The organism is Rossellomorea sp. NRS-1567 (assembly GCF_050467885.1).
Classification (GTDB): Bacteria; Bacillota; Bacilli; order Bacillales; family Bacillaceae_B; genus Rossellomorea; species Rossellomorea aquimaris_C.
Genome location: NZ_JBITPL010000007.1, coordinates 114,935 through 172,393 on the forward strand (window position 1 = coordinate 114,935; position 57,459 = coordinate 172,393).

At 43.9% G+C, this 57,459-nt stretch carries 60 protein-coding genes and 1 pseudogene (2 of these 61 only partly in view); 25 read left to right on the forward strand and 36 right to left on the reverse strand.

From position 1 onward, the window contains the following. Positions 1-381, reverse strand: partial view of a VOC family protein gene (locus ACIFOD_RS05160; RefSeq protein ID WP_430313712.1) — the 5' portion only. It extends 78 nt beyond the left edge of the window; only the first 381 of its 459 coding nucleotides appear in the window; the start codon lies at positions 379-381; its stop codon lies beyond the left edge, outside the window. Between the two features lie 176 nt (positions 382-557). On the opposite strand from ACIFOD_RS05160, the gene ACIFOD_RS05165 reads away from it, so the two are divergent. Together ACIFOD_RS05165 and ACIFOD_RS05170 are read left to right on the forward strand one after the other, a co-directional pair. Beyond that, complete coding sequence (locus tag ACIFOD_RS05165) at positions 558-1,058, forward strand: fasciclin domain-containing protein (RefSeq protein ID WP_430313713.1); 501 nt, start codon at positions 558-560, stop codon at positions 1,056-1,058. A 286-nt stretch (positions 1,059-1,344) separates the two neighbouring features. Continuing rightward, positions 1,345-1,983 carry a class D sortase gene (locus tag ACIFOD_RS05170; RefSeq protein ID WP_430313714.1) on the forward strand — a complete coding sequence of 213 codons (639 nt, stop codon included), beginning with the start codon at positions 1,345-1,347 and terminating at the stop codon, positions 1,981-1,983. A gap of 393 nt (positions 1,984-2,376) precedes the next feature. Here ACIFOD_RS05170 and ACIFOD_RS05175 read toward each other — a convergent pair whose 3' ends face one another. Both ACIFOD_RS05175 and dhaK read right to left on the reverse strand, forming a co-directional pair. Continuing rightward, positions 2,377-3,171, reverse strand: a complete 795-nt coding sequence (locus ACIFOD_RS05175; protein ID WP_430313715.1) for a hypothetical protein — start codon at positions 3,169-3,171, stop codon at positions 2,377-2,379. Between the two features lie 333 nt (positions 3,172-3,504). Beyond that, entirely contained in the window at positions 3,505-5,262 is a 1,758-nt protein-coding gene (dhaK, locus tag ACIFOD_RS05180) for a dihydroxyacetone kinase subunit DhaK (protein WP_430313716.1), read from the reverse strand. A 249-nt stretch (positions 5,263-5,511) separates the two neighbouring features. On the opposite strand from dhaK, the gene ACIFOD_RS05185 reads away from it, so the two are divergent. The 4 genes from ACIFOD_RS05185 to ACIFOD_RS05200 all read left to right on the forward strand — a co-directional run bounded on the left by ACIFOD_RS05185 (position 5,512) and on the right by ACIFOD_RS05200 (position 8,318). Further along, positions 5,512-6,765, forward strand: a complete 1,254-nt coding sequence (locus tag ACIFOD_RS05185; protein ID WP_430313717.1) for an RNA polymerase sigma factor — start codon at positions 5,512-5,514, stop codon at positions 6,763-6,765. 102 nt (positions 6,766-6,867) lie between these two features. Further along, positions 6,868-7,227: a YciI family protein gene (locus tag ACIFOD_RS05190; protein WP_430313718.1), complete on the forward strand. Its 360-nt coding sequence runs from the start codon at positions 6,868-6,870 to the stop codon at positions 7,225-7,227. Between the two features lie 65 nt (positions 7,228-7,292). Continuing rightward, positions 7,293-7,748, forward strand: a complete 456-nt coding sequence (locus tag ACIFOD_RS05195) for a YybH family protein (protein ID WP_430313719.1) — start codon at positions 7,293-7,295, stop codon at positions 7,746-7,748. Between the two features lie 120 nt (positions 7,749-7,868). Further along, entirely contained in the window at positions 7,869-8,318 is a 450-nt protein-coding gene (locus tag ACIFOD_RS05200) for a DinB family protein (RefSeq protein WP_430313720.1), read from the forward strand. Between the two features lie 242 nt (positions 8,319-8,560). On the opposite strand, the gene ACIFOD_RS05205 is transcribed toward ACIFOD_RS05200, so the two are convergent. Both ACIFOD_RS05205 and ACIFOD_RS05210 read right to left on the reverse strand, forming a co-directional pair. Then, positions 8,561-9,334, reverse strand: a complete 774-nt coding sequence (locus ACIFOD_RS05205) for a TerC family protein (protein ID WP_430313721.1) — start codon at positions 9,332-9,334, stop codon at positions 8,561-8,563. Between the two features lie 37 nt (positions 9,335-9,371). After that, positions 9,372-9,572, reverse strand: coding sequence for a hypothetical protein (locus ACIFOD_RS05210; protein WP_430313722.1), 201 nt, complete (start codon positions 9,570-9,572; stop codon positions 9,372-9,374). Positions 9,573-10,015: 443 nt separating this feature from the next. On the opposite strand from ACIFOD_RS05210, the gene ACIFOD_RS05215 reads away from it, so the two are divergent. Genes ACIFOD_RS05215 through ACIFOD_RS05230 form a run of 4 tightly spaced genes read left to right on the forward strand, consistent with a single transcriptional unit; the run spans position 10,016 to position 14,239 of the window. Then, the gene (locus ACIFOD_RS05215) at positions 10,016-11,770 is read left to right on the forward strand and encodes an alkaline phosphatase D family protein (protein WP_430313723.1); all 1,755 of its coding nucleotides are present in this window, start codon (positions 10,016-10,018) and stop codon (positions 11,768-11,770) included. Between the two features lie 19 nt (positions 11,771-11,789). Then, entirely contained in the window at positions 11,790-12,554 is a 765-nt protein-coding gene (tatC, locus tag ACIFOD_RS05220; RefSeq protein ID WP_430313724.1) for a twin-arginine translocase subunit TatC, read from the forward strand. Continuing rightward, positions 12,551-13,984 (forward strand): alkaline phosphatase PhoX, encoded by a 1,434-nt coding sequence (locus ACIFOD_RS05225; RefSeq protein ID WP_430313725.1) that lies wholly within the window; start codon positions 12,551-12,553, stop codon positions 13,982-13,984. The genes tatC and ACIFOD_RS05225 overlap by 4 nt, the downstream gene beginning before the upstream one ends. 21 nt (positions 13,985-14,005) lie before the next feature. Further along, positions 14,006-14,239 (forward strand): twin-arginine translocase TatA/TatE family subunit, encoded by a 234-nt coding sequence (locus ACIFOD_RS05230; protein ID WP_430313727.1) that lies wholly within the window; start codon positions 14,006-14,008, stop codon positions 14,237-14,239. A gap of 30 nt (positions 14,240-14,269) precedes the next feature. Here the strand turns inward: ACIFOD_RS05230 and ACIFOD_RS05235 are convergent, their stop codons facing one another. Then, entirely contained in the window at positions 14,270-14,542 is a 273-nt protein-coding gene (locus tag ACIFOD_RS05235; protein WP_430313728.1) for a hypothetical protein, read from the reverse strand. Positions 14,543-14,640: 98 nt separating this feature from the next. Then, positions 14,641-15,408, reverse strand: coding sequence for a nucleotidyltransferase domain-containing protein (locus tag ACIFOD_RS05240; protein WP_430313729.1), 768 nt, complete (start codon positions 15,406-15,408; stop codon positions 14,641-14,643). A gap of 240 nt (positions 15,409-15,648) precedes the next feature. Here ACIFOD_RS05240 and ACIFOD_RS05245 point away from each other — a divergent pair, with 240 nt between their 5' ends. The 3 genes from ACIFOD_RS05245 (at position 15,649) to ACIFOD_RS05255 (ending at position 19,380) form a co-directional block, all read left to right on the forward strand. Then, complete coding sequence (locus ACIFOD_RS05245; protein WP_430313730.1) at positions 15,649-16,254, forward strand: LptM family lipoprotein; 606 nt, start codon at positions 15,649-15,651, stop codon at positions 16,252-16,254. Between the two features lie 311 nt (positions 16,255-16,565). Then, entirely contained in the window at positions 16,566-18,641 is a 2,076-nt protein-coding gene (locus tag ACIFOD_RS05250) for a hypothetical protein (RefSeq protein WP_430313732.1), read from the forward strand. 241 nt (positions 18,642-18,882) lie between these two features. Then, entirely contained in the window at positions 18,883-19,380 is a 498-nt protein-coding gene (locus ACIFOD_RS05255) for a DinB family protein (protein ID WP_430313733.1), read from the forward strand. A 238-nt stretch (positions 19,381-19,618) separates the two neighbouring features. Here the strand turns inward: ACIFOD_RS05255 and ACIFOD_RS05260 are convergent, their stop codons facing one another. Both ACIFOD_RS05260 and ACIFOD_RS05265 read right to left on the reverse strand, forming a co-directional pair. Then, entirely contained in the window at positions 19,619-20,137 is a 519-nt protein-coding gene (locus tag ACIFOD_RS05260) for a GNAT family N-acetyltransferase (protein ID WP_430313735.1), read from the reverse strand. A 15-nt stretch (positions 20,138-20,152) separates the two neighbouring features. Then, a complete protein-coding gene (locus tag ACIFOD_RS05265; protein ID WP_430313737.1) occupies positions 20,153-20,605 on the reverse strand; it encodes a MarR family winged helix-turn-helix transcriptional regulator in 453 nt (150 codons plus the stop codon). A gap of 148 nt (positions 20,606-20,753) precedes the next feature. Here ACIFOD_RS05265 and ACIFOD_RS05270 point away from each other — a divergent pair, with 148 nt between their 5' ends. After that, positions 20,754-21,587, forward strand: a complete 834-nt coding sequence (locus ACIFOD_RS05270; protein ID WP_148994825.1) for a YitT family protein — start codon at positions 20,754-20,756, stop codon at positions 21,585-21,587. A gap of 695 nt (positions 21,588-22,282) precedes the next feature. Then, positions 22,283-22,753: a DUF3231 family protein gene (locus ACIFOD_RS05275; RefSeq protein WP_430313739.1), complete on the forward strand. Its 471-nt coding sequence runs from the start codon at positions 22,283-22,285 to the stop codon at positions 22,751-22,753. A 178-nt stretch (positions 22,754-22,931) separates the two neighbouring features. On the opposite strand, the gene ACIFOD_RS05280 is transcribed toward ACIFOD_RS05275, so the two are convergent. Continuing rightward, positions 22,932-24,089 (reverse strand): alpha/beta hydrolase, encoded by a 1,158-nt coding sequence (locus ACIFOD_RS05280; RefSeq protein ID WP_430313740.1) that lies wholly within the window; start codon positions 24,087-24,089, stop codon positions 22,932-22,934. A gap of 40 nt (positions 24,090-24,129) precedes the next feature. Further along, entirely contained in the window at positions 24,130-25,170 is a 1,041-nt protein-coding gene (locus ACIFOD_RS05285; protein ID WP_430313741.1) for an IS1595 family transposase, read from the reverse strand. 100 nt (positions 25,171-25,270) lie between these two features. On the opposite strand from ACIFOD_RS05285, the pseudogene ACIFOD_RS05290 reads away from it, so the two are divergent. Beyond that, a pseudogene (locus tag ACIFOD_RS05290) lies at positions 25,271-25,756 on the forward strand (DUF3231 family protein); the annotation flags it as partial. 211 nt (positions 25,757-25,967) lie between these two features. Beyond that, on the forward strand, positions 25,968-26,099 hold the full coding sequence (locus ACIFOD_RS05295; RefSeq protein WP_430313821.1) for a winged helix-turn-helix transcriptional regulator: 132 nt from the start codon (positions 25,968-25,970) through the stop codon (positions 26,097-26,099). Positions 26,100-26,224: 125 nt separating this feature from the next. Here ACIFOD_RS05295 and ACIFOD_RS05300 read toward each other — a convergent pair whose 3' ends face one another. The 11 genes from ACIFOD_RS05300 to ACIFOD_RS05350 all read right to left on the reverse strand — a co-directional run bounded on the left by ACIFOD_RS05300 (position 26,225) and on the right by ACIFOD_RS05350 (position 37,167). Next, positions 26,225-27,382 carry a Ger(x)C family spore germination protein gene (locus tag ACIFOD_RS05300; protein WP_430313742.1) on the reverse strand — a complete coding sequence of 386 codons (1,158 nt, stop codon included), beginning with the start codon at positions 27,380-27,382 and terminating at the stop codon, positions 26,225-26,227. Continuing rightward, on the reverse strand, positions 27,379-28,470 hold the full coding sequence (locus tag ACIFOD_RS05305; protein ID WP_430313743.1) for a GerAB/ArcD/ProY family transporter: 1,092 nt from the start codon (positions 28,468-28,470) through the stop codon (positions 27,379-27,381). Before ACIFOD_RS05305 ends, ACIFOD_RS05300 begins: the two co-directional genes overlap by 4 nt. Positions 28,471-28,505: 35 nt before the next feature. Then, on the reverse strand, positions 28,506-30,017 hold the full coding sequence (locus ACIFOD_RS05310; RefSeq protein ID WP_430313823.1) for a spore germination protein: 1,512 nt from the start codon (positions 30,015-30,017) through the stop codon (positions 28,506-28,508). 259 nt (positions 30,018-30,276) lie between these two features. Further along, positions 30,277-31,311 (reverse strand): cyanophycinase, encoded by a 1,035-nt coding sequence (locus tag ACIFOD_RS05315; protein ID WP_430313744.1) that lies wholly within the window; start codon positions 31,309-31,311, stop codon positions 30,277-30,279. Positions 31,312-31,756: 445 nt separating this feature from the next. Beyond that, positions 31,757-32,362, reverse strand: a complete 606-nt coding sequence (locus tag ACIFOD_RS05320) for an FMN-binding negative transcriptional regulator (RefSeq protein WP_430313745.1) — start codon at positions 32,360-32,362, stop codon at positions 31,757-31,759. A gap of 19 nt (positions 32,363-32,381) precedes the next feature. Beyond that, on the reverse strand, positions 32,382-32,798 hold the full coding sequence (locus tag ACIFOD_RS05325; RefSeq protein ID WP_430313746.1) for a RidA family protein: 417 nt from the start codon (positions 32,796-32,798) through the stop codon (positions 32,382-32,384). A gap of 46 nt (positions 32,799-32,844) precedes the next feature. Beyond that, the gene (locus tag ACIFOD_RS05330; protein WP_430313748.1) at positions 32,845-33,366 is read right to left on the reverse strand and encodes a DinB family protein; all 522 of its coding nucleotides are present in this window, start codon (positions 33,364-33,366) and stop codon (positions 32,845-32,847) included. 184 nt (positions 33,367-33,550) lie between these two features. Beyond that, on the reverse strand, positions 33,551-34,732 hold the full coding sequence (locus ACIFOD_RS05335; RefSeq protein ID WP_430313749.1) for a permease: 1,182 nt from the start codon (positions 34,730-34,732) through the stop codon (positions 33,551-33,553). 246 nt (positions 34,733-34,978) lie between these two features. Continuing rightward, positions 34,979-36,523 carry a CPBP family intramembrane glutamic endopeptidase gene (locus ACIFOD_RS05340; RefSeq protein ID WP_430313751.1) on the reverse strand — a complete coding sequence of 515 codons (1,545 nt, stop codon included), beginning with the start codon at positions 36,521-36,523 and terminating at the stop codon, positions 34,979-34,981. Positions 36,524-36,535: 12 nt separating this feature from the next. Next, positions 36,536-36,961: a hypothetical protein gene (locus ACIFOD_RS05345; protein WP_430313752.1), complete on the reverse strand. Its 426-nt coding sequence runs from the start codon at positions 36,959-36,961 to the stop codon at positions 36,536-36,538. Continuing rightward, complete coding sequence (locus tag ACIFOD_RS05350; protein ID WP_430313753.1) at positions 36,955-37,167, reverse strand: helix-turn-helix transcriptional regulator; 213 nt, start codon at positions 37,165-37,167, stop codon at positions 36,955-36,957. Before ACIFOD_RS05350 ends, ACIFOD_RS05345 begins: the two co-directional genes overlap by 7 nt. 243 nt (positions 37,168-37,410) lie before the next feature. Here ACIFOD_RS05350 and ACIFOD_RS05355 point away from each other — a divergent pair, with 243 nt between their 5' ends. Continuing rightward, positions 37,411-37,539 (forward strand): hypothetical protein, encoded by a 129-nt coding sequence (locus tag ACIFOD_RS05355; protein ID WP_430313755.1) that lies wholly within the window; start codon positions 37,411-37,413, stop codon positions 37,537-37,539. Positions 37,540-37,640: 101 nt separating this feature from the next. Here ACIFOD_RS05355 and ACIFOD_RS05360 read toward each other — a convergent pair whose 3' ends face one another. From ACIFOD_RS05360 to ACIFOD_RS05395, 8 genes are all read right to left on the reverse strand, one after another. Then, a complete protein-coding gene (locus ACIFOD_RS05360) occupies positions 37,641-38,348 on the reverse strand; it encodes a DNA alkylation repair protein (protein WP_430313756.1) in 708 nt (235 codons plus the stop codon). 65 nt (positions 38,349-38,413) lie between these two features. Continuing rightward, positions 38,414-38,626, reverse strand: coding sequence for a DNA-binding protein (locus tag ACIFOD_RS05365; protein WP_430313757.1), 213 nt, complete (start codon positions 38,624-38,626; stop codon positions 38,414-38,416). A gap of 156 nt (positions 38,627-38,782) precedes the next feature. Continuing rightward, a complete protein-coding gene (locus ACIFOD_RS05370; protein ID WP_430313758.1) occupies positions 38,783-40,024 on the reverse strand; it encodes an MFS transporter in 1,242 nt (413 codons plus the stop codon). A 338-nt stretch (positions 40,025-40,362) separates the two neighbouring features. Continuing rightward, a complete protein-coding gene (locus tag ACIFOD_RS05375; RefSeq protein ID WP_430313760.1) occupies positions 40,363-40,833 on the reverse strand; it encodes an SRPBCC family protein in 471 nt (156 codons plus the stop codon). A gap of 151 nt (positions 40,834-40,984) precedes the next feature. Further along, on the reverse strand, positions 40,985-43,567 hold the full coding sequence (locus tag ACIFOD_RS05380; protein WP_430313761.1) for an ABC transporter permease: 2,583 nt from the start codon (positions 43,565-43,567) through the stop codon (positions 40,985-40,987). After that, the gene (locus tag ACIFOD_RS05385; RefSeq protein WP_430313762.1) at positions 43,564-44,247 is read right to left on the reverse strand and encodes an ABC transporter ATP-binding protein; all 684 of its coding nucleotides are present in this window, start codon (positions 44,245-44,247) and stop codon (positions 43,564-43,566) included. Before ACIFOD_RS05385 ends, ACIFOD_RS05380 begins: the two co-directional genes overlap by 4 nt. Positions 44,248-44,368: 121 nt before the next feature. Beyond that, entirely contained in the window at positions 44,369-45,364 is a 996-nt protein-coding gene (locus ACIFOD_RS05390) for a sensor histidine kinase (RefSeq protein WP_430313763.1), read from the reverse strand. A gap of 1 nt (position 45,365) precedes the next feature. After that, positions 45,366-46,052: a response regulator transcription factor gene (locus tag ACIFOD_RS05395; protein ID WP_430313764.1), complete on the reverse strand. Its 687-nt coding sequence runs from the start codon at positions 46,050-46,052 to the stop codon at positions 45,366-45,368. Between the two features lie 346 nt (positions 46,053-46,398). On the opposite strand from ACIFOD_RS05395, the gene katG reads away from it, so the two are divergent. The 3 genes from katG (at position 46,399) to ACIFOD_RS05410 (ending at position 50,270) form a co-directional block, all read left to right on the forward strand. Further along, complete coding sequence (gene katG, locus ACIFOD_RS05400; protein WP_430313765.1) at positions 46,399-48,615, forward strand: catalase/peroxidase HPI; 2,217 nt, start codon at positions 46,399-46,401, stop codon at positions 48,613-48,615. A 339-nt stretch (positions 48,616-48,954) separates the two neighbouring features. Next, positions 48,955-49,497 carry a helix-turn-helix domain-containing protein gene (locus tag ACIFOD_RS05405; RefSeq protein ID WP_430313767.1) on the forward strand — a complete coding sequence of 181 codons (543 nt, stop codon included), beginning with the start codon at positions 48,955-48,957 and terminating at the stop codon, positions 49,495-49,497. Next, positions 49,494-50,270: a phosphatidylserine decarboxylase gene (locus ACIFOD_RS05410; protein WP_430313768.1), complete on the forward strand. Its 777-nt coding sequence runs from the start codon at positions 49,494-49,496 to the stop codon at positions 50,268-50,270. Before ACIFOD_RS05405 ends, ACIFOD_RS05410 begins: the two co-directional genes overlap by 4 nt. Before the next feature lie 121 nt (positions 50,271-50,391). Here ACIFOD_RS05410 and ACIFOD_RS05415 read toward each other — a convergent pair whose 3' ends face one another. Then, positions 50,392-51,387, reverse strand: coding sequence for an NADPH:quinone oxidoreductase family protein (locus tag ACIFOD_RS05415; protein WP_430313769.1), 996 nt, complete (start codon positions 51,385-51,387; stop codon positions 50,392-50,394). Positions 51,388-51,518: 131 nt separating this feature from the next. Here ACIFOD_RS05415 and ACIFOD_RS05420 point away from each other — a divergent pair, with 131 nt between their 5' ends. Then, entirely contained in the window at positions 51,519-52,112 is a 594-nt protein-coding gene (locus ACIFOD_RS05420) for a TetR/AcrR family transcriptional regulator (RefSeq protein ID WP_430313770.1), read from the forward strand. 119 nt (positions 52,113-52,231) lie between these two features. On the opposite strand, the gene ACIFOD_RS05425 is transcribed toward ACIFOD_RS05420, so the two are convergent. The 4 genes from ACIFOD_RS05425 to ACIFOD_RS05440 all read right to left on the reverse strand — a co-directional run bounded on the left by ACIFOD_RS05425 (position 52,232) and on the right by ACIFOD_RS05440 (position 54,182). Further along, positions 52,232-52,708 carry a DMT family transporter gene (locus ACIFOD_RS05425; RefSeq protein WP_430313772.1) on the reverse strand — a complete coding sequence of 159 codons (477 nt, stop codon included), beginning with the start codon at positions 52,706-52,708 and terminating at the stop codon, positions 52,232-52,234. A 12-nt stretch (positions 52,709-52,720) separates the two neighbouring features. Further along, positions 52,721-53,416 (reverse strand): Crp/Fnr family transcriptional regulator, encoded by a 696-nt coding sequence (locus tag ACIFOD_RS05430; protein ID WP_430313773.1) that lies wholly within the window; start codon positions 53,414-53,416, stop codon positions 52,721-52,723. A 16-nt stretch (positions 53,417-53,432) separates the two neighbouring features. After that, entirely contained in the window at positions 53,433-53,858 is a 426-nt protein-coding gene (locus ACIFOD_RS05435) for a DMT family transporter (protein WP_430313774.1), read from the reverse strand. Positions 53,859-54,017: 159 nt separating this feature from the next. After that, on the reverse strand, positions 54,018-54,182 hold the full coding sequence (locus ACIFOD_RS05440; protein ID WP_430313775.1) for a hypothetical protein: 165 nt from the start codon (positions 54,180-54,182) through the stop codon (positions 54,018-54,020). A 218-nt stretch (positions 54,183-54,400) separates the two neighbouring features. Here ACIFOD_RS05440 and ACIFOD_RS05445 point away from each other — a divergent pair, with 218 nt between their 5' ends. Further along, on the forward strand, positions 54,401-55,243 hold the full coding sequence (locus ACIFOD_RS05445; protein WP_430313776.1) for an alpha/beta fold hydrolase: 843 nt from the start codon (positions 54,401-54,403) through the stop codon (positions 55,241-55,243). A gap of 138 nt (positions 55,244-55,381) precedes the next feature. Here ACIFOD_RS05445 and ACIFOD_RS05450 read toward each other — a convergent pair whose 3' ends face one another. Further along, positions 55,382-56,392, reverse strand: coding sequence for a DUF3231 family protein (locus tag ACIFOD_RS05450; protein ID WP_430313777.1), 1,011 nt, complete (start codon positions 56,390-56,392; stop codon positions 55,382-55,384). A gap of 384 nt (positions 56,393-56,776) precedes the next feature. Here ACIFOD_RS05450 and ACIFOD_RS05455 point away from each other — a divergent pair, with 384 nt between their 5' ends. Both ACIFOD_RS05455 and ACIFOD_RS05460 read left to right on the forward strand, forming a co-directional pair. Continuing rightward, entirely contained in the window at positions 56,777-57,235 is a 459-nt protein-coding gene (locus ACIFOD_RS05455) for a hypothetical protein (RefSeq protein WP_430313778.1), read from the forward strand. Positions 57,236-57,386: 151 nt separating this feature from the next. After that, positions 57,387-57,459 carry the start of a DUF3231 family protein gene (locus tag ACIFOD_RS05460; protein ID WP_430313779.1) on the forward strand. The gene runs 479 nt beyond the window's last position, so 73 of the gene's 552 nt are visible here — the first part of the coding sequence; the start codon lies at positions 57,387-57,389; its stop codon lies beyond the right edge, outside the window.

The window sequence follows — 57,459 nt, forward strand, 5'->3', positions numbered from 1 at the left end:
AAATTCAAGAGAATTTCCATCGGGATCATGAAAATAAAGACAAGCATGGGCTTGTGGATTGTTGGGGAGTACGATTGGCTGCCGCTCCGGTGAAAAACCAAACGCTTCCCTCACCTCAATTCCTCTTTCTTTTAACCATTCCTTAGCCTCTGTTATATCTTCTGCTTCTACATGAAAGGCGATATGTCTAATGGAAGGATGATACGGAATGTTTACTTGATCGGCCTCCCACAACCCAAGCCAGCTCTTCCCTTTTTCAATCCAGACGAATGAAACGTTCTCGCTTTCATACGCTACTTCCAAGCCAAGCTTCTGATAAAAATCGATTGAATCCCTCATATCCCTTACAGGTAAATGGGCTTCATATAATCCTTTAATCATGATGGTACCTCCTTTTTCTCAATCTTAGTACTCCTCAAAGAAAAATGGCTCCGGTATTCGTTCGGAGTCTATCTAAGACTTTTGATTGAAAGAAATAATGGATAATCCTGCTAAACAAGCACATACTACCTTCTGAGTAAACAGATGTTTACATAAAAATAGCAGGAGGTAGAATGATGAAAAACAAAACATTTGCTTTGATCTTGGCAGTATTCATGGTATTCCTGACCCTTTCGAATGGGGTATCGGCTGTTGAAAACGGAGCTCCGGCAAGTAAGGATATCGTTGACACAGCTGTAGAAGCAGGTCAATTCAAAACCCTTGCAGCCGCTTTAGAGAAAGCCGGCCTGGTGGAGACATTGAAAGCCGAGGGCCCGTACACGGTATTCGCGCCGACTGATGCTGCGTTCGAGAAGCTATTGAAGAAATTAGGCATTACGGCAGAAGAATTATTAGCAAGAGAAGATTTAAAGGACATTCTCCTGTACCATGTGCTCTCAGGTAAAGTGATGTCTACAGATCTGAAAGACGGTACAAAGGCCGAAACACTAGCCAAGAAAACAGTGGACATCTCACTCGACCCCGTTCGCGTCAACAATGCCAATGTGGTGAAAGCGGATATCCAGGCTTCCAACGGTGTCATTCACGTGATTGACGAAGTGTTACTTCCGGAATAAGTTCTGGGAAAAATAAAGCTCGCTCAAAAGTCCGGTTGCGACTTTTGGAGCGAGCTTTTTTTATGGGGATGCACGGTGACGGTTCTGATGCTTCCTATCAATGTAAAAGGTATAAAAAACAGCCCTTCCTTTACGAAACGGCTGCCTGAATGTTGATTACTCATAGAAACAGACTTGTGATTTGTTACCATCCTAGTCGTAAAATTCAAAGAAATTGTTTACACCCGGGGTCTTCTTATTCCGTCGCATCGGGGTTAATTGGAATCAACCAATGAGAAATCACAACATGAGAAGAAGCAATCGCTTGCTTCTTCTTTCCCTATCTGTCTTGTTGATTGTATTCGGTCTATGGTTTGGAGGTACGAATGCCTATGCCTATCTGAAAGGGTATTGGCTCTCTCAAGCGGATCAAGTAGACGCCGCGGACTATAAAGCAGAGCCGGATGTGACGGAACAACATAAAGAACAAGAACAAAAACCCCTGTACTCTAAACGTCCCGAAAAGGGTGAAAATATAGGTGAACTTATTATTCCAAAGTTGGAGGCAAAACTGCCAATCTATCATGGAACAGATGAAGATGAACTGGAAAAAGGAGTGGGCCATTTCGCAGGAAGTGTCTTGCCTGGTGAAAAAGACAACTCCATTCTGTCAGGCCATCGCGATACAGTCTTTCGTAAGCTTGGTGAAGTTGGTGTAGGCGATCTGCTTATCGTACAAACAACTGCGGGGGAATTTACGTATAAAGTAAAGAAAGTACGGATTGTGGACAAGGACGATTCAACCGTCATCGTACCGAAACCCAACGCAACATTGACCGTTTCTACATGCTATCCTTTTCACTTTATCGGGGCATCACCTGAGCGTTATATCCTCGTGGCAGATTTAATTGCTTCAAAGGAAAAGGGCTCTGATCAATCTCTATAATAAAAGCAGGTCCCGGAAAACAGATGTTTTTCTGGTCCTGCTTTTTTGATGTGCACAGAGGCGGTTCTCGTGCTTCCAACGCATACAAAAAAAACTAGAGAACCGTCCCCTTGCTTCCATCAAAGATTAAATTCAAATAAAAAAGCCCTCCCCTCAAAAAAAAGGGAAAGACTCCTTACAAATTATCGAATTGAATTTGTTTTACTATTTCTGTTTTTAAAAATGATTATTAACATAATTGTCGTACTAATAATTATCCCTGCATATGGAAAAATCAAGGGTACATTAATGATATTAAGTAAAGTTAAAACAAGTACTAATCCACATATTATCAGTAATACTGAAAGAATATTTCTAACCACGTCAATTATTCCTCCTTTAATTTAATGTTTATTAGCCTGCTCGAACTTTAAATACGCAATAAGAAACTACGCCTTCGGTTGCTAAACCTAACCCTAACAGACAAGGTACGCACCCAGCTCCAAGCGTCCCTGCACATGCAAGACCACAGGCGATGGACATAGATGTGATTGCCCAACCAGCAATTCCTTTACTAGATAAACACTTATCAAATTCACTCCAAAAACCAGCACTTGCTTTCGTAGGTTTAAAAAATAAAAATAATGAATTTCCATTAGCAACTTTCTCATTATCAGGAGCAACTGTAAAATCCTCTTTTTCAAGCTCTAGATGTTCTTTTTTTGCTAAAATACCATCGTTATAAACTTCAACCTCAGATGTATAGTCAACATCATCGCCAATAATTTTAGTTTCATTATAATATGCTAGATTTTCATTTTCATCAAAAACAATCACGAAATAAGATACATTTAATTCTTTTTTAACATTTTTATATTTAATTGGAAGGTAAACAGCCTTATTTTCATCAAAAGTTTTGACATTAAAATTAGAGAAATCTAATTTCCCATCTGTTTTTAAACTGATCTTATTCGTAGAAAGTAATTCTTTAGTCTTTACCTTTAATTTTTGTGTATCTGATTGACTGGCATCATCAAATTTTTCATTATATTCTTCAGATTTAGTTAATAATTCTTGAATTTGTTCTTGTTTTTCTTGCATTTTCGCACTAGCTTCAATATTTTTGTATGGGCTCAAAGAAAAAGCAAAAAATATTGAAAATACCAAACTAAAAACTACAAAACCTTTAAAAAATAAGCTACGTTTCATAAAAAATACCCCTTCACCTTAAGTTTTGTTAATATTTATCTTAGGTGGAAATCTATTAACAATTAAAATATTAACATAACAAATAAATATGAAAATCCCTCTTCACCTTAAGTTTTGTTAATGTTTATCTTAAATGAGTATTTATTTACAAATTAGAATAGTTACACTATTTTTTAGCGTCTTATAGGATAAAAAAGAACTCATCATCAGGATGGGTTCTTTTTTGTGGTATTTTTACCACAGTAGCATTTCGGGAAGCATGGGGACGGTTCTGATGCTTCCTAAAAGAAGCAAGAGAACCGTCCCCTTGCTTCCCCTTGCTTCCTCCACTCCTTACCTCAAACTCTCCGAAAGTTCCGTAAAGATAACCCCAAGCGCATAGGCGCCGGCATCCGGATGACCGAGGCTTCTATCCCCTACGGTACCGGCACGTCCCATCCGGGCAACGATTTCCTTGGTTTTCTCGGCTCCTTCTACAGCGGCCGCTGCTCCTTTTTCAAAAGCGGTCTTGAAGTCTTCACCGTTTGCAGCGCTTTCTGACCAGGAATCTGCACAAGGGACGAGTGCATCCACAAGGGTTTTGTCACCGACCTCTGCTCCTCTGCCGAAGGATCTCTCGCCTGTATCTTGGATTCCCTTCACGGCTGCCTGGAGCATGTCAGCGAATTCTTTCACGGTCAGCTCCACTCGATCTTCTGCCGCTTTCCCTGCAGCACGGAATGCAGATCCCCATATCGGACCGGATGCACCACCGCAGTATTCCATGATGACCATGGAGCTTGCATCCAGGAAACTATCGATTGTGAGGTTCTCTTGACCCAGGATGTCTTTCCACTCCCGTTTCAACTGTTTGAAGCCTTTGGAAACGCTCATCCCGAAATCCCCGTCCCCGGCGTGTGAATCCAATTCACAGAACGGTACTTCGTTCTTGATGATGATGTCGCTCATTTTATCCACGAGGTAGATGATGTTTCCGAGTGTTGCTCTATCATTTTTAATCACAGCGTGTTCTTCCGATGTTTCCACTTCGAAGGAGACTGGTTTCGCTTCCTCATCTTCTTCGAGGTCGATGTACTCCACACCCGGTACAGGTCCGTCCACTCTGAACGCAGGCGCTGTACTTTCACTGGATAGCAATGTTTTCAACTCTTCATCAAGCTTCATCACAGTCAGGGAAACGCCTGCCATATCGATGCTGGTCATGTAATTGCCGACAAAAGCACGGTTAATCTGGATTTTTTTATCCGCCAAGACGCGGGTGATGGAATTGTTGAAAAGATAAAGTTCCTGCAGCGGCGTGCCACCAAAGCCATTTACAAGGACCGCAAGCTCGAAGGAGTCACCATCCTCTATTTTCAGATCCTTCAGAAGGTCGTTTACCATACGCTCTGCCAGTTCATCAGCAGACGCCATTTTTTCCCGTCTTGTCCCCGGCTCTCCGTGGATTCCGACACCATATTCAATTTCGTCATCAGCCAATTTGAACGTCGGTGATCCGCTGGCTGGGACGGTGCAGGATGTCAGTGCGAAGCCAATGCTGCGGACATTTTCAGCAGCCTTTTCTGCCACGGCTTTCACTTCCAGCAAGTCCCTTCCCTCTTCAGCAGCCGCTCCGGCAATTTTATGTACCAACACAGTTCCCGCGACACCGCGGCGTCCCACTGTATAAAGGCTGTCTTCCACGGCAATATCATCATCCACTTTGACATATTCCACGGGGATGCCATCCTCAGAAGCCATGTGAGCCGCATTTTTAAAATTCATGATATCCCCGCTGTAATTCTTAATGACAAGCAGGGCTCCCTTTTTACCGGCAGTTGCCTTAATTGCCTGATAGACTTGGTTCTGCGAAGGCGACGCAAACACATCACCGCACACAGCAGCATCAAGCATCCCTTTCCCCACAAGCCCCGCATGTGCAGGCTCATGTCCGCTTCCACCGCCGCTGATCAACGTGACCTTATCTTCATTCAAGTCCTTCTTCTTCATCACCTTATACTTTTTCATAAACTCAAGCTCCGGATGAGCCATGGCCATCCCATTGCACATCTCCACAACCAAATCTTCAGGTTCATTCATGACTTTCTTCATTCATAACTCCTCCTTCAGTTTTGTGATTGCCCAAATTATCTCACTCACCACGTTAAAACGAAAGCAAGAAGCATGGGGACGATTCTGATGCTTCTTCTTGATGTTTAAATGAAGCACGAGGTCCGTCCCCATTGATCTTATGATAAAATGATATTATCAGAATTTTACAATTAATTTTAGAATGATGTGTCCATATTGGTTTCTTTTTGATTTAGAATACGTAATGCATTTGGGAAAGGAGGAACACACATGAAAGAGACTTTAATCCACCAAAGGATTGAGTCGATTTGGAGAGCGGAATCCGCTAAAGTAGTGGCATCACTTACTCGGATGGTGAGGGATATAAGTATTGCTGAGGACCTTGCTCAAGACACACTGATCATAGCGCTTCAGCGTTGGCCAGTCTCTGATATTCCGGATAACCCTGGTGCATGGCTGATGACTGTGGCTAAAAGAAAAGCCATAGACATGCTTCGCAGAAAAAAAAGACTGGATCAAAAATATGAACAAATGGCTTACTCGATGAATGCTCATTATGATCATGACTTGGCTGATGAAATGGACGAAGAAATGGAGGAAGATGTGCTGAGGCTGATTTTCATGACATGTCATCCAGTGTTATCCAAAAACGCTCGTGTCGCCCTTACATTAAGACTGGTCGGGGGACTGACAACAGAAGAAATCGCAAACTCGTTTCTTGTCCTTGAACCGACGATCGCCCAGCGAGTGGTGAGGGCAAAACGAAAACTTGCGGCAGCCAATGTTCCTTTCGAGGTTCCTAAGGAGGCAGAGTACGCGGAAAGGCTTTCTTCCGTATTGGAAGTGATCTATCTTATGTTCAACGAGGGATATTCGGCTTCTTCAGGTGAACATTTAATACGAATAAATCTATGTAATGAAGCATTAAGAATGGGAAGAGCCTTAGCAGATCTCATTCGTCTAGAATCGGAAGTGCATGGTCTTGTTGCCCTAATGGAAATACAAGCATCTCGATTTAAAGCACGAACAAATACTGAAGGCGAAATGGTTTTGCTAGAGGATCAAAACCGCTCGTTGTGGAATCAGGAACACATCAACCGGGGTTTTGCTTCACTAAGAAAAGTGGAAGACCTGGGAGGCACAATTGGAATGTATGCATTGCAAGCTGCTATAGCTGCTTGTCATGCAGAAGCCAACTCACCGAAAAAAACCAATTGGGAGCGAATTTCAACTCTATATCGCGCGCTTTCACATATTGCTCCTTCTCCCGTCGTTGAACTGAATCGGGCGGTTGCCATTTCAATGGCCTATGGACCAAGTGCAGGCTTGGAGATTGTCAATTCTTTACTTAAGGACCCGGCGTTGAAGAATTATCATTTACTTCCAAGTGTCAAAGGCCATTTCCTCTTAAAGCTAGAAAGAAAAAAGGAAGCATGTAAAGAATTCCAGCGTGCTGCTTCGTTAACACAAAATGTACAGGAACAGAAATTTCTATTAAAACAGGCTAAAGATTGTATGAAATAAAAAATTAATTATTTATGTCGATTTTCCGACTTGCTGATCGTTGTATGAGTAGATACAAAAAATTTGAGTGACCTGGGAGAGATGATGATGATATTTTTATGTATGGGCTATTTCAACTCTGAAAAAATGGATGCACGCCCAAGGGCGGAGATCGAGGCTGTTATGGAGGAATGCCAGCCACACACGGAGAAATTTTACGAAACTGGGAAGGTGCTGCTTGATGCAGGTCTGGAGTCAGAGATCAAAAACTTGCGCCGTGTGGACGGGAAGGTCATGGTATCAGATGGCCCGTTTACAGAAACGAAAGAGCTGATTGGCAGCATATTCATTTTTGAAGCAGAGGACATGGATGAGGCGATCCAGCTTGCCTCTATTCATCCGACCACGCAATTGAATATAGGAGAAGAGTTCGGATGGCGAATCGAGATCCGTCCTGTTCATTTTTTTAAGAATGATAAGTGAGTGACTAAGTAAATTAATTCATATTTTTCTAAAAGAATGACCATTTTGATCAAGGAGTGGATGATATGACGGATGGAACGAGTTTCGTTCAGGACGTTCTTGAAACGTACAAACGAGCAGTCTATGAAAGCGATGTTGAAAAATTCCTATCTATCTATTCGGCAGACGTACATATTTATGACTGCTGGGGAAACTGGGAGTGTAAGGGTCTCTCTTTATGGAAAGATAGTGTGACAGAGTGGTTCAATGGTGTGAAGGAAGACGGATATTTACTAAAAGTGGATATGAATGATTTAGTTATTGAGGAAAATACGAATGTTGCATTCGCTCATTGTGTTGTGACTTACTCTGCTTTCAGAGAAAATTCTGAAGAGATACTTCGTCAAATGACCAACCGTTTCACATTTGGCTTAAAAAAAGGGAACGGATCTTGGCTTATCACACACGAACATTCTTCATTGCCAATCGATATGCAAACTGGAAAAGGGATCTTCAACCGAGAGATGGGCGAGGAAAAATAATACCTCTATTTCATTTCACAATCGGGTGCATTTCTTCAAGAAGGAGAAATGCTTTTTTTATGGGATGGATAAAAAGTGTGCAGGGTTCTAATAGAGTTTAAAAGGAAAGGGGACACGAACATGACTGACCTTACATTGATCGAAACATACAAAAGCTTTTTACAAGCATATTCTCCAGAGCAGCTAAGGTATATCCCCGAACAAGGTGTCTGGTCTATCCGTCAAATGTATGACCATCTACTTGTCGTGGCTCATGAGTATCTGGACAGCGTTGAAGCTTGTGAGCTGGCTAGTGGAGAGCAAACGCAGGGGAAAACAGAGTTTGGAGAATACTTATTTAACATTGGTGGATTCCCGCCAATTAAAATCCAATTACCGCCCGAACTTAATGCTGCCCCCGACAATACAAAAACGAAAGAGGATATTAGACGAGAGCTCGATCAACTAATGGAACGAATGACAGGATTGAAAATGAAGGTAGACGATAAATGCAGTTATTATAAGACTGCATTGGAAGCCGGTACGGAAGATGTTCATAAGGATAATAAGATTGAGATTATCAATCCATGAGGCTGCACCCGAGGCCATAGAATCCTGGGTAAGGGTTCTATATTTTTTTGATAGAGGAATGATACCGGGCTCTGTCCATTTTCCCACGGTAAACAAGGATCTGGTGCTGAAAAGGACTGTTATTACTTTCATATTGGTTTATATTTAATAAGAAAACAAGCAGGGAATGATTGACCTGCTTGTTTCTTTTGGGACTAATGCTTCCTCTTACTCTTTTAGAAGTACGGGAAACTTCTTACCTTTTAACCTCTCAATTCTTCAGCTTCCTTCGGCTTCGACTTAACCCAACCCACAATTCCGATTCCGATCAATACCGTCCAGAAGATCCCTTTCCAAACAGAGCCCTTTGCAAACTCGTAGGAGATGAACCCAAGGGAAGGATGGGCTAATGCGTAGACCGCAAGCTTGACGCCGACCCAGCCGACAATAACGAAGGCAGCTGATTCAAGACCGGGACGCTTTTCCAGAAGGCTGACAAATGCCGATGCGGCAAATCGCATGATGACGAGGCCGATGATTCCCCCGAGTAAGATGACGATGAAATGCCCGCCGTCAAGTCCCCCGATTGCGGGAAGGTTGGTCTCGGGAAGCGTCACTGCGAGAGCGACCGCTGCCAGGATGGCATCCACCGCGAATGCGATATCCGCCAATTCCACTTTGATGACGGTCCACCAGAAACCGGACCCCTTTGTCCCTTCCATATCTTTCACTTTTTCAATTTGTTTCTTGATCACATGTTTCTTGAGTAAATGGTAGATAGCGATCCCAAGCAGGTACACGGCACCGATGGCTTGCACCTGCCAGATATCGACAAGATACGAAATCAGGAACAAGGAACCGAACCGGAACACAAACGCTCCCGCCAAGCCGTAAAACAAAGCCTTCTTCCGCTTATCCTCCGGCAGGTGCCGGACCATCGTCGCAATGACCAACGCATTATCCGCAGCCAGGATTCCCTCCAAAGCGATCAAAATCATCAAAACCCATCCATACTCCAGTAATAGCGACCATTCCAATGATCATCCCTCTTTCCTCATTTTTATTGAAAAACCTTTACATGGACGACCGGCTCGCTGCAACTTGTTCTGAATCCAACTCCTTCCCCAATAGAAAAAGACCTCTACCGATTGGTAAAGGTCTTTCGTCTGCATCTATACAGAGGGGTTCCTTTACCTTGTAGGCAAAGGTCTCGCAAGCAACAACGCGGTTGCCAAGCAGGCCGGAGACGGGAATCCCATCACGAAATGACGACATACTTGAAAGCTACTCCCCTTTGGAGTCTTATTCAATTGTTTCACCAAAATGGTGATCTTAAGATAAATATAGCAAGTGGACAAGTACGTGGTCAAGTAGGTAATTGGTTTATTTTTTCCTCGATAGAAATGGGGATGGGTTTCATTGTTCCTTATTTCAGTGACCGGATATCTCCTTCTCCCTTTACCATAATATTCATTTTAATGTGTAGTTTTCTTTTCATCCATGTTAAGAAATCCGGGTCTGACCTCCCAATGAAAATGAGTGAAAACTGCTGAATCTTCCCTATTTATTAAAATATTCAATCAATAAACATCCTTTTGTCCCAGGAATGATGACCCTCCTGTTCTATCCTCTGTTTACATTCATTTACAGTACATTAAAACTGGTCTCCTATACTATGAACTGTTCGATTCAATAGATTCATGAAGGGAGTCATCCACATGACCAATGAGAAATCGATGGGAAATTGGATTCAAAAGCTCAATAAAGAGACCTTACATAAAGGGGTCGACCGTCGCAGTTTCCTTCAAGGGGCGGGGAAAGTCGCCGGCATTTCGTTAGGGGCGGCGATTGCTCAATCCATGGGTGGTTTCTCTGTCTCTGCAGAAGAAGCCGGGTTAGAGGATTATCCGTTTTTACTTGGGGTAGCTTCCGGTGACCCGCTCCCGGATAGTGTCGTGTTATGGACACGTTTAGCCACGGACCCGCTTAATGGCGGTGGCATGCCTAATCGTAACATTCCAGTGAAGTGGGAAATTGCGAAAGATGAACATTTCCGCCGTATTGTTCAGCGCGGCACGGAAGTGGCAAGTCCGGCCCTCGCACATTCCGTTCATGCAGAAGTTGGGAACCTGGAATCAGGCACGTTGTACTATTACCGATTCAAAGTCGGGAAGGATTACAGCCCGATTGGAAGAACGAAAACCCTTCCAGCCCTGAATGCAGAGGTCGCAAGCCTGACTTTTGCCTTTGCTTCCTGCCAGCAATATGAGCATGGCTATTATACGGCCTATAAGCATATGGCGAAAGAAGACCTTGATCTCGTTTTCCATCTTGGAGACTACATTTATGAATACGGTCCTGATGAGTATGTAGCCAAATCGGGAAATGTGCGACACCATAAAGGTCCTGAAATCCGTTCGTTGGAGGACTACCGAAACCGTCATGCTCAATACCGGACAGATGCGGACCTGCAGGCTGCTCATGCTGCTTTCCCTTGGGTGGTCACATGGGATGACCATGAAGTGGAAAACAACTATGCCGACATGATTCCTGAAAATGGCCAGTCTGTGGAAGAGTTCGTGCAACGGCGTGTGGCTGCCTATCAAGCTTACTATGAACATATGCCGTTAAGGCGTTCTTCGATGCCACATGGAGTGGACATGCAGCTCTACCGTCAGTTCTCATACGGGAAGTTAGCGAATTTCATGGTGCTCGATTCCCGTCAGTATCGTTCTGATCAGGCGAATGGGGATAAAAGCTCTCCCCAGACGGAAGAATCCCTGGATCCTTCACGCACCTTGCTGGGCGGCAAGCAGGAACAGTGGGTCCTTGATCATCTCGGCAAATCGACTGCTTCCTGGAATGTACTTGCCCAGCAAATCTTTTTTGCCAAAAGAAATTATGGTCCTAGCCCTGATCAACCTCGTTACAGTATGGATGGCTGGGATGGCTACACACCTGCAAGGGAGCGCATCACGGAATTTGCCCATAAGGAAAACATGGATAACTTGATCGTCCTGACAGGTGATGTACACGCGAACTGGGCTTCCAATATCCTGGCAGACTTTGATGATCCATCTTCCAACATGCTTGGAGCCGAGTTCGTCGGAACGTCGATCACATCAGGTGGAGACGGGGCAGACAAGCGCGCGGACACAGACCGGATTCTGGCACAGAACGACCATATTAAATTTTTCAACGATTATCGTGGGTATGTCCGCTGTCATGTCACGCCGAAACAGTGGAGAGCAGATTATCGTGTGGTTCCATTCGTCTCGAGTCCCGGGGCAGATATATCTACCAGAGCGTCATTTGTTTACGAAAAAGATTCAGAAGGACTGGAGGAACTATCAACATCAACCGTTCCCCAAGGGATACAGACGTCTTCTGAGGTGGAAGAGGATCGTCATGAAGCGCACAACCGGGCCCATAAAAAGCAGGCCCAAAAAGGCAAACATATGCAAATGAACTAGCATCAAGGGGGCTGAGGCCATGAAAGATTGCAACCAGCAGCTGATCGGACACTTGGAAGAGCTCAGGAGCCGGGCCATTAAAACCGTACTCGCTTTCATTGGTTTCCTTATAGTGGGGATGGCTTTTATAAAACCGATCTACGGGTGGCTGATCAGGGATTTAGACATGAAGCTGGCGATTCTCGGACCGAGTGAGATTCTTTGGGTGTACTTGATGATTGCCGCCGTCTTCTCACTGGCTGCAACCATACCTGTCGCTGCCTATCAAATATGGAGGTTTGTCTCTCCAGGTCTGAGTCCGACAGAAAGAAAAGTCACGTTACGCTTCATACCCGCACTGTTCTTTTTGTTTATTTCCGGCATTGGGTTCGGTTACTTTTTACTTTTCCCGATCGTCCTGAACTTCTTGACCACCCTGTCAGCCGACCAATTTGAAACGATGTTCACAGCGGAGAAATACTTCCGATTTATGCTTCACCTTACTCTCCCTTTTGGATTGTTATTTGAAATGCCTTTAGTGATCGTCTTTCTGACGGTACTTGGCATTTTGGATCCAGCCAAATTGAAGAAATCAAGAAGGATCGCCTATTTCTTGCTGATTGTCATTTCCGTGCTGATTACGCCGCCGGATTTCCTGTCGGATGTACTCGTCATCCTGCCGCTCCTTCTTTTATATGAAATCAGCATTACATGTTCAACGATCGCCTATAAGAAACGCGCTTCTCAATCGACGGAGTCACATGCAGGTCAAGAGAATTTAGTTCTAAGGAGTGAAAAGACGTGAATAAACACGACATGAACAGAAGAGACTTTCTGAAAGCAAGCGGGATCGGTACAGCTGCCCTTGCCCTCGGTAGCACTGGATTGATGTCTTTCGGTGGAAATAAAGCATTTGCCGGCACATCCCAAAACAGGAAAACGACCGGCGGCTATGGTCCCCTTGTCAAGGACCCTGGCGGCGTGATGGATCTCCCCCGCGGTTTCCAATACCGGATCATTTCTGAGGAAGGCAAATCATTATCGGATGGCAGACCCGTCCCTGCCAAGTTCGATGGGATGGCCGCCTATAGTGGCCCCCATAACTCCACCATCCTCGTGAGAAATCATGAATTGAGCGGTAACAGTCCATACCCCGTGATCGGGAAAAATCCATACCGTCGTGAAGAATCGGGCGGGACCACTTCCTTGGTTGTCGGTCCTGACCGCCAAGTCATGAAGGAATATGTCTCTTCTTCCGGTACCATCCGTAACTGCGCAGGCGGAGCGACTCCTTGGGGCACATGGCTCACATGTGAAGAAACGCTTGCAGAAGGTCATGGCTATGTGTTCGAAGTGGATCCAAACAACCCTGAAAACAACATCTCGAAAACCCCGATCCGCGACATGGGTGCCTTTTCCCATGAAGCCACGGCCATTGACCCGGCAACTGGGATCGTCTATTTAACCGAGGACGCCGGTCCCAGTTACTTGTATCGCTTCCTTCCGAACGACCGCAGTCAAAGGGTCGGTGCCCTGCAAAAAGGCGGAAAGCTTCAAGCGGCAGCCTTTGAAGAGATGAGCCGAGACGAAACAAGCTCTTTCCATACAGGTCAGAAATTTGGGGTTGTATGGAAGGATGTCAATCCAGAGAAACCGACCCTTGATGCAGGCAGACAAGGATGCATTGCCTTCAGCCGTCTCGAGGGGGCTTATTTTGAAGGCGGCGTGTTCTGGTTTGATGATACATCCGCCGGGGATAAAGAGTTGGGCCGTGTGTACCGCTATATTCCGGCCACCAATACACTGGAGCTCTTCTATGAATCTACTGCTCAAAATGACCTGGAAATGCCTGATAATATTTGTATCACTCCTTGGGGAGACCTGTGGATCGCGGAAGACGGCGGCGGTGTCGACCGTGTCATCGGGATGACACCAGAAGGCGAAACGTACGTGTTCGCAGAGAATAAAGTGAACAATTCAGAGCTTGCAGGACCAACGTTCTCTACAGATGGCCGAACCTTCTTCATCAATATTCAATCACCCGGGATGACCTTTGCGATCTGGGGACCATTCGCCAGAAAAAATGCATCCCGCAGAAGGCTGATGGGCCATGCTGCACCACCGGCTGCCTACGCACCGAACATTTCTGACAAACTATCTACCTTTGCCGAAGTTCAGGGAATGTCAAACCTAGAAGCAGCTGCGCTCGCACGCCATGGCATGCCCATTCTATAAACCCAACAGGAGGCGAAAATTATGCTAACGAATATCGGAATCCCAGGATTAATTCTTGTACTAGTCATCGCTTTGATCATCTTTGGACCTTCCAAACTCCCAGAAATCGGACGTGCTTTCGGAAGTACATTAAAAGAATTCAAAAGTGCTACCAGTGATCTTATGAGTGGAAACGATCAAGAGAAGACTACTTCTGCAGACGAAGGTCAAAGACTGAAAGCCGTGGAGAAAGATAAGCAACAGACAGGTAGCTGATATTTATCACATAAAAACGTCCAGGGTTTTTTACTCTGGACGTTTTTGATGATGGGAATCCATTTCTTTATCTTTGATCGTTCCCCTCTTTTCTTTCAAATAGTTTTCATATACCTCTTTTGCTTTATCAGCTCTCGGTAAATCATTTAATAGTCTTCTATGTATGTCATTCAACAGATAGAGACCCCTGAACATACAACCTGCAATGATGCCGAAAGCAAGAATACCACCTACCCAGGGTCCCGATATAAGTAAGATCAAACCCAGTATACTCGCTAAAAAAATGGATAGTATCAAGTACAAACCAGCAAATCCCCTATTCTTCTATCAATTTGTCCCTCATTAAAAGTAACCAGGAACAGCTTCAGTTCTACAATTCTGACATGCCTGCCTTATTATGATCACTTCACTTTTCCAATCATCAACCCCATAAACGAATCAATCTGAGCTCCATCATCCCCAAGCTCACCCCGAATCCAATCAAACTCACTCTCTAACAGACACGCAATCTTTCGCACAGCGTCCTCATGACGAGAAGGCGTCATCTCCTCATAAATCTCCACCACCCTGTCTTGCATCTCTTCAGGCAAATCCCGGTGAATCGTCTTCAACCCAAGTACTGCCCGCTCCTTCGCATATCGCGAGAGCAGAATAATCGTCACACTCCTCATAGAATGCCGCAGCATTTCCACTGCCCACGTATGATTGCCTCTGGCCGCTGCTTTCTGATGTTGAAACAGGAACCAGGCTGCGTCGAGGACGTTATCCCTGAACTGCTCTTTGGAGATGGTCAAGTTTTGGGTAGATTCGTATTTTTCCATCAGATTGTCAGGGTCATATAACACAGTAAAGAAATCCTTCTCCTGTATCGTCTTTTCCGTTACCGTGAACAGATCGATGTGCAGCCAATCCTCGTAGATGGCAATGATCTGCGGCGCGATGATGAAGATATCATCGTGAAAGAGGAGGTCCTTGTACGCCTTTAAGTGATGTAGACGCCGGGTCAGAAATTCCTTTTCCTCCCCTTCCTCCACCAAACAGTACAGGTCGATATCGGAGTGTTCATCGTGTTCTTTCCTTCCCATCGATCCCTTTAAGAATACACTCCGGACACTGTGATCCTTTTTTAAACTCTCAAGCACTTTCTCTACGGCCACTTCCTGACGCATATCCATTTCCCCTTCGTAAAAAAGTATATTACGCCATTATACCAATTTTTTCATATTAAAGTAAGGTGAAAATTTAATACAGACCAGCTCCATATTTCCTCCATATTAATTGAAACATCAACATTTTCCTGCGATTTCAAAATAGAACCTCAACCTTATCAAAAATTCAAAAAGGTCACCCATTAGACTGAGAGTATCAGGAAATGTTTTACATTTCTATTATAAAGGGAGGAATTTTTTATGAAGAAGATTATTTGTTTACTAGTCGCTGGTGCAATGGGCCTCATGCTTGCAGGCTGCGGTGGGGATGCGGCTGTCGAGGAACTGGATAAGAATGATACGGAAAAAGCCGAGGCAAAGACGGCAAATGCTTCAAGCAAGGAAGAAAAACCTGAGGAAGAAGCAAAAGAAGAAGATATTTGGACGTATTACAATGATGCGAAATGGTCGGGTGATTACAATGGCTTGAAGATGGAAATCCAGAAAGCCGTCGTGACCGATAAAGCCCCTACCATGGAAGATGAAAACGCAGAGACGTCAGCTGTGGGAGTGAAATTCAAAATGGAAAACACCACGGATGGCAAGTTCACGTTCTACCCGGACCAGGCCGTCCTCGTCACTAGCACCGGGGAACAGATTGATATGCCCGATATGTGGGTGTCCGATAGCATCGGCGGAGAAATCGACAAAGGGGTCATCAAGGAAGGCAATATCATCTGGTACCTGGAAAGAGGCCACGCAGAAGACATCGAGTGGATCAAAATGGAGTTCGGCGGCCATCAGGGAGGGGATGATGACTATGATTCGGAAAGGAAGGAGTATGAGATTGAGCTGCAGTTGAAGTGAAAAGGAGGGTCTGATCCTTGGTTTTAGCGCCAAGGATCAGACCCTATTTTCTTCCGGCTGCTAAAACTCAATCAACTCCCCATCGTCGGGTACCAGGACGTTTCTTTCGATTTTCTTATCTTCAAGGAATCCAGCCAGTTCTTCTCTCGACAACATCGTCATCAACAAACCCTAGCATTCGTCAAAGGTCCGTCCCTCACATGTGTATAGTCAAAATCATCAATTTTATACGAACCCCAGTATTTTTCGAACGAACTCTATTAGAGGGCATAAACTATTTCGATAGCATATATGAAGGAAGGTTATGAAACATGAAAAAGCGGGTTAAAAAGAAAAAGAACGCTCCCTTATGCCAGGTGCAACTCCCTCCCGTTGGATGCCCGGATTTATTCCCACATGATCTGTGTATTAATCCTGTAATCCAATTGGAAGAATTGGGTGTCATCAGTTGTGAGGCGACCATAAGTGGAAGGGTATTATGTGATCATGTGCCCGTGGCGGGGGTACAAGTTAATTTAACGTCTACATTTCCCGACTTGATGTTCAGCGACGCGACTCCGGTAACGAACAGGCGGGGTGTTTTTACCACCCAGGTTACAGTCCCTCGTGGAACACCGATCACTCCTGATGTACGGATTACAGCGACGGCCACAGTTTCGTTGAGGACGGTCAGTGATTCGATTGTAGTACGTGCAGGTTGTATAGAATGTGAAAACCCTGTACTGATTCTTAATCCAGTAGAAGGAGTTGTAGGATGCCCGGGCACTCAACTTTCAGGAAGATTGACATGCGATGGCCAAGCAGTACCGAATGCAGCCGTGTCGTTTACGATTGGCAATCATTCCAACAAGGTGGTGATCAGCCCAAACCCGGCGCTTACGAGATCGGATGGAACATATACTGCCACTTTGGTTCCTTTTCTGGGAATTGAATCAATCATTACGGTGACGGCATCCGCTTCAGTCGGTGAAATTCCCGTTACTTCTGAGACCCAGGCTGTAACTGTAGAATGTCTGCCATGTCAAAACCCTGACATCATACTCAATGACCTTGCTCCAATCGAATGTGATGGGGTCGTAACCGGCCGAGTTCTTTGTGACGGAAGACCGGTAGCGGGAGTACTGGTAAGGTTAAGCAGTCCGCTTCTTGTTTTCCCATCACCGACGGTCATCACGAATGGCAACGGTGAATATTCAAGCCCTGTCATCGTTCCACCAGGTACATCTGAGCAAGTGACATCTTATACAGCAAGAACAGAGGTAAATGGAATTCCAGTCTCCGAATCCAATACGGTCGAGGTCAGCTGCCCACCGTGTCGAAATCCCGTCATTCAACTAGATAACCCCTTCCACATCAGCTGTAAAGCTATTATTACAGGACGCGTCCTTTGTGACGGTGTCCCGGTGCCCGGTGTACAAGTGACATTAAGCAGTCCTCTCATTGTATTCCGGCCACCTGTCGTCACAACCAATTTAAACGGGGAATATTCCAGTGTGGCAACCGTGCCGTTCCCAACTCCTGTAACTGAGGGCGTAGAATATACAGCAAGTGCAACGGTGAATGGCATATCTGTTTCTAATACCAACTTTCTTATAGCTGATTGTACCGACTGCCCAAATCCAGCCATGAATCTGATCGTACCTCCGACCATCGAATGTGACGGTACAATCAGGGGACGGGTGGTCTGTGATAGAGCAACACCGATTCCGAATGAGCCGGTCTTCTTCGATATCGTTCAATCCCATACCAATGTGTTTATCAATCCAGACCCAGCCATAACAGGGGCGGATGGACGATATTCTGCGACAATCATGGGCATAGAAGGTACGGTTGAAACCGTAACCGTCAGAGCGAGGACGACCGTCGGTGGAATCCCGATTAGTGCAGGACCATTCACTGTAAGCATCAACTGTCCTCAGCATGAATGTCCTTGTAAGTTCAAGCTCGATACCCAGGGAGGAGCTCAGCCAGGAGCCAGAATCAGAGTGACTAGTTTTGGGCATATATTAGATTATACCGGGACGTTAAATGTGACCATTACCCAATGTGGTGCCACTCCAGGGGCTCCGTGTAATCCGGCAGTCGATAACTTCAACTTTGTCTTCAATGCAAATAATGGAGATAATTTTCAATTCACGCAAGGTAGAAGAACGATGATTTCCTGTGAGGAAGACTTTACGGTTGCCATCGTAGAAGGGATGATTCGAGGACGAATAAACAATGGTCCTCCACGAACATTTGAAGCCCGAATCAGAGCAACCCTCAACAGAGCCACCGGGCAGATCACGTATGAAATCTTCGCTACCGATAATACGACTACCATTTTCGAGACCCTGGTTCCCTTTACCACAACTGGAAGTCCACAATCTTTTATCGTTGATTGTTAAGAATTGTTTTATTAGACACATGTTAAGTACAATCCGCTTTAATGTTTCTTCACCAAGAAGGCTGTCGGGAAGTCCCGACAGCCTTTTATTATTGGATTGTATTATTTACAACACGAGCTATCTAAAAAAAGCCATGGTACCTGTCCCTTTGGCCCCCCTTGGCCCCTGAAAGAAGCCTCAAAACGAACTCCCCATGATACAATGAAACAGAAAGTGTTTGATATTTAAAGGAGGGAACCACATGTTCACAACCGCAAGTAGTTTCGTACACGAATGGAAACAAGAAGCCGCCGTCACCCAAAAGGTCCTCGATGCACTGACGGATGAGTCATTGAAACATGAAGTTGCACCTGACTTGTACAGCATCGGAAGCGTCGCCTGGCATATCACGGGATCCGTTTATTACTTCCCCGCTCAGCTTGGTATCACCTTTGAGGTACCGGATCTTCGAAAAGAAGCACCTACGTCTGCCTCAGAAATCAGTGAAACGTATAGAACGGTAAGTACTCGTCTTGCAGAAGCCGTTTCTGAACAGGTTTCGGATGAGAAAATGAACGAAGTGGTGAATCTGTTCGGGATGGACATGCCGGTGCAAGCCGTATTCCGCCTGCTTATACAGCACCAGGCTCATCACCGTGGTCAATTGACGACTCTTATGAGACAGGCTGATATAAATGTTCCCGGTGTGTATGGTCCGAGTAAGGAAGAATGGGAAGCGATGAATGCTCAGAAGAGTTAATTTGAGTGAAGACAACCGGCGGTGGCCGGTTGTTTTTTTGTTTAATAGAAAGACATAGCATCTTCCAGCGCAATAACCGTATTCTCCTTGTTTAAAAGTAGCGATAAATGTGTGGAAACCGTCCTTCCATTGATTGATTAATAAGTGCCACAAAACGGGGTTCTCTGATCCCGTAAGTCACCGGTTCATCTGTGACTTTAAAATCGTTTGGAATATAGCGATCCACCTTTTAACAATATTATAAGAGTGTTTTGGTCATGATCAGGTCCGTTTGCTCTTCATCACCCATATAAAAAGAGTGCGCTCCCGTTTGAACAAACCCCATTTTCTTATAAAAGGCAATGGCGTTTTCATTCTTTTCCCAGACGCCAAGCCAGATTTTCTTTAGATGATGTTCCCTGGCCATTTCAATCGCTTTATGCAGAAGATATTTGCCAAGACCAAGTTTTTGAAAAGTATCCTTTATATAAATCCTCTCGATTTCGAGTGATTCATCCCCTATTTCTTCAGTCTGTGCCTCATCGGTATTCACTTTTAAATAACCGGCGACTTCATGATGAACGAACACAAAAAAGAAGTGTGAGGAATGAGTGGATAATTCCTTTTCCACTTGTTTCAAGTTAAAAGCCTTATCCAAATAGCTCTCCATATTTTCCGGTGTATTTTGATGCTTAAAGGTCTCATTAAATGTGTCATAACTAATTTCTTGAAGGGTGCGTGCATCTTCAAGGGTACATTTTTTTAACATGATCGTCATAAGCGGCTCCTCTCTTCAATACTGTCTCTTATTTCCTTTTTTAACATATTCCCAGTCCTTTTCGACATTTGCCCTTACTCTTTGAAGAAGATTTAAAATCATTTCCTCTTCACTATCGGAAAACCCCTCTAAGGCCATGAGATCGGAATGATCATTTTCCCTTTTTATAAAGGGATAGACCGTCTCCCCTTTCTCTGTTGGAAAAAGCTTTTTAATTTTTTTGTTCTGATTGTCTTCTTTCTTTTCAATAAAACCATTGATTTCAAGTTTTTTTATGGCACGAGATGCTGTTGTCCGGTCCACTTTTATCATCTCAGCAACCTTTTCTTGAATGATCCCCGGGTTTTCACATATACGCACAAGGTACAAATACTGCCCTTTTGTCAGGTCATATTCCTTAAATTCTATATTACTGATCGAATCCAGCGCCCTTGCAATCATTCCAATTTCACGAAGAATTCCTTTCATAATGAACTCCTTATTTCTAGTAAATAATATATTTTAAATCTATCCCATCTTTATTGCATTTGCAACAAAAAAATCAAAAAACAGTGCTTCCTCATGAAGTTTCCCTGTGCTATAGTATCCTAGTATTCAAATAGAACGGAGTGATGAAATGAATACGACTGTGAAAGAAATTACGTTAATTATTATTGGCTCCTTATTCTTCGCCCTCGGGGTGAACTTGTTCGCGATCCCGAATGAGCTTGGGGAAGGCGGCGTGACAGGTATATCCATGACCCTCTATTATGTATTGGGATGGTCACCGGGTATCACGAACTTCGTCATGAACGGGGTCCTCTTAGCGATCGGTTATAAAGTATTAAATAAACGCGTGACCTGGTACACCATGCTTGCGATTTTCTTTTCCTCTCTCTTCATTCATTTGACTGAAGGCATGGGGAAGTCCGTCGATATCATGCTCGGCACGGTCTTCGCCGGTGTGTTCATCGGGTTAGGCCTCGGGATTGTCCTGCGTTCAGGTGGGACGACGGGAGGATCCACCATCATTGCCCGCATGCTCAATCAGCATTTCGGCTGGGCCGTCAGTACAACGATGTTCGTGTTCGATATTGTGGTCGTTCTCGGTTCCTCGTTTGTCATCGGGGTGGAGAATACGATGTACACGGGAATTTCCATCTATATCAGTACGAAGATCCTGGATTACTTGATTGATGGTTTCGATACCCGAAAGGCCGTCACAATCATTTCCGCTCATACCGACGCCATCGCTGAAAAAGTGAGCGCAGAAATGGACCGCGGGGTGACCGTCATTAATGCAAGAGGTCACTATTCGAAAGAATCCAAGGATATCTTGTATGTGGTCATCAATAAGCAGGAGCTCTTCCTCTTAAAGAAGATGATCCAGCACATTGATGAAAAAGCGTTTGTGGTGGTCCATGATGTGAGGGATGTGTTCGGGGAAGGATTTACGTTTCCGAAGACATAAGAAATAGAGAATGGCCCGTGGCGGTTGCCGCGGGCCCGTTTACTTGGTCCACCTTGACCTGTGACTTGTCTCTTATACTCTACTTTTATATAAAATAGCTCGTTTTCTATTAGATTTTCAGTCAAATCGTAGGAAACTGCTCTAGTTTTCATATTAAAAGGGCCGTCATATTGACCTATTTATGGGTCTCCAACTTCAATTATCACCACCTCACCCATTATGTGAGGCTTTTTTTTCGCTCTTTATGAGCCATTTTCCGGCGAGATATGAGCAGAAATTCTGATATATGAGCCGTTTGTCGAAAAATCTTTTAACATGAGAGCATCGAATTAGTTGGATTCATAATAAGATAACCATTTCCTTCTCGTTTCCCGTATCACTTTTTAAAGTCAGGACTCCTTGGTCAGCATTCTCACAAACTACGCTGAGAAAGGCAACACACCCATACGATTTTCATCTCCAGTCCTCTTCCTTATCAGATTCCTTTCCCAGTTGGCCACCTACCTATGCTTTGCACAAAACAATCTGTAAGCTTTCAACATCTCGGATCATTATCCGTAATTATATGACAAATTTTCAGTTTGGTTAGAGCTTGGAGTGAAAGTAAAGCCAGTTTAATGTAAACCTCCTACTAATAATATTCTTCATAAATGTAAAGAATATATCTACTTAACCATTTCCAATGGAGGATAACCATGTTAACAGACAAAATCAAATTAACTTCGGCTGAAATTGCTACCCTTTGGTCTGCTTATATGAATGACACCATGGCTCACTGCATCTTAGAATATTTTTATGTTCATGCAAAGGATAAAGAAATACGTCCGCTTGTTGGATATGCAAGAACCATTACAAAAACACATATTGAGAAAATCACTCTTATTTTTAAGGATGAAGGGTTACTCATACCTAATGGATTTGCTATTGAAAAGGATGTTAATTTAGATGCACCTAGGTTATATACGGATGAATTTATGTTAACTTTTTTAGACCTTATGTCAAAATCAGGGTTAATAGCCTATGGCGGATTTATTTCAATGGTTTCTCGAAAAGACATAAGAACTTATCTAATTGAACGATTACATGAGACAACAAAATTGTTTGACGCATGTACTGATGCCGCTCTTCTTAAAGGGCTATATGTTAAAGCACCTTATATTGCATAACCCACTAGAAACGATTTTGTCGACAATAAATCCTATTTATCTGGTTTTTCCTTTTTTAATAGGCTATGTTAAATAATATTGTTGATTTTCAATCATAATTAAGGGAACTTCCATTCTTAGAAGTTCCCCTTTATTTATTCCAATAAGACCCCCTATTGAGGAACAATTGAAATGGCTATTAATCTATGCAAAATATATACTCCAATCCATCAAGAAAGCTTTCCCTCCACCAAAGCAAATCGTGTCCGCCATTAAATAATTCATATTTAACATCATAACCATTATTGTTGAGCGTTTGATGTGTAAGTGAATTAGCTTTTTGTAATTCATCCATTTCTAACCGCCCAGAATTCATATAGATACGAACAGGAAGCTTTGGTTGTGTCTCTAGATAATGAACAGACCAATACTGTTCATCATCGACCTTCGTTTTTTTATGATTAAATGAACCTGATTGGGATATCACATTACCAAAAAGGTTCGAATGATTTAATGCAGTATAGAAAGCAGTTAATCCCCCTAAACTTGCACCACACAAAGCGATATTATTAGGATTATGGCTAACAGCGAAGTTATTACGTATCCAAGGAAGTAACTCAACTGCAATGAAATTAGCAAATTGTTCATTCCCATTAAATTCATTGAAACGGTCGAGACTATCTACCCCAATCATTACAGTTGGAGGTATTTTTCCTTCTTCATATAAATGGTCAATCATATTTGCTACTGGAATAGCTTCTGTATATTGAAAACCATCGAAAACAATCAATAAATTTTTCGGGGTATCAGTGTTTTTAATCGGGTCATAAATCCAAAGGTTTCTTTCGTTATTTAACACTTTACTTTTAAAATTTTCTTTTGAAATTTTGGGATTCTTAGATGATATATCCATAGAAAGAAGTGGTTCATTGACAGATACATATGATAACTCAGTGTTTTCTTTTTTGTTGTCACCAGGTGATTCAGAAAACAACATTTTATTTGGATTTTGAGGGTCACTTATAAAATGTTTAAATCGCTCTCCCCAATTATCTCCATAGTCATCATTTACCGAAAAATAATACGAGCTTGCCAGGGGTCGGTCGGTTTTAAAAGATTTCACCCAGATTTGATTACCTTCGATTTTTGTCATTTCGCCTTTTTGTAACTCCCACCCTGGAAAGCTCCCCAAGACATGCACTGTTTTTGTTTGACTATCACCAAAATAAATAAAATGAATACAAACCCCGTCAGCCACTGATTCAATAATAGGTGTCCCGCATGACTTAATGTGATTGCATTTCATCTCATTGAAAATTTCATAAATATAAGGGCTTTGCACTTCTTTAATTTTCATATTATCCCCCTCAATTATATTAATTTCATATCGGAGTATTTCATTTGGAAAATTCTGATAATCTCAGTTTATCATAGGTTTCGACTGTTGAGAACAAACAACTTTCTATTATCATTTTGCTGACAGTTGCATCGTTGTTACGGTGCCTGATGCTATCGAGGAATCGGAACCAGCTCAAATAATGGTCGAGGTATTTTGTAGCCACGCCATTGAATCGGTCTAACCAGCCTTTGAGTCGGCTGTGATAACTATTTACGTTCTGGATGTGATAAACGCCTTTCACACGTTCATATCCATCCGATTTGAAGCGATAATGCTCCAATTCTTTATCGGCTGCATAAGTCTTGAAGGCTCTCCAAGCATCCGTACAGAGAACGTTCGTTGAAGACAGCTTGGAACCGATGGCATCATCAAGTCGGCTCTTCACTATGCGACCTTGACCGATGATTTTCGAGTACGTCATCTTTTGGCGGTCCCTTGCGACCAGAACGCACACTTGGTCTTTACTGATGCCCCGTTTCTTCGAGGAGCCGCCACGCTTTCTCGGTTTGCGACCTTTGAGATTGCGTTGACCTTTCTCAGAATAGAGGAAGTATGTCTCGTCCATCTCAACGATACCTTCGAACTTCTTGAAATCCATTTGCTTCATCGCAGAGAGGAGTTTATGTCGCCAATAGAAGAGCGTGACATAATGCACCTCAATCAATTCTGAGGCTTTTCGAAGGGAATATCCTTCTATCATACATTGAATGAACTCTAACCATTTGTGAGGCAAGTGAGTACGGTGGAGTGGGGTGTTCGTAACATCGGTGAAGGTCTTTCCACAATCTTTACAGCGATAACGTTGACGTTCAATAAGTCGCATATCCATTTTAACTGTATATTTACCGAAACGGACAGCATTGGTCGAACGACAATGCGTGCAAGTGTATCCTTCTTTGTGTTTGCGTTCCGATACTTCCTTGAAGATAGGTTCACTAGCCGAATAAGAAGCAAGCGAATTCACAAAGAACTGTTTCAATCGATGTTGGTCGGCTGTATTTAACTTTCGAATTTCTCCAATAATCTCCTTCAATGGCATTCGAACCCACTCGCTTTCACTCTTTTCTTATATTATAGAACGAGTGTTCGTTTTTATCAAATATCAACATATTTCTTTAACATAGCCTTTTAATAAGGAACGCCCTTTAAATGCTATTGAAATTTCATATTTATTTATGAACATTAAAACCAATGTACTTGGAACAAAGCTCGCAATAAGTTTTGCTCAAACCTCGCCTCGTGAGGATGTCCAAAAATGGATGTTGCGAGGAAGCGATATTGCAAAAAAGCATATTGAGATATTTTCAAAAAAATTACTGGATAATAATATACAATCTCCTATGTCTTCAGACGTATCCATTACAAACGAGACGACTCCACCTTTTTCAGATAAATTAACATTATTTCTTATGACTTTTTTAAGCGCATCTGGGGTGGGTAATTATTCAACTGCAGCAGCTGCAAGTCAGAGAAATGATTTAGTTCTTATCTATGAAAGACTTTCATTGGAAATAGGACAATATGCAAAAGACGGTGCAAATATAATGATTAAGAATAAATGGTTGGAAGAACCACCAGGTACAATAGATAAAGACAAGTTGTCTAAATCCAAAGATCCTGAGTAGGGAATCGACTAAAATGTCCTCACCTTTTGATTCGAAGAGGCAGGACATTTTTTGCATAAATCGAGGTCATTCAAATAATCTTTCAGAAATTAAACGCCCCTCTCAATCCCGGTCCGTCTCCATCAACGGAATACGCTACATCCACATTCCCTACCCTCACCCATTTATCCATATAAACCTCCATGAGGCGTTATTTTGTTTTACAAAGCAAATAAATGTTAAGGTCTATCCCGTCATTCCACCCAAAGTAGAATACGAGTTGCCCCCTCTTGGTGAAGGGTTGAGACCAGTTGTCCAATACGTGCAGGAATGGGACATGAACTTCGGATCCATTACGACATAAGAAGGACTGATAGTAGCAGAATGGATGGTCTGCTTGAACCAATAGTGCAAAACGCCAAAGATCCTTTATTGGAAGGAAACCTTGGCGTTTTTTATCATTATATACGTACCTAGAATACATTGTATTTATTCATTTATATTCATATTCAACGAAGATATTTGGACATCTACTTGATAATCGATTTTCGCCTGACTGAAAGTATTCTCCCAGTCATCTTTGTGACTTTTCCAATAGTCCGGGTGTTGAATTCTAACGTAGTCGTGAAATTCTAACACATCCACTTTCAAGTCCTGTTGGATTTTCTCTAAACTATTTTTTATTTGTTCTTTGATTTTTTCTTCTATTTGTCTCTCTAGATCCTTAATATTCTCTTTCTTTGTGAGTTCATCCGTTTCTGCGAGCAGTTCAGTTATGTGCCCGCTTACTTTAGTATCAACTTGAAAGGAAATTTGTCCATTCTTTAGTAGAGGTTTGACTTTGCTATCGACGGTTTCAAGCTCATACGTAATTGTTTTGTTGCTGCCTTCTTCCTTTATCTTTACGATTCCTCCATCTGTTAAAGCCGTTAACCAATTAATTCCTACCAATTCTTCTTCATTTAGAAATCCTACTTGAGTGAGAGTGTCCCCATTAATCACAGCTGCCCCGGTGAGGATGATTTCATTATTTCTCTTCTCTATATTTTGCAGAAGAAAACTTGATTTCGCCTCCATAGTTGCGTTGATTTTCGAAAGAGTCATGGGTTCGATTAGCTTATTCGATTTTTCGATATGATCTGAGACCTCTTTTATATGCACCGAAGGAATTTCATCCGTTTCCGTATCCATAATGTCCCTGGACAGGCCACCCGTTACCATGATCAAACAACTCATCCTTGCTTCGGGATCACGAATGAAGAAATCCAATAATTCTCTGATATTTCTTTTTTGGGCTACTTTACTGCTTAATACAACCAGTCTTTGATGTTGCCCGTTCAAAGTGTTTTTTCGTTTTAATAAAACTTCCCGTGCGGCCTCAAGTAATGATTCACCTGTTTCATTCACATTAACAAAAGGCTTTGCATTGCCTGAATACGTCTTAGAAGATTGATTGCCGGACACATTCACAAGTTGAAAGGTCACATTCATTAAATCCTCTTCTGAATACTCATGACTATTCCTTTGCCCTTCATCGATCCCCACGCCCAATAGTAGGTCCAATTTTTCAATATCCTTAGAACTCCAACATCCTGTCAACAGTAGAACAGTGAGTAAGAAGATGAAAAGATATATAGCATGCTTCAATTGAATTTCCTCCTTAAGAAAGAGACTCCTAATAAAAGGATTGGCAGTATACCAAATAAAAGGATCGCAGCATTTCCAAGTAAATCTCCTAATGCGAATAATTGGTGGATATCATTCGGGACCATCGAGACGATTAATACGATGGGAAGAAAGATTAGCAGAAACACCTTTATGTCCTTATTAAATAATTGTGAAATACCAAGAGAGGCAACATAAAGCGTGATGGAGATCGTAGCGAATATTTGTAGTATCCATACGATCAAAAATAGCGAGTCAAAGCGTTCAAAAAAGATGCCTGGAAATTCAAACGAATTGATGAGAGAGATAGTCGGCCAGGCAAGATTCCCTACCCCATCTATTGATAACGCACCTATGACAATAACGACTGTAACCAGGTAAAAAATCATCGGTAGTAATACTCCAATAAAGACAATCTTTTTCCCCTTCTTGGGATCCGTTAAATAGGCCGATAAAATAATCATTAGCTCGATCCCAATATAGGATAGTGACGTTGTCTTAACGCCCTTTAACACGGGGAGGATTCCATTTCCCATAACAGGGCGCAGGTTATTGATTTCAAATAAACCTAAACTCATTGTGGCAATTAAAATGAAAATGATGACGGTAAGGGGGAAGATCACCTGGAACACACGTGCAATGGAATTAATTCCATCCGTATTTAAATAAAAGGCAAGCCAAAGAAATAATACAATTAAAACTGGAATGGGAGTCCCCTCCAGTAAATAGGTTTCGGTTACTTCAGCCATAACCCTGACTTCAAAACTGGTGAGTGTAAGGAAATAAATAATCATTGTTACCCCAAGGATGACACTGATGATTCTCCCTACAATTTCTCTACTATACTGAAAAAAAGTTTTGTCAGGATATCTGTTGTTAAGGATTAAAATGATCATCCCTACTATGATGGGAAAAATACTGCTGATGATAATGGTTATCCAGATATCGGGCGTCCCTACTTCAGCAGCAGCTGTCCTTGGAAGCGTTAATATACCGACTCCAAGAACATAGTTAATGATGAGGATGATCGCTTGAGTAGGACTAATTCGTTCCTGTTGATTCAAGTTCATTCATTACAAGTCCTTTCAATAAGTGAAGTCCATGACTACCCTTTTCTGATTTTGTCGCCAGGCTTCAGAATTTCGGGTCTCCTTTTCATTGATTGGATGGGCAGTCTGATTAAAAAGTCTTTCCAATCGCTGATTTGGTACGGTACTGCAGGACCGAGGAAAGGGACTCCAAAGCTTTTTAACCGGACAAGGTGAATACAGAAAAAAAGGAAAAAGACGATGACACCATAGAGTCCCAGAGTAGCAGCTAAAAACATGGCGATAAATCGTAAGATACGTAATGAAATACTTAACGTATATTGTGGGAGTGAAAACGATGATATCGCCGTTATGGCCACAACAATGACTGTAACTGGACTAACGATACCTGCTTGCACCGCAGCCTCTCCAATCACAAGACCCCCGACGATCCCAATGGTTTGGCCGATAGGTTTGGGTAAACGCAACCCTGCCTCCCTTAATATTTCAATAGAAACTTCCATTAACATAACCTCAATGAGAACAGGAAATGGGACTCCTTCACGAGAGCCGATAATGGAAATGGCCAGATTTGTTGGAATTAAACCCTGATGGAATGAGACAAAGGAAATATATAAAGCGGGAGTGAAGACCGAGATGAAAGCAGCCGTATATCGTAACAACCGAATCAATGAGCCGGGAATCCATCGATCATAATAGTCTTCTGGTGATTGCAGATACATATTGATGGTGACTGGAGCAATCAAGACAAATGGGGTACCATCCAGCAAAATGCCTACTCTCCCCTCTGACAATGCAGCAATCACCCGATCAGGTCGTTCCGTGCTTTGAATTTGCGGGAAAAGTGAGAAAGTATTCTCTTCAATAAATTCCTCAATATATCCAGATTCCGGTACATTATCGATGTGAATCGATTCAATCTTTTCCTTCACGTTCTGTATGATTGTTTCATTGGCAATGCCCTCTATATAGGCGATGATCAGTACCTTTTTAAATCGTTCTCCAACCTGGAAGCTAATGAACCTTAGATCCTTATTTACACCAGCTTTTCTTAGGATTGCTTGATTATCATTTATATTTTCATTAAAACCGGTTCTGGGACCTCTCACCACCTGCTCGGTTACAGGTTCTTCAATACTCCGATCTTTTGATTCACTTGTTTTTAAAATGATTGCTTTAGTAGATTTCTCATGAAGCAATGCTGTTTCCCCTCTTAAAATATAGGAGGTGATTGTATGTATATCCGTTTCCTCATGACATTCACTCACAGGAAGCATTTCTTTAAGAGAATAAGGGATCCTCTCGTCATCTATCGTGTTGAACATGAGGGGGTCCAAAATATTATTATTAATAATGGCTGTATCCACTAACCCTCTCGTGAAAATGATCGAAGCTCTTGAATCATTCATGAAAAATTCCCGGGTTATGATATCATTATTTTCCCCCAGCACTTCATTGATCATCGATACATTCTCAGATATATCGCTTGTCATCATAAGGGTTGATTCCTTCTGTTTTGATGAGCCGGGTTGTTTCATTGAACCAGTAAGTAAGGTCGTTAATTTCATGATGATAATGGGTACGATCAACGTTAATATGGCGTAGATGTATACGTTGAAATCGGGAAGGTATCCAATGACCTTATGAAGAAAATCCACTAAACAAACCTCCTAAATAAGCTTGCTCTCATCTAGTTTCTCTTTAAAGTAAGGATTTATTCCGAGGATAGATGATATCAGTGTTTTCAACTGCTTCCACGTCTTAATGCGGTTAAATCAAAAAAAATCCCCCGAATTACTTCGGAGGATCATTATTAAAATGAAATTCCTATTGATTTCCGTAAATATTTCCGGTCGTTGACGTCAATACACCATTCTGAGCATTTAATTTATATTTCAGGCCGTTGCTGCTTGTCCAAGTCGGGAAGGAGAATGTATCACCTGTTTCTAACTTCACCATTTCAATGTCTTTCATTGTTAATGGTGAGCGTGAACCGCTTGTTGGTGCACCTGTTGTACGAGCGATGTATACAGCCGCATCCGTACTTCCCGGTTGAGATACAACACGTGCTGAGCCGTCTGCTTCCACTAATAAAGCAGTTTGTTCGTTAACGGCAATCCCTTTTGCCTGTGTCGTCCAACCGTCCATGATATTACGAGCCATAAACCCAACAAATCGCCCCATACGGTCGCGTTGCTCGAAATGCGTGTCCGTGATGGTACTTGTTAAATAAGGGTTATCTAATAAGTTGCGTGTAAACGTCATGTAGCGATTGCTTGGGTTACTTAATGCTTCATCTGAATAAACCGAACCGTTTCTCGCATCATATACAAATTGCCCTTGAATCGCGAGTCCTGCACTCGTTCCACCTATTGGAACATCGTAGATTGAAATTAAATCATTTAATGTATCTTCCAGTGGTGTATCTATTATATAGTCCACATATAAAGACTGATCACCACCCGCAAAGAAAACGGCCTCTGCTTTAAATACTTTATCAAGTACAAACGAATCGTACGCAGCATTGCGATTATTTAATACAATGGTTTCCACTGAGTCTAAGGGAACACCGTTACTTGCGGCTAAGTCGTACACATATTGATTGTAGCCATCACCACCAGATGCTCGTAGAACAACAAAGTCCCCCCCGTTTGCCTTTTCCGCCATCCATAGCATTGCTTCATCCACATCTGTTGACCCACCCATTAAGTTAAGCCCATAAGTGGTAGATCGGGTAATGTTTGTCGTGTCTCCATAGCCGTAATACGTATAATCCTTACTTGCTGCTTCAGCAGGCCCGTGAGCAGCCAATAATCCCAATGACAAACCAATCGTTGCAGCCATTTTCAAATATTTCTTCATGTTTCTTGCACTCCCCACACTTCATTATTTGTAGGGACGTCTTATCTTCCCTACACTTAATCTAAGTGCAAGTTTTATGCCAATTTGAAAATTGTTAATTTTCAGTATTTTATGAGTTAATCTTCTTATTTAATGTCTTTTAGGTTATTCTTAAAAGAACCATTTAACCCCAATAACCCATTTAACTATAAATCCTATCAAGTAGAATGCATGACATCATAACCCAGATTTCCTTAAAATAAAGAAGGAGGTAACCAAAATAATCGTAGCAGAAATGACTAAGTATAAAATCACCCTAGGCATAAACAGGTTAAACAAATAGAAAAATAGAGTTACCCTTGTTTTTTCATAGATGTATAGAAGCTCCCTATCAACCAAATCTAATTTAGAAAGCAGACTTATATACTATTACTGAACCAATCCTGTGCTTCAAATACAATAACCATCACTTTTTTAGATTAGCCTTCATCAATTCTGAAATCTGTTGCTCATCTGTATATGGAATTTGTTCAAGTTGATTGATCACCAGCTCTTGTCGCTGTATGGAATGATTTTGACTTAACTTCGCTTTTCCTTCTATCTTACTGATTTTTATTTTGAAACCTTGAACTCCCTTGCTCATACCAGCGAGATAGTCAGCACCTGCATCCTGTAATCTGTATGGACTGTCAGGGGCTTCATACTTCATTACCAGATCATGGAACGAATCCATTAACTCCTTTTCGTCCCTCAGAAGCTCGACTTCTCCATACACATGAACGGTCACGTAATTCCATGTCGGCACTGCTTTATTCGTCTCATACCAGGACGGTGAGATATAACAATGAGGACCATGGAAAACAGCCAGGACGGTTTGATTTTCAATATCTTTCCACTGAGGATTCGGGCGTGCAAAGTGTCCGTATAAGTACTTCCCGTTTACTATTAACGGTATATGAGTGGCACATGGCAATCCATCGTGTTGAGAAAAAAGAGTCGCAAAACTATGTTCTTTCATGATTTCGTAGGCAACCGATTCATCTGTGATCTTAAAATCTTTTGGAATATACATGATCCTATCCTCCTTTCAGCTATACATTTGTTCGTTTCTCTACTGCTGCGATCGCTTCGATTTCCACCAATTGATCTGTGTATCCCAGCACAGTCACTCCTGATAACGTACTCGGGACGTCATGATCCCCAAACTCTTTTCTTATCGAGTTCCAAGCCGTCACTAAATCTGACTGATTCAGAGAAGCTACAAGGACCCGGGTATATACGACGTCCTTCAAGGAGGCACCACTCTCTTTCAGTACTTCCTTCATATTCTCCACACATAGTTTGGCTTGGAGTTCGTAATCATTGATATGAGGAACTTCCCCTTCTTTGTTAAGAGGACAGGCTCCGGCCAAAAACAGGAGATCCATGTCCGAAGGTACTCTTGAAGCGTATGCATAATCAACATGTGCTAAATGTGCTGATCGAATCAATGATATTTTTTTGTTCATGTTTTTCCCTCCATTTATTTTGACGAATCCGAAGACTCACTCATGCTTAAGAGTTTAATACCCCTAAATATTCCTTCCATGGCCCGACATCTTCCATATAACGATTGGAAAATACCCTTACCATTTGAGAAAGGTGTGTCAAATCATGGACCACCCAAGTGGAGATTAGTTCTCGTGCGCTGACCTTTCCGAAAGCAGGATGCATACCTGTTGCATCAAGGGGGTGCCGAGCCACTAACGCCTTTAACTCATTCACATTCGTTGCTCTGAGCGAAGCAAATTCCATGATCTTCTCTTCAAGACTTTTTGAAGTGGTTTCTTCTAAATGGGAAAAACGATCAAAAGCAGGAAACACCGTACCCTCCCTCTCTTGAAAGAGCATCTTCAATCTCGGAATCCAATTGTGTTTCTCCCCTTCGATTAAATGCTCCACAACTTCAATGGCATTCCAGGTCCCTTCCCCTTCATCACACTCCAACCATCCTTTTGACAAACCGGTAAGGAAATATTCAAGGGTCTTCGGAGTTCTCTCCAAGACCTCGATTGCTTCATTTAATTCAAAGTTCATACGCTTTCCTCCTCTATGCTGTTCCACCTTCCACCTCTATGCCTTGCCCAGGTTAAGGAAACAATCCTATTGATCTCTTAAGTTAAGTTCGACGTAGAAGAATGAATCCCTTGTTATGTTCGATACATGCACGGCACACAAAAAATAGGCTGCCCACTAGTCACGGGCAACCTACCTGAACGAATCACACAAAATGCACCACAGTTCCAACCAATAAATATCCGATACAAACATATGTTACAATCGTCTTCACTTTCGAGTCGCCTTCCATATTCATCATCGAATGGTGATGACCCGATTTCATGAAAAGTCGATTTAAATAGATGGAGACCATCGCGACAATGGCAAATACGATGTTTAACCAAAAGGTATAATCGATTTGAAAGGGTGATTCATTCATCACTTGTTTGGCGTTTTCCGGGATCAACCCGATAGCCGTAAACGCATAATGCATCCCCATCGCTGTCAGGATGATGGATAGGTAGAAAATTCCTGCAATGTATAATGCCGTCTTCAACCCATAATACTTCTTGTGAACAGCAACGATCGGTGGCACGACCAAATCAGAATAGATGAATGCCATTATTCCTGCAAAGGCCACTCCACTGGATGCGAGTATGGTGGCAATGGGGATATTCCCCATGGACCCGATGAATGTGAGCATGGCAACGATCGGCCCGATCAGTGCATTTTCCAGTACCTTTAAAAACGAGTCCGGTTGATCGGCGAGGAAGAACATTTTCCACGTATCTTCCGAAATGAATGTGGCCATGATCCCCGCAATGGTGAATCCAATCGTAATCTCTTTCCACACCATTTGCCAATTCATCACAAATTCATGTCCGACCTGATACCAGCCCTCTTTGGACTTGATTTTCTCTTTCCAGTCGAATCCTTCTTCGTCTTCCCCTTCATCCTCCACATGATTCTTTGCTTCCTCCACCAGCTTCTTAGGATAAGTGACTTTCACAAGAATCCAGGTAATAAAGATCAGAACGATGCCCCCAATCATTTCCGCTACTACAAACTGCCACCCGAGAAAGATATAAATAAGTATACCTAATTCAATCACCAGGTTGGTAGAAGCAAATAGAAAGGCCAGGGTCGGAATAAAATGAGCCCCTTTTTTGAAAAGATTCCGCCCTGCTGCCAGGGCTGCAAAGGAACAGGAGGAACTGATCGCCCCGAAGAGTGTCGATAACCCAACGGACTTCAAGCTTGGATTCCCCATATACTTCACCATTTTATCCTTCTGTACAAAGGCCTGAATCATGGAACTGATTAAGTATCCAAGTACGAATGCCCAACCGGATTTCCAGAAATACCCCAGTGAGGTCTTCGCAGATTCGCCAATCAATTCTAACAAATGACCATCTCCTTTTCTGTAATTGATATCTGCTATAGTTCATTGTTACCCACTAATTATGCAGAAACATTGCATCTTGCATGAAAAAGGGGATCTGATTCCCATCACGGTTGTTGTACTATTACCACTAACTGTTTTATGTAACACTTCAAATTCATAAAAAAATGCCTGCCCCGTTGCGTTCATACAATAACGCAACGGGGCAGACATCAAAATGGGGCCAAGGTACCAGTCCCCATGGCTCCCTCACTCCACCACCCGCGGCCCAACCACATGCAGCACAATATCCGCTGTGAAATGAGCAATCATGGCGAATTCAAGTCCCACAAAGACGAAGAGTGCCCCGAACACAAGCCCTCCTATCCCATTGATGACGAGCATGCTGAGGAATATGCCCAGGGTCATCTCAAAATTAGATGCCGCCACACCATAATGCATGATGCCGAAGACTAAGGAGGCAAGGACAATGGCCGACCATTTCTTCACTTTTGTCGCCGTTCCTTTGAACATTTTCATCTGCAGCCAAATCAGCAGCGTGACAAGGAAAAGACGGAAGATCGATTCTTCATTCACGGCCGCTCCGAATGACCCCAATGTCCCGAGCCACCAAGTGGGTTCATTGAGTGAAGAATTGTCCACTCCGAGTGGCTTCGATACGATCAGGCTGAAGATGCTGATGGCCACACCTGCGAGTACCCCATAGAGGGCGGATTTTAAGACTGGTTTTCTAAAAGAATGAAGCGGTTGGTTCTTGTTGAAAAAGGCTTCGAGGATCGGAGCCTTGAGCTTCACCTTCTTCGCAAGCCATAAGGCGATGAATAGCAGGATTCCCGCTTCCAGCAGCACCTGGATGACGTAGAACACGGTGAAGGACAACTTGCTCAATCCCATGACTTCATGAAGATTCTCCCGCGCCATGGCATAGGGGGAAATCGCTAAAGCTCCCAGTATGTTCAGGACAAGTAGGGTGAAATAGACCTTCCAGTTGATGATACTCGGTCTTTTTCCCTCATGAGCGGCAGCGACCAATCGATGTTCTTCCATGTATTCGCTGCCATCATAGCCGTCCACTTTTTCCTGAAGGTCCATGATGAATGGGTCCGGATTGTCCATTGATAGCAAAGCTTTCTTCACTTCTTTTTTCTGACCGAAATAACCCCTGGCGTAAATCGGCTCCTTGAAGATGATTTCATATTTCAGTTCATCCATCATGCCGAATACACGGGTGAACACTCTTGGAAGCATGCTGACATGATAGGCATTTTTCTCGTGGATGATGCCGCCGCCCTTGTTATACTGCGTCCTTGCAGGCTGAATGGCTGCGACATCCCTGATATGAAAGGTCAATGACCTTCTCACCCCGATGTTCATGACGACTTTGTTCCCTTTTATCCGGATCGGTGAGTTTCTGACTAAGTTATAGTCTCCCAGCATGTAGAGGATGCTGTAGACATGGAGCACAACGAGGATATTTGCCCTGAGGGGATCGATTTCCTTTAAGTAGATGTGAAAGACGATTCCTTCAATTACTTGTTCATGAAGGAGCGCGATGAACAGCCAGAAGTAATTCGATCCTTTGTGATAATAATAGCTCTGGATTCCTTTGTCATTGCCTTTCTTCTTCTTCCATCTGAACAGGGCATAGAAGAATATGATCCACTCTTTTTTCAGGATGGTCATGAACGGATTGCTGTCCATATCCCCCCTTCTGTATTTCACAAACAGGATGACGGCGCCGACTTCCGCCAGGGTAATGAGTATGATGATTGAGATTATCAACTGAGTATCCATCTGTTTCCCCCTTTAGCTGAACCGCTTCATCTGGAACCAATAAATGAGGTATTGAACGACGCCCATTCCGATTAATAGAATGATAGGAAAGTAAGGAATGTGGTGTAGATAAGCGGTCAGCGCAATGCCGATCGGAATCGCGAAGGCAAAGAAGATATACACCTTTCTCGTCGCCTTGAAGGTGAGCCACTGCATCCCTTCATCTTCTTCCCGCAGTTCCATCGGGATCACGCTCGGCTTGATCCGATTCTCCGGATGCCGTCTGTTATAAACAGGAATGATCGCCATCATGATGAGGAGCGGAATCCCGAGCACCATGGAATCCACCACGAGCCAATCCGGGATATGGGCCGAATAATGATCTCCCAACATGATGATCCCAAAGCCGATGACGAGAACGGCATTGAACAGTGGTGACTGAAATATCTTCTTTAACATGAACCTCTCTCCTCTTCCAAGCGAAATATCTCTTCTACCGGCACGTCAAATGCGTGTGCAATCTTTAGAGCCAGCGTAATGGACGGTGCATAATCCCCTTTTTCGATCAATCCGATCGTCTGTCTGGTGACGCCGATTCGATCAGCCAGATCCTGCTGGGTAAACCGGAACCTGGCACGCAATTCACGAACAGAATTATTCAACATCTACCATATTTCTCCTTTAATGGTTTTATTATCTTAAATGTAAGGTATCCATTGCATTATGTATAGGATGTTTTACTTTATTTGTTAATTGGACAAATGATTGTGGTGAATTGTTAATAATTGGATTCTGCATTGACTAATGTGGAATTTTATGGAACAGAGTAGATTGTTCGGATAATATTAAGTGATATTGGGTAAACCTTATTCTAGAAGATTGTCGTTGAAAAGGGAGTTGATGAACCGATGACAAAGCAAATTCCAAAGCATGATAAGGAAAAGGATCTTTCCTTAGAGGAACAACTTAAACTGTTATCAAAATCCATAGGGACCATGGATTTAGGTGGAGATTCCGATCAAATCTGCAGGGAGTAAGAAGAAAAAATAATGACTGTTTACTCCCTTGAAAACAATAGCATCCCCGGAAACGATGATCCGGGGATGCTATTGTTCCATTCCATATTAAATGATACGTCCTAACACCTCACATACTTCCGCTTAAACCCGATCTTCCCTTTCTCCACTTGCTTCAGAATATCATCGGCAGCCTTCAGGGTGCTGTTCTTTTTCCCCTCCCGTACCATTTCAACAGGTCCGATTTCTTTTGCCGTCTGAAGAGCCAGTTCATGAAGGGGAACATAAGAAACCCCGACTGTCGTGACAAAATTACTCATCGCCGATTTCGTTCGTTCAGGTGCATTGTGGATGGTTTCTTTCACTTGCTCCAGCATTCCCGCGAGCTTCGTTTCCGAAAACTCTTCGTCCTTGCGATTCCCAAGCAGCCAGCAGTAGCAGCTCCACCCCGCTGACATTTTCAACTCTTCACCACTTGCGATCCACTTATCGGCAACGTCTTGTGCGATGTCGGCTTCAGCCAAAGTGACCGCCACCACGTAATCGGACAGCATATAAAAATATGCCCCGTCGATCCAGCGGTCAAAGTCTGCCTCCGTCATCTCTTTCGGATCGGCAATGACACCTGCAAAATACATGGCGTCATAATTCCCCGTTGCATATAGCTCCTCAGCCAACACCTGATCCTTCTTGATTTTCCTGGCAATCGGCTTCATCGCACCTGTCGCGACGCCAAAGAGCGGCTCGTGGGCACCATTGGATATGTACATTTTCTTGCTTCGTTCCTTGCCCAGTGCTTCAAGCTCCTGCATAACCGTTTGTGAATCCATTCTATCCACTTCCTTTATTTTATAGGTTGTTCACCTTACCATAACTACACTTTCCTTAAATCTGTTTATGATTTTTTTGCAAAAGACAGCCCTTTTTCTTTCAGAGCCTCATTCAATATTCTCACTGCTTTCGGTCCCACCCCATGAATCTTCAGGATATCGGATTCCGACACGCTGGTAAACTGCTCAAGGCGATAAAACCCGGAGTTATGAAGCTCACGGTTCGCGGGCTTACTCATCTTAGGCAATTCGCTTTCTGGTGTTGGGTTATTGGTCATGTCCCTGTCCCCTCTCTCTTTTCATCTGTCTTGCAATACAACTAAATCGAACGCTCCTGTTTAGTATAAGTATTCTCCCTAAATAGTGCTGTTCCTTTATTTCATGACAGAAAAAAGAGCTGCCACAAGGACAGCTCTTCTTAAGACTATACTCACTCAGGGCGCAGGTGCAGGCTTCCCTGCTTCGATCAGCACTTGGTCACGGCCCAGCATGACGGAAAGGAGAATGGTCAATACGCCTGTTCCGATGAGGAGCCATTCAATGGCGATGATATCTGCCAAGGGTCCGAATATCAGCATTCCAATCGGCATCATCGAGGTGGAGATCATCCCCATGACCCCGAAGACTCTTCCCAGGTAATTCTCTTCGATTTTCTCCTGCAGTAACACCATTGTCGGTGTATTAAAAATCGGCATGGCCACTCCGAATAAAGCCATGAAGACGAGATAGAACCAAAAGACCGGCACGATGCCAAGAGCGAAGGTGCAGAATCCCATAATCAGACTTGAGAAGGTCATCGTCGCAATCTTATTTTTAAACCCGCCCCAGGAAGCAATGATGGCTCCGCCTGCCATCATCCCAATGGAAAAGGCAATTTCGATGGCCGTCAGTCTCCAAATATCATCGCCGAAGCTCCGGGTGACCTGCAGCGGAGTCAAAAAGGCCGCAGGTGCCATCAGAACAAAGAAGATGGAGAAAAACAGGAAGAACTTCTTCAGGAACCCATGGCTGTTGACATATTGCAAGCCTTGTTTGAAGTCACTGAAGTAGCTTGTTGTTTGCTTCTCCGCTGCCTTCTCATGCACCGAGATCTTTAAAAAGGCCAGCAGTGTGATGATTGCAATGGCTGCCGTAATGACATCGATGAAGAAAATGATTTCAATCGATGCCATCCCAAGTAATGCCGCACTGACCATTGGGGACACGAACATAATGACAGCCTGAATGCTTCCGTTTGCCCCGTTCACCTTCGTCAGCTTCTCCTTTGGGACAATCTGCGGCAAAATTGCACCGACAGCCGGTGTCTGAATCCCGGTTCCAAGGGCCCGGACCGCTGCCATGACAAACAGCAGCCAGATTGAATCGTATCCCATTAAGAAGAGAATCGCGAGAACCAGCGTTGAAGTCGCGATCAGTCCATCCGATAACACAATCAGCAGCTTCCGGTTATAGCGATCCGCCCACACACCCGCAACCGGGGACAGGAGGAAGGTCGGAATAAATCCGCAAATGATGAACAACGTCATCATCAATCCCGACTCCGTCTCTAACGTGATATGCCACATGATCGCGTATTGCACCAGGGACGACCCGAATAACGAGATCGTCTGACTGCTTAGAAAGAGAATGATATTCCTTAACCAATCTTCCTTATGATTATGATTTACTATGTTCATTTCCCACCAACTCATTTCTATTATTTAGTATAAAAACAAGCCTTGCCTACTAGTTTTAAAGACACAAAAAAGAAGGGAGACTCCTCCCCTCTTTAAAAATACCGACAAATACAGGTTTCCTTAAAAATAGACAGATCAATCCCATTGCTCCGAACATAGGCAGAGCCTTCAAACGTATTCAATTAACGAGTGAAAAGCGGGAAACGCAATCTGATTGATGCTGTCAACAGGAAAACCTCCATTTCTTTTATAAGTAAGATAATCATAGCAAAGGGCCCCTGCTGGCGCAATCGTTTTTTCAAACTGAACCTGGAGTTTGCTCCCGGTGGATATACACTTCAGGAGCTTATCACTTTCGTTTTCTCCAAATAATCTCTCAAAGAATCCAAATCCTTTGCGCAAGCCTTCTTAAATGCGCCTACCATTAATTTACCGAACCATTTCGACAGTCCGGTCAGTCCTCTGATTTCACCAAGTAACGTTACTTCTGTTTGATCACCAGATGAAGTCAGCAAATAGGTAAATACAAATTCTCCTTTTCCTGTCGTCCCCTTCGTACCGTCACATCGCAGCACTATCTTCTCAGGTTCTACAAGCTCCACTACTTCAAAATGTTCCGTAGCTTCTTTGCCGAACATCTTTCTTGTCTCTTTCCACTGACTGCCTTCACGGAGTTGCCCTTCATCCATTCTCTCTATTTCCACCAACCCTTGCATCCAGTGTTTGGCAGAATCAAGGTCTAATAGACTCCTATAGGCTAATTCTTTGGAGACCTGAAAGTTTCTATTTACTTCGAAAGGGATACTCAAATGGAATGACCTCCTAAAATATCGTGCTTTTGAATAGATTTGACAAGTTTGCCTTAATTCCTTCTTTTATTTGAGTTTCAAGAAATGTTACCGCCCTTCCTTCTTTCCACCACAAAAGGAGATAAGCCTCTAAAAGCCCATCTCCTTTCGTCTATATATTCTCTTGCTTCAATCCTTCAATGATATTCTGCTTCTTGACCTTTCCGATTGAATAAAGCATGGCCGAGCTGACGATGATGAAAATCGCAGCGATGACAGATAGGATATCGATCCACGGCAGCACGAATCCGTAATCGAAGGTCTCTCCAACAGATCTGTGTATCAGATACATGACACCGATACTGATCGGCAGCCCGAACAGCAAGGATTTGACTCCGTAAAAGATGCTTTCATAGTTGATCATTTTATTAAATCCTTTTGGGGTCATCCCAACGGATTTAAGCATGGCGAATTCCCTTTTTCTCAAGGAAATGCTCGTTGAAATCGTATTGAAGATGTTCGCGATGGATATCAATGAAATCAGCGCAATGAAACCATATGTGAAGACTGACAGGAACAGGATGAGCTGTTCTTCCTGCTGCCTGTCTTGATAGACATTATATATATACAGATTCGATGGCACCACTTCTTCAAGGGCTTTCTGGGTTTCCATCGGGTCGGTACTGTTCATATATAACTGGCTGCGGACTTCCTTTTTCATCTCGTCATCCATCAAGGCATCCATCGTTTTCATCGGTACGATGACATCCAATCCGCCCATCATTGCGGTACGGACACCCATTGGCACTTGGTCTGTCATGGCCCCGATCGTAAACGATCCCAAAGGTTTCGATTTCTCTGTATCATAGTTCGTGAAGATCAAATCGAGGACGTCTCCCGGTTCGGTTACGATCGATTTGGCCTCGATGAACTTGGTCGTGGTCGGATCGTGATAGGAAATCTGATCAATGACGATGGCTGTTGGCTTCTCGGGATCGTCGAACATCTCGAGTTCTGCGCCTGCTTTTTTGGCAAAGTCTCTAAAGCTCTGTTCATCCAATCCATGTAAGTTCACATAGTATTGATAACGTCCATCATCAAGGGGAATGTTATCCCGTTTGATCATGACCTTCAATTCCTGAGGAAATTTGTCTTTGTCAATAAGGGCAGTCGAGCTCAGACTTTTTTGGACGCTGTATGCTGTGATATTCTCCAGTTGAACCAAGTCTTCCAATTGCTCTGTATCCCCGGTATTGGCCGATACGGAAATATCGAAATTCGTCCCTTCCTGGGACATGACTGCCGATTTCTTCAGGTTATCTGTAAAGAAAGACACCGATAAGAAGAGAACGATACTGATCACCAGGGAAAAAATCGTCGCATGGTAACGCCGTTTATTCCGTTTCAGATTTTTCAATCCGATTTCCGCCTCCAACCCGAACAGCTTCCGGACGAGCTTGGACGTTTTGACCGTCTTACCAGTCAATTTGACATCCTGCGTCTGGCGGATCGCATCGATTGCTGAAATCTTCGAGGCTTTTCGTGCAGGCAGATACGTAGAAATAAAAATTGTCGCGCTTGAAATCAGACAGGAAACCAGGACTGTTGACGGCGTGACGACGACCTGAAGCCTCTCAGAAATGCCCAATGCTCCGTCAATATAAGTATTGATAAACCAAAAGGTAGCTCCGATCCCCAACGCCCCTGCCAATAAACCAAGGGGGATGCTGATGACTCCGATGACCATCCCTTCGAAAAAGACGGAATTTCTCTTCTGTTTCTTCGTCGCCCCAACACTCGAAAGCATCCCTAAGTGTCTGGATCGTTCAGATACACTGATGGCAAATGCATTATAAATAAGCGATACCGAACCGATGATGATGACGGCCATGATGATCCCAAGTAAGGAAAACAGGGTGAAGCGGAGATTGTCATTGTCCGTCACACCGTAGTAGCGTAGCAATTCATCATTGAAAGCCACTTTCCCAATCCCATTCTCTTTTGCCAGTTTCCCGGCATGCTCAAAGACGGAGGAGTTCACTTTGTCCAACACCACAATCGCATCCACCATATCCGACTTATTCAAGGAACTCTTATCGATATAGCCGAGCACTGTATAACCTGGAGACCATGCCGGTTCCCATGATGGGGTTTCTATGATGCCCGTAACTGTGAAGGTCTCCATGGAGTTCACTTCAAGCCTTTCCTTAATACCTTCTCCATCCCTTTGGAGCGAGTCATTCTGTCCCAATGGCTCGCTTTCCCCCTCCATCATCCGGCTCCCGATAGCCAGTTTGATCTGGTCCCCGATCTTATACTGAACACCGGCATCATTCGCGATTTGCTCAGAAATGACCACTTCCTGTTCATCGGAAGGCAGGCGGCCTTTACTCAACTCGATCGGAAACTGCTTAAAGCCTTCTTCATTATATTCTTTTATAAATAAGTAGGGCTTATCTTCCACTTTGGCCCCATCGAGCTTTGCATACCCCAATTCATTGGATAGGAGCAAGCTTCCCGTATCCTCGTCATTCGCTATTGCTTCAATTTGATCGGGGCTGACGTTTTGATATTGAACATGCCACTCGCCATTGTCGGCTATCGATTGTCTTTTCATAATGTCCAGGAATGACACGCCGAGTGTCGCAACGGCCATGATCATCGACACCGAGATGATCACCCCGGTGATGGTCACAAGGGTTCTTCTTTTGTTTTCTTTCAGATGCCGTAACGTCAGTTTGTTGATGATATTCACGGGCGGATCACCTCATCCTTAGCGATCTTTCCATCTGCGATCTCGATCACACGATCTGCCTGCAGCGCAATCCGTTCATCATGGGTAATGATGATCAATGTCTGGTTATAGGTTTTGTTGAATATTTTTAAAAGTTCGATGATTTCGGTAGAGTTCTTGCTGTCGAGATTTCCTGTCGGCTCGTCCGCAAGAATGATTGCAGGATTACTGATCAGCGCTCTCCCGATGGATACACGTTGCTGCTGTCCCCCGGATAATTGGTTCGGAAGATGGTTCAGCCTTTCATGTAGGCCCAATGTAGACACTAGATCCGTCAACTGCTTTTGGTCCACTTTATGCTGATCCAATAACATGGGAAGGGTGATGTTCTCTTCCACCGTCAAAATCGGGATCAGATTGTAGAACTGATAGATCAACCCGATCTGCCTTCTTCTGAAAACAGCCAGCTGGGTTTCATCCAATTGATAAATATCGGTTTGATCGATTAGCACTTTCCCGCTTGTCGGACGGTCGACGCCCCCAAGCAGGTGAAGCAAAGTAGATTTCCCCGATCCAGAAGGACCGATGATCGCCACGAATTCCCCTTTTCTTACAGAGAATGAGACATCATCCAGTGCCTTGACCGCCGTTTCCCCTTTGCCATATATCTTAGACAGATTTTCAATTTGTAAAATATTCATTTGGTACCTCCATAATGTTGATGTAGACCCCAGTATATCTGTCCAATATGACTTTAAAGTGACTATGAAAGTGACAATTTATTCACTTTAGGGGGTACGGGGAGCAAGAATAAACACCCTCCTATTTATAAAATTTAATCGAAAACACGGTACCATTTCCTTTTTCACTTCGGACCTCAAGATCCCCCTGCTGACTGGTGATGATGCTGTAAGCCATCGCCAGACCGATTCCGACACTGTCGTCGCTTGCATTCTTGCCCTTGTAAAAACGCCTGAATATGTATGGAAGATCTTCTTTTGGAATCCCGTCTCCATTATCCGCAATGATGATTTCAGTGTAGAGCGGATTCTCCGAAAATGAAATGGAGATCACTCCTCCTTCTCCCGTGTGCTCCACAGCATTTTTCAGAATATTAATGAGGGCCTCGGCCGTCCAGCGAAGATCACCGGTAAACGTGACCGATTCGTCCCCGCTTATGTTCAATGTCTGCTCTTTAATATCCATTGGAATCAAGACAGGCTGCACCGCACTCTGAATCAGATCCCGGACGACCACCTTGTCTTTCTTAAACGAAATGGTTCCTGCATCGATCTTGGATAATTTCAAAAGCGAAGAAACAAGCCACTCGATCCTCTCCAATTGCACCCGGATATGTTGAGTGAATTCGGAACGCTTTGATTCCTCCAATGTGCTGTCACTTAAGAGATCGGCCATCACCATCATCGAGGTAAGAGGTGTCTTCAACTGATGTGAGATATCAGAAAGGGCGTTGGTCAAAGTGAGTTTGTCCTTCTCTAAAAATGAACGATGCTCAGACAGCATCAAGGTCACCTTATAGATGTCATTCTTTAATATACTGAGCTCCCCTTCTTGGTTATCCCGGACATCAAGGCTGTCATCCCCGCTGCTGATTTTCCTCAAGTAACCCGAAAGCTTTTCAATTTCACTGTACCGCCACCTTGTAAAGATAAAGTTGCATCCTGCTAGCAAAACGGATGTGACCAGCACAAACAATGCAACCCGAATCGAAAACAGAAAACCTGCCAATATGAATGCCGAAAGACTGATGGATAAAAGACTGATGAAAAACCATTGAACTTCCCGATTCCGCCACATATCAATCGCCTGCCTTATATCCCATACCGCGGACGGTCTTGATGATCGTTGGCCGCTGTGGTTGGTCCTCCAGCTTTTCCCGCAGCCTCTTAATATAAACGGTCAACGTGTTGTCATTGACAAAATCACCGGCCACGTCCCAGATCCGATCAAGAAGCTGGGCCCTCGTCAGCACCTGTCCGACGTGCTTGGCAAAGATGAGGAGAAGCCGGTATTCCAAAGCGGTCAATACTACCTCGTCACCATTCTTATACACTTTACCCTCCAACGTGTTAATCCGGATATCCTCAATATCGAGCCACACGTTTGCCTGTGCCGGTTGTTTATGATATCTCCGGAGCACCGACCTGATACGGGATAGCAGCTCACGGACCCGGAACGGCTTCGTAATATAATCATCCGCACCCATATCCAGCCCCATCACGACGTTCACTTCGTCATCCAGCGCTGTCAAAAAGATCACCGGCTTATCGTCCCGCTTCTTCACCATCTCACACAAATCATAGCCGCTCCCATCAGGAAGCGACAAATCAAACAAACATAAATCGATTTCCTCTAACCTACCATGAATCATCGCTTTGGCAGACTCCGCATCATAACAAAGAATCGTCTCATATTCCTCCTGACGCAGCGAATACTCCAACCCGGCCGCAATCGTCCGATCATCCTCTACCAACAATAGTTTCATATACATACACCCTAACCGTCATTCATTTTATCAACATATTTTATCATGGAAGCAGAATCAATGGACAGGTTCGGACCAGCCGGTTCGTTTCCCTTCACCTAAGAAGACATATTCGAAATCTGTTTCATTCATGTTATTCCCCCTCGACTTACTCTTATTCTATAAGAAGCCTTCTACTTGATACATTTTCCATAAAAATCCGTCGATTGAACACTTCTCACTTTGAATCAGACTCTACGTCCACTATAATATAAGTAAGAATTATCATAATAATCTAACTCTTCACCTCTAGCAAATGGTAATGGTTTATTCAAGCCAGTGTCACATATCTGAAAGGAGAATGTAAATGGAAAACAACAATCGCCCAGACCAAAAAGATCACTCCGCAGCTGCAGGCCAGTGCCCTGTAACCCACCACAAGGATAGCGCCATCACGACGACGACGGCTCCAGGTGGTACGACGAATAAACACTGGTGGCCGAACATGCTGAATTTGAACATCCTTCGCCAGCATGACACAAAGTCGAATCCAATGGGGGAAAACTTCAACTATAAGGAAGAATTCTCGAAGCTGGATTACGATGCCCTGAAGCAGGATCTTCACAACCTGATGACAGACAGCCAGGATTGGTGGCCTGCCGACTACGGTCACTATGGTCCATTCTTCATCCGGATGTCTTGGCACGCAGCAGGTACATACCGGGAAACCGACGGACGCGGAGGCGGTTCATCAGGTTCACAGCGTTTTGCTCCCCTCAATAGCTGGCCGGATAACGTCAACCTTGATAAAGCCCGGCGCCTGTTATGGCCGATCAAGCAAAAGTATGGGAATAAGATTTCCTGGGCTGACCTGCTTGTGTTAACAGGTAATGTTGCTCTTGAATCCATGGGCTTGAAGACGTTCGGATTCGGTGCAGGTCGCGAAGACATCTGGCATCCTGAAGAAGATGTGTATTGGGGTAATGAGAAAGAGTGGCTTGCTGACAACCGCTATTCCGGCGACCGTGAGCTAGAAAATCCACTCGCTGCGGTACAGATGGGTCTGATCTATGTTAACCCGGAAGGACCGAACGGAGAACCCGATCCACTGGGTAGTGCCCGTGATATCCGCGATACATTCGGACGCATGGGGATGAACGATTATGAAACCGTGGCCCTTGTGGCAGGCGGTCACACATTCGGTAAGGCCCATGGAGCAGGTGACGCTGACCTAGTCGGGGACGATCCCGAAGCGGCGGATCTTGAGACTCAAGGGTTCGGCTGGCTGAGCTCACACGGAAGCGGAAAAGGCCGAGACACGATTTCAAGCGGTGTCGATGGTGCCTGGACGACGAATCCGACGAAATGGGACAACGGCTACTTCGACCTTCTGTTCGGCTATGAATGGGAGAAAACGAAGAGTGCGGCCGGAGCTTCCCAATGGACACCGGTCGGCATGACGGAAGAACATATGGCACCGGACGCGGAAGATCCATCCATCAAAGTCAAGACGATGATGACGACGGCCGATATGGCGTTGCGTATGGATCCGGACTATGAAAAAATTTCACGCCGTTTCCATGAGAATCCGGGAGAGTTTGCCGAAGCCTTCTCCCGTGCCTGGTTCAAACTCCTTCACCGTGACATGGGTCCGAAAGCAAGATACTGGGGTCCAGAGGTTCCCGATGAAGAATTGATCTGGCAGGATCCGGTTCCTGCGGTGGACTATGACTTATCGGATAGCGAAGTGGCTTCTTTAAAAGAAAAAATCCTGGACACAGGCTTATCCGTGAGCGAGCTCGTGAAAACCGCTTGGGCATCCGCCAGCACGTACCGCGGTTCCGATATGCGCGGAGGCGCGAACGGAGCTCGCATCCGCCTCGCTCCCCAGAAAGACTGGGAAGTGAACGAACCACAGCAGCTTGAGAAAGTACTTGGAGTCTACGAAGACCTTCAGAGCAAGCTCGATAAGAAAGTCAGCCTGGCTGATTTGATCGTATTAGGCGGAAACGCAGCCATTGAAAAAGCCGCTAAGGATGCCGGCTTCGAGGTAACGGTTCCATTCTCACCAGGACGCGGGGATGCAACAGCCGAGCAAACAGACGCTGAGAACTTCGGCGTATTGGAGCCGGTATCAGACGGATTCCGTAACTACCAGAAGCAGGAATACGCTGTCAGCCCGGAAGAAATGCTTGTGGATAAATCACAACTGTTAGGACTGACTGCACCTGAAATGACGGTCCTGTTAGGCGGTATGCGTACCCTCGGTGCCAATCACAGTGATTCGAAACATGGTGTTTTCACGGACCGCGTCGGTGCATTGACAAACGACTTCTTCGTGAACCTGCTGGACATGGGTATTGAGTGGAAACCGACCGACTTCAACCAGTATGAAGGCCTCGACCGCAAGACGGGTGAAGTGGTTCGTACGGCATCACGATTTGACCTGGTGTTCGGTTCAAACTCCGTCCTTCGTGCTCTTGCAGAAGTGTATGCGCAGGATGATAACAAAGAAAAATTTGTCCGTGATTTTGTTGCCGCTTGGGTGAAGGTGATGGATGCGGATCGGTTTGATTTGAAATAAGCGCAGATAGAATAAACACGCCTCTCCATTAAAGGATGAGGCGTGTTTTTTTAGCTGTGGCTCTTTTTTCAGCAAGGATCCAATCCAGAGCATTTCCCCAGAGAAGGGGATTCATATCAAGCTCTTCACTCAATATCCGGTCCCCCAAGACCCGTATACGATCCCGCTCCATCTATTGAAAGATTCTAAAGTCATTTTCAGTCCAAAAATAGACAAAATGGAGCAGCCTGACTTCAATTCAAACATAACAACCTTTCCACCCTTACCCTATTGACAGATACACTATTCTCTTTTATTATCAATATCAATAACAATAACAAATAAAAAGGATTGAATCTTATGACCAACCTAAATACAGACTTGATCCTTCATCCCATTAGGATGCGCATCATACAGCATCTATCTAAGGGAGCAGCTACTGTAAATGAGCTGAAGGAATGGATGGCAGATGTCCCTCAAGCCACACTTTACCGCCATTTAAATCGATTGACAAAAAGTGAGATCATATATGTCATCCACGAACGCAAGATTCGGGGTGCAGTGGAAAAAACCTATGCCATGCAGGAAGACAACCCATATATGTCCGTTGAAGAGCCGGGGCAGCTGACAGGCGAAGAACATTTAAAATTGTTCATGACCTTCCTTTCTTCCGTGACAGGCCAGGCTAGAAGCTACCTCCTGAATCATCCGGATCCGGCCGGGGATTCGTTCGGATATAATCAGTTGGACCTTTACCTTACACCCGACGAGCTCAAAGAGTTGAATGAAGGCATGAACGAGCTTTTGACTAAATTCAAATCGAACAGACCCTCTAAAGAAAACGATAAGATTTCTCTCATACAAATGCTCATACCAGACCCTAAAGGAAGTGACAACAAATGATCAGGACCAAATTTTACAGAAGAATATTCGAATTAAATGGACATCCCATCATCGCAAAAGGATTGCGTTCGTTTGCACAATCTAAGGCGAGCAAGCCGTTCATCGGCTCTTTTGCGAAATTGTATAAGCTGAACATGGAGGAAGCCACTAGGGGAATCCGTGAATATGGCTCCCTTCACGACGTTTTCACAAGGGAATTGAAACCCGGAGCGCGCCCCATCGCTGACTCTGCCGATGCATTCGTCAGCCCGTGCGACGGATATTTATCCGTTGTCAATGACTTGACCCTGGAAAGCACGTTCACGGTCAAGGAACAGGAATATACGGTGGAAGAACTGTTGGGATCATCAACAAAAGCAGAACCCTACGCCGGTGGCCAGGTTCTCATCTTCTACTTAAGCCCAACCGATTATCACCGGGTTCACGTTCCAATTGATGCTACGGTTGAGGAAGTCTATACCCTGGGGAAAGACGCAGCCCCCGTAAACGAAATTGGACTGACTCACGGCCTACGTCCCCTCACCCGGAATTATCGCCTGGTCTCCCGGTTCGATGTGGCAGGATCCCCTCTTGCCCATGTCATGGTCGGCGCATTGAATGTGAATTCGATCGTCCGGACGAATGAGGCAAATGTCGTTCATCGGGGAGATCCGTATGGGTACTTCTCATTTGGCTCGACAGTCGTGCTTTGCGTTCCAAAAGGTACGTTCAGCTTTAATGGGAAAACAGGCCCCGTCAAAATGGGTGAAGCAATTGGAACTTGGTTGTCATAATAGGAACGAAAACGCCTCTTCCCTACAAGGAAGAGGCGTTTTAAAAGATTCTTTACAATTGGTCCAAAATGAGAGGCGGTATCAGTGAGGTCACACTAAATCAGATAATTCATATAATCCCCTATTCTAAAATGTTTACAACCGTTCTCCCTCTTGCCTTCCCCGCAAGAATATCAGACAAGGTCTGAGGAAGCTCATTGAATGAAACTTCATTCTGAATGTCATGTAATCCATCAGGCTTCAAGTCTGTCGCCATGCGCTCCCATAACGTTACTCTCAAGTCTTTTGGACAATAAACCGAATCGATCCCCAATAAGTTCACGCCTCTCAGGATGAATGGGAATACCGTTGTCGGAACGTCCCCACCCCCGGTCAATCCACTAACAGCAACGGATCCTCCGTACTGTGTATTGCTTAATACGGCTGCCAATGTCTTACCACCGACAGGATCGATGGCACCCGCCCAGCGTTGTTTACCAATCGGGCGAATCTTCTCGGGCGTTACGTCTTCACGGGAAATGATTTCTTTCGCCCCCAATTTCTTTAGGTACTCATGTTCGGATTCTTTCCCTGTACTGGCGATGACGTCATAATTCCGTTTCGCAAGCATGGAAACCGCCATACTTCCGACGCCTCCTGTCGCCCCGGTCACTAAAACGGGACCATCTTCAGGAGTCAATCCCTTCTTCTCTAATTGATGGATGGACAGGGCTGCAGTAAATCCTGCCGTTCCGAAGGTCATAGCTTCCTTCATGGTCAAGTGTTCCGGCAATGGGACTACCCATTCAGCAGGGACCCTTGCATATTCACTGTAACCACCGTAATGGGAAACGCCTAATTCATAGCTGGTCACAATCACCTTGTCACCCTCTTTATAACGGGAATCTCCTGATGACGTGACAATCCCGGCCAGATCAATCCCAGGTACAAACGGATATGATTTCACGATATTTCCCTTTGGAATGCTCGCTAAGCCGTCTTTATAATTCACACTGGAATAATGGACCTGTATGGTCACATCTCCTTCCGGCAGGTCATCCATGGACAGAGATTCAACGTTCACTGAGAAGTCTTCCTCGGTCTTATTCACAACAAGAGCTTTAAAAGATTTTGACATTTGAATCATTCCCCTTTCAAATTGATTAGGTTCATCATAGTACATTTTATACTGACCGGTCAATTTATTTTGTCCAGCCAATCAAAAAGTTGTATAATGGGAATAGTTCCAAATGGAGGTTCGATGTTACGATGGCTAAAAAAGCTGAACAACGACGCAAACAAATACTAAAGGCCGCCTTTCAAGCCGCATCGGAAAAAGGATATGAGTCCGTAACCTTACAGGATATCGCCGATTATGCGGACGTCAGTAAAGGTGTGACCAACTACTATTTCAAAAATAAAGGCGATGTATTCGCCAACCTTTTCGAATGGCTCACAACCAGAATCTATGAAAAAGAAGCTGAATCCATCGAAGAAAAAGGTACAGCTGCCGAGAAGCTGGAAGCCTATCTCAACCAGGTATTCATCAGTCCCGCCGAAAACAAAACATTCTACCGGGTATATCTGGACTTCCTGTCACAAATCAAAAACGAAGACCGCTACAAAGTAATCAACCAGATATTTTATGAAAACTGTTGGTCTATCGGTGAAAACATCATCACACAGGGAATCAAAGAAGATATCTTTCAAGTGGAGAACATCAAACAAGCAGCTAAAAGTATCCGTGCCATGATAGACGGAAGTCTGATTCAATGGCTGATGAGGGATGATGATGCCCTCCACGATTATTATCATAAGATGTGCCAAGAATCTATCCATCACATCCTTAATTTCAAGAAGTGAACTATTTGACCAGTGCTGAAAAAAAACAGACTTAGAAAAGGTTCTAAGCCTGTTTTTAGAAATAAAAAGTGGCCACTCCCCTGCCTAGGGAGTGGCCACTTTTCTGAAGCGTAAAGCCTTCACGCTCCCACACTTTCTCGTATGTCATCCACTTTAGCATCCGTCCGCTTTTCCAACTTATAAACCAACACCCCGCCAATCAACAACCCAATCCCAAGAATCTTCTCCCAGGAAAGTGCAGACGGTTCAAAACCGAACCATCCACCTGTGTTGACGATAAAAGCAATGGTAATTTGAGAAATAAGCGCGATCGAGATCGCATAGGCGGGACCGATCAAGGTGACTCCCCTCATCAGGAAGAACACGATGCCGACGCCGAACACCCCGCTGAACAGAAAGACGGGATTTACCCCGCTGAAGTCCAGCAGACTTTTATCTTCCATTGTGTAAAAGACCGGCAGGGAACAGACGAGACCGAGGCCAAGTACCAGGCTCGTCGTTGCCCATGGGCCTGTCTTTTCACTGACTCTTGCATTGAATACATTTTGTAAACTGATTAGGATTCCTGCCACGATGGCGAGTACGATTCCGATCATTTGAGACCCTCCTTATTCATAGATGTTTCCTTTCGCAAGGATGCTGAGTTTTTCAAGATCTTTGATGGTGATGGACCCGTTGACCCGTTCGATGAGGTCGTCGGTTGTCATCTTCTTAAGTACCCGGTTCAGGTGACGGTAGCTCGTGCCGATCCATTCGGCGAGCTCCATGAGATTGGACGTATGCATCTCCTGATGGAACATGGTCCCTTCGCCCGCTTCGGAAATGGATAGCAAATAGCTTGCCAGGCGTACTTCGACGGGATACAACATGTGCATGCTCGTTATATGAGATTCCGTGTAAAACTTGTGGGCCACTGTATCAAACAAAAAGCGCATGATAGCAGGATGCCCCTTCTCCAGTTTTGCCAAATCCGAGAAAGGAACCGATAAGAACACCCCGTCCGTGACGGCTTCCACCGAGTTGAGTACAGCAGTGCCTTTTGAATATTCCACATCCCCGATCAGGGCAAGGGGTCGCTTGAACCGGTTGATCAGCAGTTTCCCCTCAGGTGTATGGGTGAAAATCTTGATTTTCCCCTCCAAGAGAAAGTACAGTTCATCGAGCTCTTCCCCCGTCGAAAAAAGATTGTCCCCTTTTTCAAAAGAATACACCTTGATATGCTTTCTGAAATCCGCTGGAAATAACTCATCCAGGTCGAATTGTTTTATATAATGGTCTGGCTCAGCACTTTGTATTTCTTTCATCATTTGACTCCTTCTTCTACAATTGGAAAAGGACGACACCTGCAAGCATCATCGAGAGGCCAATTGCCTGCCTCGGCGTAACCGGGATCTTCTTCTCCCCGAACCATCCCCGTGACTCGATGAGGAATGCCGTCCCGATCTGTGCCACAAGAAGGATCGCAATCGCCGATGCCGGTCCGATCATGTGAATCGCCGTCAGTTCCGAAAACACCACGATCACACCGAAACTACCTCCGATCAAGTACAGGATCGGTACCTGCCTGAAGCTCTTTCCTTTTCCATCTCTTACTTTCATATATATCGTCATCGCAATCACAAAGGCAACAAGATGAACCATCGAAGTCGTATGCCACCCGCCGATCGCGTCACTCATCCTTGCATTGAATATCCCCTGCATGGTGATGCAAAGTCCACCAAGCAGCGCAAATAAAGCACCTTTCATCGTTCATCCTCCTATTCTTTGTTCTATTAAATAGGAGGACGGATTATTGCGAAAGGACATATGTCCTAAGGATTGCCGATTTTGGGATCGGGTAAACCAGAGGAACCAATAGACTGCCTATCTTCCTTCTTTAAGTCATAACTGAGTAAACCTTTTTCGTTAATAACCAAATTCATTAATAAATCCATGCTTAATGATTTCAACCTTCACGACCGGATCAATCACGACTTCAGGATACTCCTTGTCCCTCAAATCCATCATGAGAACAAGGATTAATGCTTCTTTAGTATTGAAATAGCTTGTTAAACCTTCTTTATGAAACATGGCTAATCCGCTGATCTCTGCTGAACCCTATATGTTATAGTCATATATATAGTTATCATAACCGTTTTACAAAAAGGGAAAAGGAGGCCTCGTCATGATGATCAAGTGGATTCGCATACGATGATAATGAATGGGGTCGCCTATCATGCTCCAGAAGAGTTTATTCATCTACGTCTTCATAACAGCGAATAGAGAATAAATCATACGGAGGTAAAAAAATGAGAGAACAAATGGTGAACATAAATAATGTGGAAATCTGTACAGAAAGTTTCGGAAACCCTAATGACCCTGCTGTGCTATTGATCATGGGTTCGATGTCTTCATTAGATTGGTGGGATGAGGATTTCTGTCTCCGACTCGCTGATCAAGGAGTGTTTGTCATTCGGTACGACCATCGGGATTTGGGGCGATCAACCATTTACCCTCCTGGTACTTCCCACTATACCGTAACCGATATGGCTGACGATGCAGCCGGTGTTCTGACTGCTTATGGCATAGATAAAGCTCATATCGTTGGAATGTCGTTGGGCGGTATGATCGGCCAGGTTCTTGCCTTGAAATATCCTGAGCGCGTGCGGACCCTTACACTCCTTGCATCAAGTGTATTCGGAACCGTGATGGAAGAACTGCCTCCAATGGATCAGCGCATACTCGATCACCATGCGAAGAGTGCTTCCATCGATTGGTCAAACCGGGGAGTGGCCATTCCCTATCTTGCGGATGGATGGAGAACATTAGCTGGTTCCAAGCCTTATGAACAGGAAAGAATGGTTAAACTGGCTGAAAGGGAGTATGACCGTGCCAAACAGCTGCCGAGCAGATTTAATCATGCCCTGCTGCAAGGTGGAGGCGCTTATTACAATAGAATGAATGAGATCAGAGTACCTGTTCTCATTATACACGGCACGGAAGATCCGGCTCTGCCATACGAACACGGTCTTGCCCTTGAGAAAGCCATACCACATGCTGAATTAGTGCCTCTTGATGGATCAGGGCATGAGATTCATAGTGAAGACTGGGACCAAATAATAGATTCAATTGTAAAACTTCATTCGCGATAAAAGAATATATGGATAAAGGCAGCCGTTTTGAAAGACGGCTGCCTTTTTATGGGGGCTGATCCCCATTTCTGGTTTCCTGGATCTGATTCCACAATCCCCCTGAAATTCAGATTAATCAACCTTCTACCCACACACTTATTATCCCTTAGTCAATTTCCTTCGATCTTCAACCTGAGGTGGTTCTTCCATCCAACCCTTTTTGACCATGATTTTTCCACTCTGTTTGGCGAAATCATAAATGTCCTTTGCAAGGAGTGACATCTTAGCAGGTAAATCATTTCGCAAACTAAACGCACCGCCAATGGCGTTACTTCCAAGTCCAAATGTCGTTAACAAACTGGTGTTATACATCATCATCTTATCTGAGAAAGGAGAAACAGTTGAAGCTGTCGCTTTCCCCGCATGAGTCGCTGGAGGTTCAATGAAATCATCTCTTAAAAATTCACCCAGTGATGTTTCAACTTTCTTGGCTAGCTCCATTCCTTGAACAAAATGATTACGTACAGATTTATCAGAAGCCACTTGTGCAAACCCTATCATTAATTGCAACCCTGTAAGATTCGTCTCAATCGCATGGTGGATAAGTGAAAGTTCAATCGTATTCAACGACCTTTCATTTGAAAGCAAGTTCAACGAGGTTAAATACTTTTTGTTTTGTACAAACGCCACTTCTTTCGGCATCGATACATAAGGGGGGCGGGAAAGAACTCCTTTCTCCAGTAGTAGATGCGTCGTTTGGTCATAAGCTTCTTGTGCCTCCATTGTCAGTCGTCTGAATAATTGTCGAATATCTTTGCGATATGACATCGTGGAATAGAGTGCATAAAGGTTCGTTTCGATCTTGGACATCAAGTGCAAATACATGACATCATAATGAAAGTCGAATAACTTAGGAGCCCCTTTGTTCACATCATGTTCAGTAAACCCCACAGGAATCGCTGCCCCTTCCTGTTTGAAAATATCTGTCACGACGCCTACGCATTCGGTAACTCGTTCATAATGTAACTGTAAAATGTGTTTAATCTCAACCTCTTCAGCCTGTTCAAGAAAGTATTCCAGAAATCTCATCATCATCGTTTTCTCTTGATACGTCATCCACAAGTTCCCTAGTTCAGATGAAGTAATGGGTATTATTTCCTCACGATCCATCCTCAGACCTCCTAGTAATCTCATTCGTTTCTTTTAACATGACCCACGACTCTAATATTATGTATAACCCTATATTTTGAAAGAGCCCTGTTTAAAATAATCATATGGGTTCTGTCTTATTACACTTAGGATAAGTTAAAGAATAATGTATGCTGCCTCTAGTCATACTATCTTCAACCTATCTAGGAGTGTTCCGATGAGTGTAACTCAGTTGTACCTTGTAAAGAACACACGCTTAATTCAGTGGAAAAAATAGGCGCCTTTTCATACGTTTAGATATGTCAGTTTCACATTATTTCTCATAAGGAGCCTTGTTGCACTAGTCAAGGGCATGGACAAATCGAAAAGCGCATAATAAAAAAGTAAACCTAAAGGTTTGATAACATGAAAAAGACTCAAAAGTTAGAAGCGGTCCTTTGGAGCATCGCATTTCCTGGCTTTGGCCAGTTATTAAATGGGCAAGTAGCGAAAGGGTTTCTTTTTATTCTTTTGGAATTTGTCATAAACAGTATGAGTACGTTTAACCTTTCTATCATGTTTAGTTTTCTTAACAGGATCCAGGAGGCTGCGAAGGTCATTGATTATCAATGGATCATGTTTTATCCATGTGTCTATATGTATGCCATGTATGATGCGTATAAATGGGCAGACGGAGAAAATCCACCACTCTCTTATCTTCCATTTGCTTTTGGTGCCTACTCTGTCACGGTTGGTATCATGTACTCACCTCACCCACTTTTCGGTATATTCTTCGGACCGATTTGGCTTCCAATGCTGTCAATCATCCCAGGACTCGTCATTGGATTTATGATTCGAACCGTATTATTAAAATACATATTATAGAATAGGGGTGGAGAGCCAGAGTGAGCCAGAGGGACAGGTACCTTGGCTCGATTTTCAGTTCCGATGTTCCTGGTCACTTCCTCAAATAAATAACAACAGATTAAAAGGAGGATAATTGGCAACAATGGTAGTAAAAAAAGGAGGACAATGAATGCAGAATCTCTTTGAAACAGCTTTTGATTACCTGCGAACCACCTTTGATACAGAACCAAAGTCACCTCCAC

Coding starts and splice junctions, on each gene's coding strand:
- ACIFOD_RS05245 (WP_430313730.1), top strand. CDS start 15,649: ATGAAGAAGATTATTTGTTTACTAGTCGCTGGTGCAATGGGCCTCATG.
- ACIFOD_RS05240 (WP_430313729.1), bottom strand. CDS start 15,408: ATGCGTCAGGAAGTGGCCGTAGAGAAAGTGCTTGAGAGTTTAAAAAAG.
- ACIFOD_RS05210 (WP_430313722.1), bottom strand. CDS start 9,572: ATGTCGTCATTTCGTGATGGGATTCCCGTCTCCGGCCTGCTTGGCAAC.
- ACIFOD_RS05200 (WP_430313720.1), top strand. CDS start 7,869: ATGACTGACCTTACATTGATCGAAACATACAAAAGCTTTTTACAAGCA.
- ACIFOD_RS05320 (WP_430313745.1), bottom strand. CDS start 32,362: ATGTATATTCCAAAAGATTTTAAGATCACAGATGAATCGGTTGCCTAC.
- ACIFOD_RS05360 (WP_430313756.1), bottom strand. CDS start 38,348: ATGGATTCACAAACGGTTATGCAGGAGCTTGAAGCACTGGGCAAGGAA.
- ACIFOD_RS05190 (WP_430313718.1), top strand. CDS start 6,868: ATGGGCTATTTCAACTCTGAAAAAATGGATGCACGCCCAAGGGCGGAG.
- ACIFOD_RS05275 (WP_430313739.1), top strand. CDS start 22,283: ATGTTAACAGACAAAATCAAATTAACTTCGGCTGAAATTGCTACCCTT.
- ACIFOD_RS05450 (WP_430313777.1), bottom strand. CDS start 56,392: ATGGATCGTGAGGAAATAATACCCATTACTTCATCTGAACTAGGGAAC.
- ACIFOD_RS05415 (WP_430313769.1), bottom strand. CDS start 51,387: ATGTCAAAATCTTTTAAAGCTCTTGTTGTGAATAAGACCGAGGAAGAC.
- ACIFOD_RS05305 (WP_430313743.1), bottom strand. CDS start 28,470: ATGAACTTGAATCAACAGGAACGAATTAGTCCTACTCAAGCGATCATC.
- ACIFOD_RS05260 (WP_430313735.1), bottom strand. CDS start 20,137: ATGACGATCATGTTAAAAAAATGTACCCTTGAAGATGCACGCACCCTT.
- ACIFOD_RS05390 (WP_430313763.1), bottom strand. CDS start 45,364: ATGTGGCGGAATCGGGAAGTTCAATGGTTTTTCATCAGTCTTTTATCC.
- ACIFOD_RS05330 (WP_430313748.1), bottom strand. CDS start 33,366: ATGAACTTTGAATTAAATGAAGCAATCGAGGTCTTGGAGAGAACTCCG.
- ACIFOD_RS05385 (WP_430313762.1), bottom strand. CDS start 44,247: ATGAATATTTTACAAATTGAAAATCTGTCTAAGATATATGGCAAAGGG.
- ACIFOD_RS05365 (WP_430313757.1), bottom strand. CDS start 38,626: ATGACCAATAACCCAACACCAGAAAGCGAATTGCCTAAGATGAGTAAG.
- ACIFOD_RS05405 (WP_430313767.1), top strand. CDS start 48,955: ATGACCAACCTAAATACAGACTTGATCCTTCATCCCATTAGGATGCGC.
- ACIFOD_RS05440 (WP_430313775.1), bottom strand. CDS start 54,182: ATGTTTCATAAAGAAGGTTTAACAAGCTATTTCAATACTAAAGAAGCA.
- ACIFOD_RS05280 (WP_430313740.1), bottom strand. CDS start 24,089: ATGAAAATTAAAGAAGTGCAAAGCCCTTATATTTATGAAATTTTCAAT.
- ACIFOD_RS05355 (WP_430313755.1), top strand. CDS start 37,411: ATGACAAAGCAAATTCCAAAGCATGATAAGGAAAAGGATCTTTCCTTA.
- ACIFOD_RS05265 (WP_430313737.1), bottom strand. CDS start 20,605: ATGAAAGGAATTCTTCGTGAAATTGGAATGATTGCAAGGGCGCTGGAT.
- ACIFOD_RS05435 (WP_430313774.1), bottom strand. CDS start 53,858: ATGAAAGGTGCTTTATTTGCGCTGCTTGGTGGACTTTGCATCACCATG.
- ACIFOD_RS05410 (WP_430313768.1), top strand. CDS start 49,494: ATGATCAGGACCAAATTTTACAGAAGAATATTCGAATTAAATGGACAT.
- ACIFOD_RS05370 (WP_430313758.1), bottom strand. CDS start 40,024: ATGAACATAGTAAATCATAATCATAAGGAAGATTGGTTAAGGAATATC.
- ACIFOD_RS05165 (WP_430313713.1), top strand. CDS start 558: ATGAAAAACAAAACATTTGCTTTGATCTTGGCAGTATTCATGGTATTC.
- ACIFOD_RS05310 (WP_430313823.1), bottom strand. CDS start 30,017: ATGAAATTAACGACCTTACTTACTGGTTCAATGAAACAACCCGGCTCA.
- ACIFOD_RS05420 (WP_430313770.1), top strand. CDS start 51,519: ATGGCTAAAAAAGCTGAACAACGACGCAAACAAATACTAAAGGCCGCC.
- ACIFOD_RS05350 (WP_430313753.1), bottom strand. CDS start 37,167: ATGTTGAATAATTCTGTTCGTGAATTGCGTGCCAGGTTCCGGTTTACC.
- dhaK (WP_430313716.1), bottom strand. CDS start 5,262: ATGAAGAAAGTCATGAATGAACCTGAAGATTTGGTTGTGGAGATGTGC.
- ACIFOD_RS05215 (WP_430313723.1), top strand. CDS start 10,016: ATGACCAATGAGAAATCGATGGGAAATTGGATTCAAAAGCTCAATAAA.
- ACIFOD_RS05340 (WP_430313751.1), bottom strand. CDS start 36,523: ATGGATACTCAGTTGATAATCTCAATCATCATACTCATTACCCTGGCG.
- katG (WP_430313765.1), top strand. CDS start 46,399: ATGGAAAACAACAATCGCCCAGACCAAAAAGATCACTCCGCAGCTGCA.
- ACIFOD_RS05255 (WP_430313733.1), top strand. CDS start 18,883: ATGTTCACAACCGCAAGTAGTTTCGTACACGAATGGAAACAAGAAGCC.
- ACIFOD_RS05285 (WP_430313741.1), bottom strand. CDS start 25,170: ATGCCATTGAAGGAGATTATTGGAGAAATTCGAAAGTTAAATACAGCC.
- ACIFOD_RS05175 (WP_430313715.1), bottom strand. CDS start 3,171: ATGAAACGTAGCTTATTTTTTAAAGGTTTTGTAGTTTTTAGTTTGGTA.
- ACIFOD_RS05170 (WP_430313714.1), top strand. CDS start 1,345: ATGAGAAGAAGCAATCGCTTGCTTCTTCTTTCCCTATCTGTCTTGTTG.
- ACIFOD_RS05270 (WP_148994825.1), top strand. CDS start 20,754: ATGAATACGACTGTGAAAGAAATTACGTTAATTATTATTGGCTCCTTA.
- ACIFOD_RS05230 (WP_430313727.1), top strand. CDS start 14,006: ATGCTAACGAATATCGGAATCCCAGGATTAATTCTTGTACTAGTCATC.
- tatC (WP_430313724.1), top strand. CDS start 11,790: ATGAAAGATTGCAACCAGCAGCTGATCGGACACTTGGAAGAGCTCAGG.
- ACIFOD_RS05455 (WP_430313778.1), top strand. CDS start 56,777: ATGAAAAAGACTCAAAAGTTAGAAGCGGTCCTTTGGAGCATCGCATTT.
- ACIFOD_RS05250 (WP_430313732.1), top strand. CDS start 16,566: ATGAAAAAGCGGGTTAAAAAGAAAAAGAACGCTCCCTTATGCCAGGTG.
- ACIFOD_RS05315 (WP_430313744.1), bottom strand. CDS start 31,311: ATGAAGAAATATTTGAAAATGGCTGCAACGATTGGTTTGTCATTGGGA.
- ACIFOD_RS05325 (WP_430313746.1), bottom strand. CDS start 32,798: ATGAACAAAAAAATATCATTGATTCGATCAGCACATTTAGCACATGTT.
- ACIFOD_RS05430 (WP_430313773.1), bottom strand. CDS start 53,416: ATGAAAGAAATACAAAGTGCTGAGCCAGACCATTATATAAAACAATTC.
- ACIFOD_RS05195 (WP_430313719.1), top strand. CDS start 7,293: ATGACGGATGGAACGAGTTTCGTTCAGGACGTTCTTGAAACGTACAAA.
- ACIFOD_RS05395 (WP_430313764.1), bottom strand. CDS start 46,052: ATGAAACTATTGTTGGTAGAGGATGATCGGACGATTGCGGCCGGGTTG.
- ACIFOD_RS05425 (WP_430313772.1), bottom strand. CDS start 52,708: ATGATCGGAATCGTACTCGCCATCGTGGCAGGAATCCTAATCAGTTTA.
- ACIFOD_RS05185 (WP_430313717.1), top strand. CDS start 5,512: ATGAAAGAGACTTTAATCCACCAAAGGATTGAGTCGATTTGGAGAGCG.
- ACIFOD_RS05445 (WP_430313776.1), top strand. CDS start 54,401: ATGAGAGAACAAATGGTGAACATAAATAATGTGGAAATCTGTACAGAA.
- ACIFOD_RS05345 (WP_430313752.1), bottom strand. CDS start 36,961: ATGTTAAAGAAGATATTTCAGTCACCACTGTTCAATGCCGTTCTCGTC.